The organism is Micromonospora sp. NPDC000089 (assembly GCF_042899365.1).
Lineage (GTDB): Bacteria > Actinomycetota > Actinomycetes > Mycobacteriales > Micromonosporaceae > Micromonospora.
This window is the reverse complement of the sequence record NZ_JBIAZT010000024.1, coordinates 1-43,793: the sequence shown is the minus strand read 5'-3', so window position 1 is coordinate 43,793 and position 43,793 is coordinate 1. Positions and strand designations below refer to the sequence as shown.

General features: G+C 73.4%; 45 protein-coding genes, 1 tRNA gene and 1 pseudogene. 22 read left to right on the top strand and 25 right to left on the bottom strand.

The window, feature by feature from the left end; all coding sequences use genetic code 11:
- Positions 1 to 174 precede the first annotated feature (174 nt).
- From ACFY3U_RS27190 to ACFY3U_RS27180, 3 genes are all read right to left on the bottom strand, one after another.
- On the bottom strand, positions 175 to 846 hold the full coding sequence (locus ACFY3U_RS27190) for a DUF4232 domain-containing protein (protein ID WP_387206782.1): 672 nt from the start codon (positions 844 to 846) through the stop codon (positions 175 to 177).
- 33 nt (positions 847 to 879) lie between these two features.
- Positions 880 to 1,677, bottom strand: coding sequence for a MerR family transcriptional regulator (locus tag ACFY3U_RS27185; RefSeq protein WP_387206780.1), 798 nt, complete (start codon positions 1,675 to 1,677; stop codon positions 880 to 882).
- Between the two features lie 87 nt (positions 1,678 to 1,764).
- Positions 1,765 to 3,033 (bottom strand): FAD-binding oxidoreductase, encoded by a 1,269-nt coding sequence (locus tag ACFY3U_RS27180; RefSeq protein ID WP_387206778.1) that lies wholly within the window; start codon positions 3,031 to 3,033, stop codon positions 1,765 to 1,767.
- Positions 3,034 to 3,103: 70 nt separating this feature from the next.
- On the opposite strand from ACFY3U_RS27180, the gene ACFY3U_RS27175 reads away from it, so the two are divergent.
- From ACFY3U_RS27175 to ACFY3U_RS27135, 9 genes and pseudogenes are all read left to right on the top strand, one after another.
- Positions 3,104 to 3,709 carry a TetR/AcrR family transcriptional regulator gene (locus ACFY3U_RS27175; RefSeq protein ID WP_387206776.1) on the top strand — a complete coding sequence of 202 codons (606 nt, stop codon included), beginning with the start codon at positions 3,104 to 3,106 and terminating at the stop codon, positions 3,707 to 3,709.
- A gap of 99 nt (positions 3,710 to 3,808) precedes the next feature.
- Positions 3,809 to 4,246 (top strand): hypothetical protein, encoded by a 438-nt coding sequence (locus ACFY3U_RS27170; RefSeq protein WP_387206774.1) that lies wholly within the window; start codon positions 3,809 to 3,811, stop codon positions 4,244 to 4,246.
- 252 nt (positions 4,247 to 4,498) lie between these two features.
- Complete coding sequence (locus ACFY3U_RS27165; protein ID WP_387206772.1) at positions 4,499 to 4,888, top strand: hypothetical protein; 390 nt, start codon at positions 4,499 to 4,501, stop codon at positions 4,886 to 4,888.
- A gap of 496 nt (positions 4,889 to 5,384) precedes the next feature.
- A pseudogene (locus ACFY3U_RS27160) lies at positions 5,385 to 5,498 on the top strand (SAM-dependent methyltransferase); the annotation flags it as partial.
- Positions 5,499 to 5,524: 26 nt separating this feature from the next.
- Positions 5,525 to 5,923: an SAM-dependent methyltransferase gene (locus ACFY3U_RS27155; protein WP_387206770.1), complete on the top strand. Its 399-nt coding sequence runs from the start codon at positions 5,525 to 5,527 to the stop codon at positions 5,921 to 5,923.
- Between the two features lie 243 nt (positions 5,924 to 6,166).
- Entirely contained in the window at positions 6,167 to 6,862 is a 696-nt protein-coding gene (locus ACFY3U_RS27150; protein WP_387206767.1) for an SDR family NAD(P)-dependent oxidoreductase, read from the top strand.
- 798 nt (positions 6,863 to 7,660) lie between these two features.
- Positions 7,661 to 8,224 carry an NYN domain-containing protein gene (locus ACFY3U_RS27145; RefSeq protein ID WP_387206764.1) on the top strand — a complete coding sequence of 188 codons (564 nt, stop codon included), beginning with the start codon at positions 7,661 to 7,663 and terminating at the stop codon, positions 8,222 to 8,224.
- Positions 8,225 to 8,350: 126 nt separating this feature from the next.
- On the top strand, positions 8,351 to 8,701 hold the full coding sequence (locus ACFY3U_RS27140) for a PadR family transcriptional regulator (RefSeq protein ID WP_387206762.1): 351 nt from the start codon (positions 8,351 to 8,353) through the stop codon (positions 8,699 to 8,701).
- Between the two features lie 56 nt (positions 8,702 to 8,757).
- Positions 8,758 to 9,759, top strand: a complete 1,002-nt coding sequence (locus ACFY3U_RS27135; protein WP_387206760.1) for a hypothetical protein — start codon at positions 8,758 to 8,760, stop codon at positions 9,757 to 9,759.
- 491 nt (positions 9,760 to 10,250) lie between these two features.
- Here ACFY3U_RS27135 and ACFY3U_RS27130 read toward each other — a convergent pair.
- Together ACFY3U_RS27130 and ACFY3U_RS27125 are read right to left on the bottom strand one after the other, a co-directional pair.
- A tRNA-Val gene (locus tag ACFY3U_RS27130) sits at positions 10,251 to 10,322 on the bottom strand.
- A gap of 50 nt (positions 10,323 to 10,372) precedes the next feature.
- The gene (locus ACFY3U_RS27125) at positions 10,373 to 10,948 is read right to left on the bottom strand and encodes a TIGR02611 family protein (RefSeq protein WP_387206758.1); all 576 of its coding nucleotides are present in this window, start codon (positions 10,946 to 10,948) and stop codon (positions 10,373 to 10,375) included.
- A gap of 294 nt (positions 10,949 to 11,242) precedes the next feature.
- Between ACFY3U_RS27125 and ACFY3U_RS27120 the strand changes: the two genes are divergently transcribed.
- Positions 11,243 to 11,674, top strand: coding sequence for an SsgA family sporulation/cell division regulator (locus tag ACFY3U_RS27120; protein ID WP_053653619.1), 432 nt, complete (start codon positions 11,243 to 11,245; stop codon positions 11,672 to 11,674).
- Positions 11,675 to 11,935: 261 nt separating this feature from the next.
- Here ACFY3U_RS27120 and ACFY3U_RS27115 read toward each other — a convergent pair whose 3' ends face one another.
- Entirely contained in the window at positions 11,936 to 12,712 is a 777-nt protein-coding gene (locus ACFY3U_RS27115; RefSeq protein WP_387206756.1) for a glucose 1-dehydrogenase, read from the bottom strand.
- Positions 12,713 to 12,847: 135 nt separating this feature from the next.
- Between ACFY3U_RS27115 and ACFY3U_RS27110 the strand changes: the two genes are divergently transcribed.
- Positions 12,848 to 13,852 carry a helix-turn-helix transcriptional regulator gene (locus tag ACFY3U_RS27110; RefSeq protein ID WP_387206753.1) on the top strand — a complete coding sequence of 335 codons (1,005 nt, stop codon included), beginning with the start codon at positions 12,848 to 12,850 and terminating at the stop codon, positions 13,850 to 13,852.
- Positions 13,853 to 13,859: 7 nt separating this feature from the next.
- Positions 13,860 to 14,315: an RrF2 family transcriptional regulator gene (locus ACFY3U_RS27105; protein ID WP_387206751.1), complete on the top strand. Its 456-nt coding sequence runs from the start codon at positions 13,860 to 13,862 to the stop codon at positions 14,313 to 14,315.
- Positions 14,316 to 14,329: 14 nt separating this feature from the next.
- Here ACFY3U_RS27105 and ACFY3U_RS27100 read toward each other — a convergent pair whose 3' ends face one another.
- From ACFY3U_RS27100 to ACFY3U_RS27070, 7 genes are all read right to left on the bottom strand, one after another.
- Positions 14,330 to 14,935 (bottom strand): malonic semialdehyde reductase, encoded by a 606-nt coding sequence (locus ACFY3U_RS27100; protein WP_387206749.1) that lies wholly within the window; start codon positions 14,933 to 14,935, stop codon positions 14,330 to 14,332.
- Positions 14,932 to 15,483, bottom strand: coding sequence for a flavin reductase family protein (locus ACFY3U_RS27095; protein ID WP_387206747.1), 552 nt, complete (start codon positions 15,481 to 15,483; stop codon positions 14,932 to 14,934). Before ACFY3U_RS27095 ends, ACFY3U_RS27100 begins: the two co-directional genes overlap by 4 nt.
- Positions 15,480 to 16,814: an LLM class flavin-dependent oxidoreductase gene (locus ACFY3U_RS27090; protein WP_387206745.1), complete on the bottom strand. Its 1,335-nt coding sequence runs from the start codon at positions 16,812 to 16,814 to the stop codon at positions 15,480 to 15,482. The genes ACFY3U_RS27095 and ACFY3U_RS27090 overlap by 4 nt, the downstream gene beginning before the upstream one ends.
- A 12-nt stretch (positions 16,815 to 16,826) precedes the next feature.
- The gene (locus tag ACFY3U_RS27085; protein ID WP_387206743.1) at positions 16,827 to 17,687 is read right to left on the bottom strand and encodes an ABC transporter permease; all 861 of its coding nucleotides are present in this window, start codon (positions 17,685 to 17,687) and stop codon (positions 16,827 to 16,829) included.
- Positions 17,677 to 18,525 carry an ABC transporter ATP-binding protein gene (locus tag ACFY3U_RS27080; protein ID WP_387206741.1) on the bottom strand — a complete coding sequence of 283 codons (849 nt, stop codon included), beginning with the start codon at positions 18,523 to 18,525 and terminating at the stop codon, positions 17,677 to 17,679. Before ACFY3U_RS27080 ends, ACFY3U_RS27085 begins: the two co-directional genes overlap by 11 nt.
- A complete protein-coding gene (locus ACFY3U_RS27075) occupies positions 18,522 to 19,541 on the bottom strand; it encodes an ABC transporter substrate-binding protein (protein ID WP_387206739.1) in 1,020 nt (339 codons plus the stop codon). Before ACFY3U_RS27075 ends, ACFY3U_RS27080 begins: the two co-directional genes overlap by 4 nt.
- A gap of 137 nt (positions 19,542 to 19,678) precedes the next feature.
- Entirely contained in the window at positions 19,679 to 19,756 is a 78-nt protein-coding gene (locus tag ACFY3U_RS27070) for a putative leader peptide (protein ID WP_349881247.1), read from the bottom strand.
- 242 nt (positions 19,757 to 19,998) lie between these two features.
- On the opposite strand from ACFY3U_RS27070, the gene ACFY3U_RS27065 reads away from it, so the two are divergent.
- Both ACFY3U_RS27065 and ACFY3U_RS27060 read left to right on the top strand, forming a co-directional pair.
- Positions 19,999 to 20,178 (top strand): DUF4236 domain-containing protein, encoded by a 180-nt coding sequence (locus ACFY3U_RS27065; protein WP_208569874.1) that lies wholly within the window; start codon positions 19,999 to 20,001, stop codon positions 20,176 to 20,178.
- Positions 20,179 to 20,302: 124 nt separating this feature from the next.
- Positions 20,303 to 20,821, top strand: a complete 519-nt coding sequence (locus ACFY3U_RS27060; RefSeq protein ID WP_387206737.1) for a potassium channel family protein — start codon at positions 20,303 to 20,305, stop codon at positions 20,819 to 20,821.
- Here the strand turns inward: ACFY3U_RS27060 and ACFY3U_RS27055 are convergent.
- A complete protein-coding gene (locus ACFY3U_RS27055; RefSeq protein WP_387206735.1) occupies positions 20,790 to 21,683 on the bottom strand; it encodes a hypothetical protein in 894 nt (297 codons plus the stop codon). The two genes, ACFY3U_RS27060 and ACFY3U_RS27055, sit on opposite strands and share 32 nt — an antisense overlap.
- A gap of 24 nt (positions 21,684 to 21,707) precedes the next feature.
- A complete protein-coding gene (locus ACFY3U_RS27050; RefSeq protein WP_387206733.1) occupies positions 21,708 to 22,229 on the bottom strand; it encodes a VOC family protein in 522 nt (173 codons plus the stop codon).
- A 47-nt stretch (positions 22,230 to 22,276) separates the two neighbouring features.
- Between ACFY3U_RS27050 and ACFY3U_RS27045 the strand changes: the two genes are divergently transcribed.
- On the top strand, positions 22,277 to 22,741 hold the full coding sequence (locus ACFY3U_RS27045) for a MarR family winged helix-turn-helix transcriptional regulator (protein WP_387206731.1): 465 nt from the start codon (positions 22,277 to 22,279) through the stop codon (positions 22,739 to 22,741).
- Between the two features lie 57 nt (positions 22,742 to 22,798).
- Positions 22,799 to 24,307, top strand: a complete 1,509-nt coding sequence (locus tag ACFY3U_RS27040) for a tetratricopeptide repeat protein (RefSeq protein WP_387206729.1) — start codon at positions 22,799 to 22,801, stop codon at positions 24,305 to 24,307.
- A 51-nt stretch (positions 24,308 to 24,358) separates the two neighbouring features.
- Here the strand turns inward: ACFY3U_RS27040 and ACFY3U_RS27035 are convergent, their stop codons facing one another.
- Together ACFY3U_RS27035 and ACFY3U_RS27030 are read right to left on the bottom strand one after the other, a co-directional pair.
- Positions 24,359 to 25,699, bottom strand: coding sequence for a sensor histidine kinase (locus ACFY3U_RS27035; RefSeq protein WP_387206788.1), 1,341 nt, complete (start codon positions 25,697 to 25,699; stop codon positions 24,359 to 24,361).
- 59 nt (positions 25,700 to 25,758) lie between these two features.
- Complete coding sequence (locus ACFY3U_RS27030) at positions 25,759 to 26,415, bottom strand: response regulator transcription factor (protein WP_387206727.1); 657 nt, start codon at positions 26,413 to 26,415, stop codon at positions 25,759 to 25,761.
- 95 nt (positions 26,416 to 26,510) lie between these two features.
- On the opposite strand from ACFY3U_RS27030, the gene ACFY3U_RS27025 reads away from it, so the two are divergent.
- Together ACFY3U_RS27025 and ACFY3U_RS27020 are read left to right on the top strand one after the other, a co-directional pair.
- Positions 26,511 to 27,635 (top strand): outer membrane lipoprotein carrier protein LolA, encoded by a 1,125-nt coding sequence (locus tag ACFY3U_RS27025; RefSeq protein WP_387206724.1) that lies wholly within the window; start codon positions 26,511 to 26,513, stop codon positions 27,633 to 27,635.
- Between the two features lie 284 nt (positions 27,636 to 27,919).
- Positions 27,920 to 30,145 (top strand): HelD family protein, encoded by a 2,226-nt coding sequence (locus tag ACFY3U_RS27020; protein WP_387206786.1) that lies wholly within the window; start codon positions 27,920 to 27,922, stop codon positions 30,143 to 30,145.
- Between the two features lie 8 nt (positions 30,146 to 30,153).
- Here ACFY3U_RS27020 and ACFY3U_RS27015 read toward each other — a convergent pair whose 3' ends face one another.
- The gene (locus ACFY3U_RS27015) at positions 30,154 to 30,576 is read right to left on the bottom strand and encodes a hypothetical protein (RefSeq protein ID WP_387206722.1); all 423 of its coding nucleotides are present in this window, start codon (positions 30,574 to 30,576) and stop codon (positions 30,154 to 30,156) included.
- Positions 30,577 to 30,749: 173 nt separating this feature from the next.
- Here ACFY3U_RS27015 and ACFY3U_RS27010 point away from each other — a divergent pair, with 173 nt between their 5' ends.
- Positions 30,750 to 32,792 carry a glycerophosphodiester phosphodiesterase family protein gene (locus tag ACFY3U_RS27010; RefSeq protein WP_387206720.1) on the top strand — a complete coding sequence of 681 codons (2,043 nt, stop codon included), beginning with the start codon at positions 30,750 to 30,752 and terminating at the stop codon, positions 32,790 to 32,792.
- 194 nt (positions 32,793 to 32,986) lie between these two features.
- A complete protein-coding gene (locus tag ACFY3U_RS27005; protein ID WP_387206718.1) occupies positions 32,987 to 33,382 on the top strand; it encodes a hypothetical protein in 396 nt (131 codons plus the stop codon).
- A gap of 112 nt (positions 33,383 to 33,494) precedes the next feature.
- Here ACFY3U_RS27005 and ACFY3U_RS27000 read toward each other — a convergent pair whose 3' ends face one another.
- The 5 genes from ACFY3U_RS27000 to ACFY3U_RS26980 form a co-directional block, all read right to left on the bottom strand.
- The gene (locus ACFY3U_RS27000; protein WP_387206715.1) at positions 33,495 to 34,502 is read right to left on the bottom strand and encodes a sporulation protein; all 1,008 of its coding nucleotides are present in this window, start codon (positions 34,500 to 34,502) and stop codon (positions 33,495 to 33,497) included.
- Between the two features lie 63 nt (positions 34,503 to 34,565).
- On the bottom strand, positions 34,566 to 35,843 hold the full coding sequence (locus ACFY3U_RS26995; protein ID WP_387206713.1) for a multidrug effflux MFS transporter: 1,278 nt from the start codon (positions 35,841 to 35,843) through the stop codon (positions 34,566 to 34,568).
- 216 nt (positions 35,844 to 36,059) lie between these two features.
- Positions 36,060 to 37,676 (bottom strand): alpha/beta hydrolase, encoded by a 1,617-nt coding sequence (locus ACFY3U_RS26990; protein WP_387206711.1) that lies wholly within the window; start codon positions 37,674 to 37,676, stop codon positions 36,060 to 36,062.
- A 109-nt stretch (positions 37,677 to 37,785) separates the two neighbouring features.
- The gene (locus tag ACFY3U_RS26985) at positions 37,786 to 38,523 is read right to left on the bottom strand and encodes a response regulator (RefSeq protein WP_387206784.1); all 738 of its coding nucleotides are present in this window, start codon (positions 38,521 to 38,523) and stop codon (positions 37,786 to 37,788) included.
- Entirely contained in the window at positions 38,511 to 39,686 is a 1,176-nt protein-coding gene (locus ACFY3U_RS26980) for a sensor histidine kinase (RefSeq protein WP_387206708.1), read from the bottom strand. Before ACFY3U_RS26980 ends, ACFY3U_RS26985 begins: the two co-directional genes overlap by 13 nt.
- A gap of 184 nt (positions 39,687 to 39,870) precedes the next feature.
- Here ACFY3U_RS26980 and ACFY3U_RS26975 point away from each other — a divergent pair, with 184 nt between their 5' ends.
- Complete coding sequence (locus ACFY3U_RS26975; protein ID WP_387206706.1) at positions 39,871 to 40,272, top strand: YciI family protein; 402 nt, start codon at positions 39,871 to 39,873, stop codon at positions 40,270 to 40,272.
- Positions 40,269 to 41,558 (top strand): RNA polymerase sigma factor, encoded by a 1,290-nt coding sequence (locus ACFY3U_RS26970; RefSeq protein ID WP_387206704.1) that lies wholly within the window; start codon positions 40,269 to 40,271, stop codon positions 41,556 to 41,558. The genes ACFY3U_RS26975 and ACFY3U_RS26970 overlap by 4 nt, the downstream gene beginning before the upstream one ends.
- A gap of 64 nt (positions 41,559 to 41,622) precedes the next feature.
- Here ACFY3U_RS26970 and ACFY3U_RS26965 read toward each other — a convergent pair whose 3' ends face one another.
- Both ACFY3U_RS26965 and ACFY3U_RS26960 read right to left on the bottom strand, forming a co-directional pair.
- On the bottom strand, positions 41,623 to 42,588 hold the full coding sequence (locus ACFY3U_RS26965; protein ID WP_387206702.1) for a CPBP family intramembrane glutamic endopeptidase: 966 nt from the start codon (positions 42,586 to 42,588) through the stop codon (positions 41,623 to 41,625).
- 9 nt (positions 42,589 to 42,597) lie between these two features.
- Complete coding sequence (locus ACFY3U_RS26960; protein WP_387206699.1) at positions 42,598 to 43,380, bottom strand: DUF3626 domain-containing protein; 783 nt, start codon at positions 43,378 to 43,380, stop codon at positions 42,598 to 42,600.
- Positions 43,381 to 43,793 lie beyond the last annotated feature (413 nt).

Here is a 43,793-nt window from a genome sequence, read left to right as displayed (position 1 = left end):
TAAAAATCACCCCACCCCTGTGGTTTTGTTTGTTTTTTTTTTGGGGGCGTTGGGGGCGGCGGTCGGCGGGGGCCGGCGCCCCGCGCCCCCCGGGGGGGGGGCCCGCCCCCCCCCCCCCGCCGCGCCGAGCCGCGGTCCCCCGTGGCCACGGCTCGGCGCGGCGGTCCGCGGTGGTCACCAGGCGACCACACCCTGGTTGCTGGGCTGGATGGTGCCGATCTGCACCGACGTCATGGTGATCCCCGACTTCTCGGGGGCGGGGAATCCGGTCAGCCGCGCCGGCGTGGCCTTGGTGCCACCGGGGACGGTGACCAGAATCGTGTTGCCGGCCGGGCAGCTGTTCTTGTCGCAGGTGGTCCACTTGACCCCGGCGAACGCCGACGCGCCGGCGGCGAGCGCGGTCGGCGTGGTCGGGCCGGGCTGGTCGACCCGCGTGGCGTTCAACGGCACCCGGTCACCGCGGGCGTTGGTCAGCGCCAGGTCGGCCCAGCCCTTGATCCGGCACGGGGAGTGGGAGGCGTTGGTCAGCACCAGCATCGCCCTGGCGGTCCGGGTGTCGCCGTCGCGCGGGGGCTGCAGGGACAGCGACGCCTGGATCTGGTCGGGGGAGCACGCGTCGGACATTGCGCTCGGGCTGCTGGTCGGGGCCGAGGCGGACGCGGTGGGCTCGGGCGCGCCGGTCGTCACCGGCTGCGCCACCGCACTGGCCGACGGCGTCGAACCGGGCTGGTCCGTGGCCGAGCAGGCGACCGCGCCGGTCACCACCAGGACCGATGGTACGGCGAGCGCCAGCAGGCGCCGAGCCGTCGGGGCGAACGTTCGGGGCAGATCGGTTCGTACCGTCATAAGGTTTCCTCTCCGGTGCGCGGTCGCGGACGATCAGTCCTGCGGGCCGGACAGCAGTCGGTTGGTGCGCCGCAGGACGTCCAGCTGCGCGGGGTTGTAGAGCTCGGCCAGGGCCGTGCCGACCGCCCGCTCGACGTGGCGTGCGCTGTACCGGGTGCCCGCGTTCGTGATCCTCACTTCGGGGTGCTCCGCCTGCAGCGCGCGTACGTAGGGGGCCAGGTCGCGGGCCACCGTGGCGCGGGTCGGCTCGTCGGCGTCCGCCGGAAGCGTGGCGAACCGCTCGGCGACCGGGTCGGTGACGGGCTTGCGCAGCATGTCCGCCCAGGCCCGCATGGTGTCGGCGCCGAGCACCCGGGTCAGCACGACGATGAACGAACGGTCGGCGTGCGGCATCGTCGACACGACCTCGGGCGCGACGAAGCCGGGTGGCAGCTCCGTCGGGGTGGGCTGCCGCAGGATGACGGCGAGTTCGAGGCGCGCCCGTTGGAGCCGTTCAATGGTGGCCGCGAGCTCGGCGTCGAGGGCGCGCAGGGCCGCCACGGGCTGATCGTCGGTGTCCTGCATGGTCGCGATCTGCGACAGCGAGAACCCCAGCTCGGTCAGGCGTCTGATGCGCAGGATCCGGACGAGGTGAGCCACCCCGTACTGCTTGTAGCCGTTGCTACGCCGCTGTGGCTCCGCCAGCAGGCCGATCTCGTGGTAGTGGCGCACCGCCCGCAGCGTGGTGCCGGCGAGTTGGGCGATCTCCCGAGTGCTCCAGCCCACTACCCACCTCCTCTTCGACCGCAGCGCCTCGGCGCCGTGGCAGCGCCGGGATCCAGTGAAGACCATGCCGCCACGGCATGGTCCAGTCGGCTGCCGCGGCGCCGTCGCGGACCGCGGTGGCGTCGGCCCGCGACGGTGCCGCGGTGCCGGCCGTCAGAGCCTTCCCGGGGCGTGGAACACGAGGTCCGGGTCGTACCGCCGCTTGGCGGCGCGCAGGCGCTCGGCATTCGACCCGAAGACCGCGGCGGTACGCTCGACGTCCCGCGGGCCGAGCAGATTGGGATAGCCGCCCGGCAGCCGGTCGGTTCCCCGTACCCAGGCCCGGTGTTGATCCTCAGCGGGATCTCCCGCTTCCCAGACCGCGATGGTCTCGACCATCAGGTGCGGCGTCCGGTTGCGGAACGCGGTGGCGTCGGCGGGGACGCGAGCGGCCGCCCCGTGGAGGCTGTGCAGCGAGATCGCCGACAGCGGCGAGGTCTTGGCGCGCGCGGCGTCGAGCAGGACCTCCTGGACCGTACGGTCGAGTGCGGCGACCGTACGCGACCCGATCTCGACGTGCCGGCCGGCGGGGAACATCGCGTCGATCTGGGCGAGCTGGTCGGTCATCGTGGTCGGGCCGACCTGCGCCATCAGCGGCTCGCCGAGTTCGGTGAGCTGTCCCAGCACCTTGGTTCCGGTCTCGGGGTCGCCGCACCAGGTCGGTGCGGCGAAGAGCGCCGGTTCGCCGGTGGGGGCGGTGATGAAGCCGGCCTGCACGGTCAGCTCGTCCGGCCCACGCAGCAGCGACTCCTCCAACTCCGGCAGGACGTCGAACCGGAACATGATCATCCCAGCCAGGATCGCCGGCACCGCGTGCAGCCGGATCCGCATCGAGGTGACCACGCCGAAGTTGCCGCCACCACCGCGCAGCGCCCAGAGCAGGTCGGGATCGTGCTCCTCGTCCGCGGTGACCAGCGTGCCGTCGGCGAGCACCAGGTCGGCCGAGAGCAGGTTGTCGGCGGCGAGGCCGAACCGGCCGCTCAGCGGCCCGTAGCCACCGCCGAGGGTCAGGCCGGCCATCCCGACCGCACCGGCCGTCCCGGTCACCGCGACCAGGCCGGCCCGCTGCGCGGCCGCGGCCACGTCGGCCGAGGTGGCGCCGCCGGCCACGGTGGCCACCGCGGTGGCCGGGTCGACGCTCACCCGGCGCATCGGGCTCAGGTCGAGGGTCAGGCCCCCGTCGGCCAGCGCGCGACCGGCCCAGTCGTGCCCGCCGCCGCGCACCGACAGCGGAAGACCCTTGTCCCGGGCGGCCCGGACCCCAGCCTGGACGTCGGCCGTGCCGGCGCACCGAAGGACAGCGACCGGACGGCTGGCCACCGCACCGTTCCAGATCGTGCGTACCGCGTCGTATTCCGGTCCTGACGTCAGCATGTCGCTCATGTCGCCAGAGTATCCATTCATTCGCCAGAGGCCAACTCTGACGAATGGGGGCGGCTATGCTCGGACGACCATGACCGAAGCGCCGAGAAGCCGCCGCGCCGAGTACGCCGCGGCCACCCGTACCGCCATCATCGACGCGGCACGTCTGCTCTTCGCCCGGGACGGGTACTTCGCCACGAAGATCGAGGACATCGCCGTCGAGGCCCGCGTCGCGCCGGCCACCGTCTACGCGGTGACCGGCGGCAAGCGGGGGCTGACCCGGACGCTGGTCGACCTGTGGAGCCAGGCGCCGATCGTGGCGGAGACCCTCACTCGGCAGGAGACCCTCACCGACCCGGACGAGATCCTGCGCCAGACGGCGGCCGCGGTCCGAACCATGCGTGAGGCGTACGGCGACATCATGCGGCTGATGCTGACGACCGCGCCGCACCACGCCGAGGTCGCCGAGGACCTGCGGGTGGCCACCAAGCGCTACCGCGACGCCATCGAAGCCGTCGCCGTCCGGCTCGGTGACGTCGGCGGCCTCCGAGACGGGATGACCCTCGCGGAGGCGACCGACATCCTGTGGTTCTACTTCGGATACTCCGCCTACTTCACCCTGCTCGACGACAACGGCTGGTCCTACGAGCAGGCGGAGCGCTGGCTGGTGACCCAGGCAGCCACGGCTCTCCGCTGAGCGCGGGGCGTCCGCCCGCCCGCCGGAAACCTCGCCGCGCCGCGCGTCGGCGGGCGAGGACCTCGACCGCGTCACCCGTGCGCCGGTAGCCTCGGCCTCATGCCCGACATCAAGGACCTCGAACCGCTGATCGGTCGCTGGAGCCAGGTCGTCGACGCGCCGCGGCACCTCGAGGAGAAGGTCGAGGGCAGGATGACGCTGGAGTGGCTCCGTGACGGGAAGGTGATCCTCCAGCGCTCGATCGCCGACAACCCGATGTTTCCCGAGGGCGTCGTGCTGATCATGGCCGCCGAGGAGGACGCCGAGGGCGACTTCACGGCGCACTACTTCGACTCTCGCGCGGTGGCGCGCGTTCTCCAGATGACCTTCCGGGACGGCGTCTGGAAGTGGTGGCGCCACGCAACCGATCCTGACGACTTCGATCAGCGCTTCGAAGGGACACTCTCAGCGGACGGTACGACGATCGCCAGCTCCTGCCATCTCGTCGAGGACGGCGAGTGGATCCACGACTTCGACGTCACCTACACGCGGGCCTGAGGTGCGTGATGCAGCAGTTCAGGCCGGTCGGCGGAGAGCGGCGACCGGATTAGGATGATCGTCGTGCCCGTCCTCGGAACTGCCGACCCGCTACCCCTGTGGCCTCGGCGAGTTCTGGTCGCGGGAACATCCGGTTCCGGGAAGACGACCCTTGCCATCCGGATAGCCGCTCTGGTCGACGTACCGCACGTCGAGATCGACAGCCTCTTCCACGGGCCGTCGTGGGTGAGGCGCCCCTCCTTCTAAGAGGACGTGCACCGTTTCAGCGCCGGATCCGGTTGGGTCACGGAACGGCAGTACGACTCGGTTCGCGACCATCTTGCCGATCTCGCCGACCTGCTGGTATGGCTGGACCTGCCGAGGATCATCGTCATGCGCCGGGTCGTCCGGCGAACCCTCACCCGCCGACTGAGACGTCAGCGGCTGTGGAGCGGCAACGTCGAACCGCCGTTGCGAACCCTGCTGACCGACCGCGACCACATCGTTCGGTGGGCATGGAAGACCCACAGCACAACCGCCGTGCGGGTGGCGGACCTGCTGACCCGGCGCCCGTGCCTGCCCATCGTCCGACTCCGGAGCAGCGCGGCAACAGATCACTGGCTGCGTGGACCATTGCGGCATGCCGCGAACGACGCACCCTGACGTGTATCGGGGAGGCCGCAGCGGGTGCTTCCGCTTCGCGATTCCTGCTCCGGTCGGCCGACCGCACGAGTGCCGCGGACGAATTCGGGTGGCGCCGGGTGGCCGTACCCGATGCTCGCCCTAAGGTTTCGGCCTCGGTCGCCCCTGCCGCAATTCGACAACGAGAAGGCCGACCCAGCTGGCGGTGGTCAGGAGAGCATCGACGAGCGCGGGTAGCTGGGCGACGGTGACGAGAACACCGGTGACCAAGCCCAAGAGCTGCCCGGCGAGGACGGGGCGTGTGCCGCGTAAGCCGGGATCGGGACCGCCCCGCGCGTCGCGAGCCGGATCGCGAAATCGCTCAACCGAGCCGGTGGACCGGTCTCCGGGCGAGGGAGCGCGCATCCCCTCGCCGCGGACGAGAGGGCGCCCGTCCGCGGCGACTGTTGGCGCATGACGATCGGAATCAGCTCGCCGCGGGGAGCGCGGAACGGGCCCATCGGCGGACACTCATCTCATGGACCTCACCCCGGACCTCGACACGCGCAGCCCCGCGCGGGTCTACGACTACTTCCTCGGCGGGTCGCACAACGTCGCGTCGGACCGCGCGCTGGCGGCCCGCATGGAGCAGGCCATGCCCTCACCCAGCCCGACGCCGTGCTCGGCGACCCGACGCTGCGCGACGTGGTCGACTTCGCGCGGCCGGTCGCGGTCCTCTTGGTGGGCGTCCTGCACCAGCTCAGCACCGACCCGGCCCCGATCATCGCCCACTACCGCGACCGGCTCGCAGCGGGCAGCCACCTCGCACTGTCGCACGCCTCCTCCGACGAGCGGTCCGACGCGCTGGCGCTACGCGACACCTACAACCAGGGGTACGCCAACACCGCCCGGATGACCCTCCGTAGCCGGCCCGAGATCGAACGTCTCTTCACCGGCTTCACCCTCGTCCCACCGGGGCTGGTGCAGCTGCCCGAGTGGCGGCCCGACCGGCCGGCCGACCCTGACGAGGACCCGCGCCGCTTCGCCACGTACTGCGGGGTGGGCCGGCTCGGCTGACGACCGGGCCGCCGTTCCGGCCGGAGCATCCGCCGACGGAGCACGGCTGCGCCGTCGACCTCCGCCGGTACGCACCGACGCCGCCGTCCCCCGCCGACGTCTTCGCCGACATGCGGGAACTCGACCATGCCGTGCACGGCCCGCGGCCGCGGGAAGATCTGGACGGGCCGCCCGCGCCGCTGGACAACCGACGCTCCGCAGCCCTCGTCCGCCACGAGATCGACCTGCCTCAGGAGAGCTTGAATGACAGGAACCGACGCACCGATCGCCGTCGTCACCGGCGCGAACCGCGGTATCGGCCACGAGGTCGCCCGGCAACTCGCGCACCGTGGCTACTCGGTGATTCCCGGGGTACGCGACCCGGCCACCGGCGAGCGGTTGCTCCGAGAGCTGGGCAGCGGGCCGGCCCCGGCGCTGGACGTCAGCGACGACCGCAGCGTCGAGGAGTTCGCCGGCTGGCTGCGCGACCGGCATGCCCGCTTGAACGTGCTGGTCAACAACGCCGGCGTGCACTACGACACCAACCAGCGAGCCGTCGACGCCGACCTGCGCATCGTGCATGAGGCGCTCGAGGTGAACCTGCTCGGCGCTTGGCGTACCTGCCGGGCACTCGTGCCGCTGATGCGCGCCGGCGCCAGGATCGTCAACGTCTCCAGCGGCGCCGGATCATTCGGCGAGACCGACGGCGCCGCCGGCGCCCCCGCGTACTCGGTCTCCAAGGCCGCCCTCAACATGCTCACCGTCAAGCTCGCCGCCGACCTGCACGCCCGCGACATCGCCGTCAACGCCGTCTGCCCCGGCTGGGTCGCCACCGACATGGGCGGTCACGGCGGCCGACCGGTCAGCGAGGGCGCCGCGGGGATCGTCTGGGCCGCGACGCTGCCCGCCGACGGACCTACCGGCGGATTCTTCCGCGACGGCCGGCGTATCGCCTGGTGACCGGCGGCAACGCCGACAGCCCCGGGTCAGGTGCCCACGGATGCATGATGGGACGATGGAGCATCAGGACCTCAGCCGTGAGGATTACCAATCCGCGTTACGCGTAGGAGAAGCGCTGCGCGAACGGGGTTGGCGGATGGTCCGCAGCCTTCCTCAGACGGTGGAAGGGTGGTCAGGACTGATTGAGGAAATCCGTGAAGGCTATGACTGGTCTGTGGACGAGTACAGGAGCGACCTGTCGTGCCGCGAATGGCTTGAGCAAGCGTTGCCCTTGCTCACCCGGCCCGTGCGGGTGAACTGGCAAGGCATTGTGGATCAGCTAGACGAGGATTTCCGCGAGGTGACCGTCGATGACGACGGTGCGGCCCTGCGGCCGTTCGGGGTGACTGACCGATGGTGGCTGCGGCGTCGGCCTGGGCGAACGCCGGGTCCATCTGGAGCTTCTCCATGGGGGCGGGTGCAGTTCCGAGCCGTTGGGCGCCGTTCGGTGCCGTTGAAGGACGTTCGGCGCACCCTATTGCTCCCCACCCGCTCTCCCGATCCCGGACCCGTAACCCGGCTGCGGGACTGTCTCGCTAACGGCAGGTGTTACAAGGCGTCGGCAGCAGAGAGGTCTCCGGGTCTCTGCTCATGGTGCGGTAGACGACGTCGGACAGGCGCCGCATGGCCTGAGTCGGACACTGTCTGCCGGCAGGGCTGGCAGCCAATACCCTTGACCATGAACACGGCTTCCTCCGGCACGTCACACGCTCGGGCTCGACCGGTCCGCGCTCGCTGCTCGACTCGAGAGGCACGCCCATGCCCGGCACAACCGAACCCGTCACCTACCTCATCGTGGACGGGGAAAACATCGATGCCACGCTCGGCAACAGTGTTCTGGAACGCCGACCGGCCCCTGCGGAGCGACCCCGGTGGGAGCGCCTGCGGGACTTTGCGCGGGACACGTGGCAGCAGCCGGTGAAGGCCCTGTTCTTCCTCAACGCCTCGGGCGGCGGTCTGCCTATGCCCTTCGTCCGGGCCCTCCTGAGCATGGAATACCGGCCCATTCCGCTCGCTGGATCATGGGATCAGAAGGTGGTGGACATCGGCATCCAGCGGACGTTGGAGGCTATCGCCCGGCGCCCGGGCAATGTGATGCTCGCCAGCCACGACGGCGACTTCCTGCCGCAGGTCGACGAGCTCCTACGGGGTGATCACCAGGTCGCGATCGTCGGGTTCAAGGAGTTCCTCAACGCCGGCTTCGCCGACCTGCCGGGCCTGCAGGTGTTCGACATCGAGGAGGATGCGGGCTGCTTCACCAACGTCCTTCCCCGGGTTCGCATCATCGACCTCGAAGACTTCGACCCTGAGCGCTTCCTGTAGGCCGGACAGCGTGCCCGTGCACCGCGGCAAGAGCTGTCCTCATCGTGCCCGCCTTGGCTCGGCACGATGAGGCAGCAGCCGGTCGCGGTGTTCCCTCATACCTTCGCAGCCGATATATTGGGCCACGTGGAAACCCCACTGCGTGAACCCACCTTCCTGATCCTCACAGCCCTGGCCGGCGAGCCGATGCACGGCTACGGCCTGATCGCCGAGGTGGGCCGCCTGTCCGACGGCCGCATCTCGCTGCGACCCGGCACTCTCTACGGCGCGTTGGACCGACTGGTCGACGCGGGCCTGGCAGCCGTCGACCATCAGGAGATCGTCGACGGCCGGCTGCGCCGCTACTACCGGCTCACCGAGCCGGGCGGCGAGTTGCTGGGCGCGGAGACCGAACGAATGCGCCGCAACGTCAAGGCGGCAACCAGCCGGCTGCGCGCCGCCAAGGCCGCGCCCCGCCCGAGCCGAGGATTCGCATGAGCTTGCCGGAAAGCCAGCCGGACCGCCCGGAACGGCAAGACCAAGGACGCCCCGCGATGACCGGTCTCGAACGGCGCTACGCACGCTGGACGGCGCTGTTCTATCCGGCCGACTATCGGCGTACGCGCGGCTCGGAACTGGTAGACACCTACCTGTCCCTGGCCGCGCCTGACCGTGGGAAACCCTCGCCAGCCGACATCGCGGACCTCGCGGCCGGCGGGCTGCGCCAGCACCTTCGGAGCGCGCGTGGCCTTGGCCCCGGCTTCCGGCTTGCCGGCCTGCTCGCATTGACGACGGCGACCACGTGCGCGACCGGATGGGCGGTCCTGGAGACGCTCGCCTCCGCGCCGTCCCGGTCCTCGCACGTCGGGCCGTTTCTGTCACTCGCCGTCGCGGCGTGGGCGGCCTGGTTGCTCGCCGCCGTGGTGTACCTCACGGCGAGCGGCCGATGGTTTCGCTGGGCGGTCGGCTCGGCCATTCTGGTGACGGCCGGCATCGTGCCGGCCTCGGCGCTGACCGGACTGCCCCGCCCGCCACTGTCGGTGCTGCTGCCCCAGGTCGCGCTCGGTGTCGTCGCGCTCGGTGCGACGGGCCAGCGCCCCTGGCGGGTGCGGCTCATGCCGATCACCGCTGCGGTGGCGATCCTGCCGATCGCCGTGAGCACCACGCCCACCTTGGATTTCATCAGCGGCTACTACACCCTCGCCGCAACGGCTCTGCCCGCCGCTGCGGTGACGCTGCTGATCGGCGCGCTGCTGATGGCGCTCGGCCTAGCCATCTGGCGCGACCACCACGGCGCCTGGGCGATGCTGATCCTGCTCATGCCCATCGGGATGCTCGCGGTGAACCCGCTCGGCGCGGTGCTTGACAACTCCGGCCCCGGCCGGCCCGTGATTCCGGCGTGGTCATCGATGCTACTCGCGTCCGTGCTGGTAGCCATGATCGGACCGATGCTGGTGTTGCTGGCCCTGGTGGCACGGGGACGGCTGTCTGGAGGCCGCCGTCCGCACGGACCGGGTGATTGCCCCACCTGCGGCGCACCCTCGAGGTCCGGGTAGTCCACCGCACGGCCGAAGCTCAAACTCGCGAGCCCGACAACGAGCCCGCCTTACATCCAGCGTCTAGACGCAATCGCGTTGCTCGCTAGTTGGCTGATCGGCAGCGGCCATAGCGCCCGAGAAGCAGAGCGTGGCTGGCCCATTATCCGAGGCGGACCGCGGCCGACCACGAGGTCCTGGACGAGTTCGCACCCAAGAACGGATCGAAGCGGTCGGCCAAGTCCCGGCAGAGAGCGACGGCCATCGGTCAGGTCGGGTGAGCCATAGCCGCAGCGCGCCCTCTCGTCACGCAGGCGCCGATGGCGATACATCCAGCTTCTCGATCGGCCGGCGGACACGTCTCTAGACCGGGCACCCGGTACCGCCGCCAGGCAATCCAAGGCAGTCGGAGGCCAGAGCCGGACGCCGTGCTCCCAACTTGAGGGGCAACAGCGGAGAAGCCCGTTACCGATGATTCCGGTAACGGGCTTCTGACCTGCGTACATCTACGGTGGGCGATACTGGGATCGAACCAGTGACCTCTTCGGTGTGAACGAAGCGCTCTCCCGCTGAGCTAATCGCCCTCAGCGCTGATGACTCTACCTGATCGAGCCACCGCACCAAAAACCCGGGGTCAGTGCGTGGCGAGGTAGTGCAGCAGCCGCGCCACCAGGTCGATCCCGAAGCTGTACTTCAGCGAGGCCCACACCACCACCGCGACGAAGACCAGCCCGACCGCGCCGAGACAGAACCGCACCGGCAGAGACCGGGAGGTGACCCAGCGGGTCCAGGCCTGGACGTTGCGGCGGGTGAAGGCGAGCAGCTGGCGCGCCCAGTGGAACTCGACCGCCCAGATGGCCAGGCCGGCGATCACGATCAGCCAGCCGGGGCCGGGCAGCGGGATCAGCGCCACACCCACGGTCACCACGAGGGCGCCGGCGATTCCGATGAAGATCTTGAGGGTGATCCGCCCGGTGGGGTTGGACCGGATCAGGTCGAGGGTGGTCCGCACCCGCTCCCGCCACCGCGAGCGCCGTCGGCCGGCGAGGGCGGCACCGGCCTCGCCGGCACCGCCGCCGGCAGGGCGCGCGGAGCCGTCGGACGTCCTCCGTCCGTCCCTGTCCGGCTGGTCGATCGGCACGCCGCTGTCCCGCCCTTCGGCTGCTCGGGCCCCTACTTTCGGTGCGTCGACGACGCGCGTGACATCCATTGAGGATCGCTTCGTGACCATTTCACCCCCCAGTGTCGCCCCGGCCCGTCACTCCTGCAGACCACTGGACGTTACCGGAGTAAGTCGACGACTGAGCCACCCGACCTCGGGCGGAATCACGCACTGGGCAGAACCGGAAATCCTACAAGAATTCTCGCATTCTCGAAGGCGTTCCGTCCCCCTTCCCACCACTGGGTGAAGTCAGCGTATGGCGGAGCGTAGCCAGAGGTAGCACCTGAGTATGGGAAAAGCGGGACACGCGCGTTCCGCAGCGGTGCCGGGGGGAGAACGTCCATGAGTGTCATCCGACCGACGACCGTAGAGGTCGAGACGTCGCTAAGGCTCGTCGCGCCTGACGCCACCGCCTTGCCGGTGCGTGCCAGCCTGCGTTACGACCCTGCTGACCCGTATGCGGTCCATGTCCTGTTCCACGCCGAATCCGCCGGTGGCGAGGCCGTCAGCTGGTCCTTCGCCCGCGAACTGCTGGTGACCGGTCTCGACGAGCCGGCCGGCATCGGGGACGTCCGGGTCTGGCCGTGGGCCACCCCGCGCGGCGACTTCGTCGCGCTGGCGCTGTCGTCCCCGGACGGCAACGCCCTGTTCGAGGTGCCGCGCAGCGTGCTGGTGCGGTTCCTGCGGCGCACCTACGTCGTCGTCCCGCGCGGCCGCGAGGCCGAGCACCTGGACGTCGACACGGCGGTGACCCGGCTGCTCGCCGGCCGCTGAGCACGACCACACCGCTGAGCCGCGGGGGCCCCCCCGGGGCCCCCCGGGGGCCCCCCCCCCCCCCCCGCGGGCGCCCCCCCCCGGGGGGGGGGGGGGCCCGGGGGCGGGGGGGCCCCGCCCCGTGCGCGGGCGCCCCCCCGGCCGCCCCCCCGCGGGGGGGGCGCGGGGGGGGGGGCCCGCCGCCCCCCCCCCCCCCCCCCCGCGGCCCCCGCCCCCCCCCGGCGCCCCCGCGGCTCCGACCATCCACCGACCGGGTACGCCTCAGCCGTGCGTGGTGATGCCGCCGTCGACGGGGATCACCGCGCCGGTCAGGTACGACCCGGCGCGCGAGGCGAGGTAGATCGCCGTACCGGCCATGTCCTCCGGCCGGCCGATCCGGCCCAGCGGCACCTGCTGCTCGATGGCCGACCGGGCGGCCGGGTCGTTGAGCGCGAACGCCATCATCTTGCTCTCGAACGGGCCGGGCGCGATCGCGTTGACGGTGATCCGTTCGCCGGCCAGCTGGTGGGCCAAAGTACGGGTGAGCATGTGCACGGCCGCCTTGGTCGCCGAGTACGCGTACACCTCCATGGCCGGCACCCGCAGCCCGTCGATCGAGCCGATGTTGATCACCCGGGCCGGGTCGTCGTCGCCGGCCGCGGCGCGTAGGGCCGGCAGCAGGGCGGTGGTCAACCGGAAGACCGCCTTGACGTTGACCGCCCAGAGCTTGTCGAACGCGCTCTCCGGATACTCCTCCAGCGGCGCGCCCCAGGTGGCGCCGGCGTTGTTGACCAGCACGTCGAGCCGGTCGGTCCGCTCGCGGACGGCGGCGGCCAGCGCCTCGGCGCCGGCGTCGTGGCCGAGGTCGGCGGGGATCGCCTCGCACCGGCCCTCGGCGGACAGCTCCTTGGCCACCGACTCGCAGACGTCGGCCTTGCGGGACGAGATGATCACCTGGGCGCCGGCCCGGACGAAGCCCCGGGCGATCATCAGGCCGATCCCCCGCGAGCCGCCAGTGACCAGGACCGTCTTGCCATCGACCGAGAACAGATCCGTCATGCCCATCCCATCACCCGTCGGAGGCCCTACCGCTCGGTAACGTAGCCCGGCCCCGGCGGCCGGACAACCCCGCGGGTGCCGACCCGAGTCCCGTGGCCGGGATGCGACCGCGCGGGCGGCCGGTTACCGTCGCTGATGATGGTCCCTTCCGGTCAGCTCTTCGCGGCAACCCGACCCGACCTGCCCGAACCCGGGATCGACGTGCTCGAGCTCGGGAATCTGGCGCCGGCCGGCGGCTGGCGGCGTCCGGTGCTGCTCGACGTGGAGCTGCTCGTCCTGGTCACCGGCGGCCACGGCGTCGTGGAGCTGGATTTCCGCGCCCTGTCCTGCCGGCCCGGCACGTTGCTGCGGGCTCGCCCCGGCCAGGTGCTGCGCTGCCCGGCGCAGCTCGACGCGACCGTGGTGCGCTGGCGGGACGAGGCCCTGCGCGGCCTGGACGTCGACCCGGACGGCGCCCCCGCCCACCACCAGCTCGCCGGCGAGGACGAGGACGCGGTGATCAACGAGGTCAGCCAGCTGGTGGTGGACCTGCGCCGGCACGGCGCCGACGCCGAAGCCCGGGGCCTGCTGCGCCACCAGCTCGCCGTGCTGCTGCTGCGGCTGGCCCTGCTCCCGGCCGCCACCGCGCCGACCCACCGGTCCGCCGGCGACGACCCCGGCCCGTCGGGCGGTCCGGCCACCGGCACCGGGGCGTCCGGCGCGGGAGCCACCGGTACGCGGAACGGAAAGCCGGCCGCCGACACCGGCAGGGCCGAGCTGGCGACGTTCCGCCGGTTCTGCCGTGAGGTGGAGCTCGGCTACCAGCACACCCGCCGGGTGGAGGACTACGCGACCCGGCTGGGTTGCTCGGTGCGGACGCTGACCCGGGCCTGTCTGGCGGTCACCGGCCGCAGCGCCAAGCAGGTGCTCGACGAGCGGGTCGCCCTGCAGGCCAGCCGGCTGCTGGCGGCCACCGACCAGCCGGTGGCCCGGATCGGTCGGGGGCTCGGCTTTCCCGAGCCGACCAACTTCGGCCGGTTCTTCACCCGGGAGGTCGGGGTCAGCCCGGGCGCCTTCCGGGCCGCCCGCGAGCAGTCGCCGCCCCGGGTGGTCCGGCCACGCCGGCCCGCCGACGCCCGGGACGGCGCCGGCCGGGCATGATGGCGGGGTGCAGATCTCCGCGCGCGGCGACTACGCGGTCCGGGCGGCACTGAGCCTCGCCGCCGGCTACCCGTCGCTGCTGTCCACCCAGGCGATCGCCGTCGAGCAGGACATGCCGCGCAAGTTCCTCGAGGCCGTCCTGGCCGACCTGCGCCGGGCCGGGCTGATCCGGGCCCAGCGCGGCGCGGAGGGCGGTTACACGCTGGCCCGGCCGCCCCGGGAGGTCACGGTCGGCGCGATCCTGCGGGCCGTCGACGGTCCGCTGGCCGGGGTACGCGGGCTGCGCCCCGAGGAGACCCGGTACGCCGGGTCGGCGGAGAACCTGCCCCGGCTCTGGGTGGCCGTCCGGGCGGCGGTGCGGCAGGTGCTGGACGAGGTCACCCTGGCCGAGATCCTCAGTGGACGCCTGCCGGCCCACGTCCGCCGGCTGACCACCCTGCCCGATGCCTGGGAGTCGCGCTGACCCCGGCGCACACATCACACCGTGCGGATCACCTCCTCGGCAGGCAGCCGGGGCAGCCGCTCCCGCCAGGCGTCCGGGCCGGGGCGCCCGATGTTCACCAGCAGCAGCACCTCGTGTCGATCGTCCGGGAAGAACTCCCGTCGTACCCCCTCGGGGTCGAAGCCGGCCATCGGCCCGGCGGCCAGGCCGGCCGCGCGCAGCCCGACCAGCAGGTAACCGATCTGCAGGGTGGCGTTGAACCGAGCCTGCGCCGCCCGTTCCGCCCGGTCGCCCAGCCAGTCGCCCGCCCGGGGCCGGTGCGGGAACAGCTCCGGCAGCCGCTGGTGGAAGTCGACGTCCGCCGCGAGCACCGCGACCAGCGGGGCGGCGGCCGTCTTGGCCCGGTTGCCGGCCGACACGTGCGGCAGCAGCCGGGCCCGGGCCGCCGCCGAGCGCACCAGCAGGATCCGCAGTGGCTGGCCGTTGAGCGCGGTCGGGCCGTACCGGATCAGGTCGTGGACGGCGGCGACCTGCTCGTCGGTGACCGGCTCGTCGGTGAAGGTGTTGGCCGTCCGGGCCGCCCGGAACAGCAGGTCCTGGGCGGCCCGGTCGAGCAGCAGCGGCGACTCGACGCCTGTCACGCCGGCGCCGCCGCGGTGGTGTAGCCGCCGCGGTGGTGCACCAGCGGGTCGGCGTCCACGCCGGGGCCGAGCGCCAGCGGCTCCGCCAACACCAGGGTGTGGTCGCCGGCCGGCACCCTCCGGACCACCCGGCACAGCAGCCGGGCCAGCACCCCGTCCAGCAACGGCAGCCCGTACGGCCCGACGGTCCACCCCGGGTACGCGGCGAACCGGTCGATGCCGCTGGTGGCGAAGACCCGGGCGGCCTCCCGCTGGTCGGCGGCGAGCAGGTGCACCGCGACGTACTCGGCGCGGGCCAGCACCGGCCAGCTGGACGAGGCGACGCCGAGGCAGAACGACACCAGCGGCGGGTCCAGCGACACCGAGGTGAACGAGGTGGCGGTGAACCCGGCCCGCAGCGGGGCGCCGATCCCACCCAGGCAGGCCGGGTCGGTGCCGCGGGCGACGGCGGTGACCACGGTGACCGTGGCGGCCTGCCGGCGCAGCACCGCCCGGAACAGGTCCCGGTCCACCGGCAGCAGCTCGGTCGGCGACTGCACGGTGGTCACGCCGTCACCAGCTCCCGGTCGGCGTACGAGCTGGCCGGGCGGGGCAGCCCGTAGTGCTCGCGCAGCGTCCGGCCGGTGTACTCGTGGCGGAACAGCCCACGCTCGCGCAGCAGCGGCACCACGTGGTCGACGAACGCCTCCAGCCCGCTGGGCAGCAGCGGGGGCATCACGTTGAAGCCGTCCGCGGCGCCCTGGGTGAACCACTCCTGCAGCTGGTCGGCGATCTGCTCGGGGGTGCCGGCGACCACCCGGTGCCCGCGCCCGCCGCCGAGCCGGCCGATCAGCTGCCGGATGGTCAGCTTCTCCCGCCGGGCCAGGTCCACCACGAGCTGGTAGCGGCTCTGGTGCGACTGCACCGCCGACACGTCGGGCAGGTCGGGCAGCGGCCCGTCCAGCGGCAGCCCGGTCAGGTCGACGCCGGTCATCCCGGCGAGCTGGGCCAGCGCGTGCTCGGGGACGATCAACGCCTCCAGCTCGTCGGCCAGGGCGCGCGCCTCGGCCTCCGTACCGCCGATCACCGGTGCGATGCCGGGCAGCACCTTGACCAGGTCGGGGTCGCGGCCGGCGGCGGCGGTGGCCCGCTTGAGCGCGGCGTAGAAGGCCTGCCCGCCGGCGAGGGTCTGCTGGGCGGTGAAGACGGCCTCGGCGTACCGGGCGGCGAACGCGACGCCGTCGGCGGACGACCCGGCCTGCACCAGCAGCGGCCGCCCCTGCGGCGGGCGGGGCGTGTTCAGCGGCCCGCGCACGGCGAAGTGCTCGCCGGTGTGCGCGATCTCGTGCACGTGGTCGGTCTCGGCGAACACCCCGGCGGCGGCGTCGAGGACGAGCGCGTCATCCTCCCAGCTGTCCCAGAGCTTGATCGCCACGTCGACGAACTCGGCGGCCCGCCGGTACCGGTCGGCGTGCGCCGGGTGGTCGGCCAGGTTGAAGTTCCACGCCTCCCGGGACTGCGCGGAGGTGACGATGTTCCACCCGGCCCGGCCGCCGCTGAGGTGGTCCAGCGAGGCGAACTTGCGGGCGGTGTTGAACGGCTCGTTGTAGGTGGTCGAGACGGTGGCGATCAGGCCGATGTGCTCGGTGACCGTGGCCAGCGCCGCCAGCAGGGTCAGCGGCTCGAAGACGGCTTGGATGTTGTGCCGGACGTTCGGCCCGACGGCCAGCCCGTCGGCGAGGAAGACCGAGTCGAGGGTGCCGCGTTCGGCGATCCGGGCCAGCTCCTGGAAGTGCCGGACGTCGGCGACCCGGCGCGGGTCGGTGCGCGGGTGCCGCCAGGCCGCCTCGTGGTGGCCGACGCCCATCAGGAACGCGTTCAGGTGCAGGGTGCGGGTCATTGGTGTTCCGTCCTATCCGGCGGTGGGGTCGACGCGCCAGGTCGAGAAGCGGCGTTCGACGGCGACGAGGAACTGGTTCACGACCAGGCCGATCGCGGAGATCGTGATGATCCCGGCGTACATGTCGGGGATCGCGAAGTTGTACTGCGCGTAGTTCACGAGGTAGCCGAGCCCGGCCTTCGCGCCGACCATCTCGGCGGCGATCAGCACCAGGATCGAGTACGCCCCGGCCAGCCGGACGCCGGTGAAGACGGTGGGCACCGCCGCCGGCAGGATCACCTTCTGGAACAGCCGCAGGTGGTTCAGCCCCATCGAGCGGGCCGAGCGCACCAGCAGCGGGTCGACGCCCTTCACTCCGGCGATGGTGTTCAGCAGGATCGGCCACGAGCAGGCGTACAGCACCAGGGCGATCTTGGAGGTCTCCCCCAGCCCGAGGATCAGCACGAAGACCGGCAGCAGGGCCAGCGCGGCGGTGTTGCGGAACACCTCCAGCAGCGGGCCGAGCAGCTCGGCCAGCGGCCGGTACCAGCCGATCAGCAGCCCGAGCGGGATGGCGGTGACCACGGCCAGGCCCAGCCCGGTCAGCGACCGGGTGAGGCTGGCCCCGACGTGCTCGGCGAGCTGCCCGCTGGTCAGCAGCGCCCACCAGGCGACCAGCACCTCCGACAGCGGCGGCAGGAAGACCCGGTCGACCAGCCCGGCGCGCGGCGCCGCCTCCCAGATCGCGGCGAGCGCCAGCAGGGCGGCGCTGCGGTGCAGCGCCCGCCCGCCCAGGCCGAGCAGCCGTACGGGCAGGGTCGGCGCGACGGCGGCGGTGGCCGGCGCGGGCGGGGCGGCCAGTCGGGCGGGACGTTCGGCGATGTCAACCAACACGGGCCTCCTGTCGACGGGCCACCGCAGCGGCCGGGCGTTCGGCGGACTGGGCGGCGCGCACCTCGTCGCGCAGCAGCGTCCAGATCTGGTGCCGGTGGTGCCGGAACGCGTCCGAAGACCGCAGGTCGTCGACGGCGTCCCGGTCTCCCAGCTCGATGTCGATGACCTCCTTGATCCGGCCCGGGCGGGCGGTCATCACGGCCACCCGGCCGCCCAGGTGGACCGCCTCGTCGATGCCGTGCGTGATGAACACGACGGTCTTGCCGGTGGCCTGCCAGATCCGCACCAGCTCGTCCTGCATCGAGTCGCGGGTCTGCGCGTCGAGGGCGGCGAACGGCTCGTCCATCAGCAGGATGTCCGGGTCGTACGCGAGGCTGCGGGCGATCGCCACCCGCTGCTTCATCCCGCCGGACAGCTCGTGCGGGTAGCGCTCGGCGAACCCGCTCAGCCCGACCAGCTCCAGGTGGTGGGCGACCAGGTCGGCCCGGTCGGCGCGGGGCACGCCCTTGGCCTCCAGGCCGAACGCGACGTTCCCGGCGGCGGTGCGCCAGGGCAGCAGCGCGTACTGCTGGAAGACGATGCCCCGGTCCAGGCCGGGGCCGGTGACCGGCCGGCCGTCCACCAGCACCCGCCCGGAGGTCGGCGTGGACAGGCCGCCCAGCAGGTCGAGCAGGGTGGACTTGCCGCAGCCGCTGGGGCCGACGACGACCAGGAACTCGCCGGGGCGTACCCCGAGGGTGAGCCCGTCGAGGGCGGTGACCGCGCCGGCGGACGCGCGGCGCCCACCGCGGACCTCGAAGGTCTTCGTCACCCGGTCGAAGAGCACCTTGTCGGTCATGCCGCACCGCCGCCGGAGGCGAAGGGGTTGTACCGGTTGGTGTAGATGTCGCCGGGCTTGGGCTTGTCGCCCTTGAGCTCACCGGCGTCGGCCAGCCAGTCGATCCAGGTGGCGAACTCCCGGTCGGTGATCACGCCGCCCTTCTCGGCGACCCCGGTGGACTTCCAGTAGCGCACCAGGGACGGGTCCTCGTTGCGGCCGCGCTTGGCGATGATCTGCTCCAGCCGGGCGACCACGGTCTCCCGTGGCTGGGTGCGGGCCCACTCGATGGCCTTGCCGACCCCGCCCACGAAGGTCTTCACCGTGTCCGGGTTACGCTTGATGAAGTCGTCGCGGAAGACGTAGGAGCCGGCGCTGAACGCGCCGAGCAGGTCGTAGTCGGTGAAGACCGTACGGATGCCGCCGTTGGTGATCGCCTTGTCCCGGATGACGCCGCCGAGCACCGCCACGTCGATCTGCTTCGCGCGCAGCGACTGTTCGGTGTTGACCGGGGGCAGCGCGACCAGCTCCACCTTGGCGATCTCGGCGGCCGTCAGGCCGCCCTTGACCAGCCAGGTCTTCAGCACCGCCTCGGCGTGCGCACCGAGGGTGTTCATGCCGACCTTCCGGCCGATCAGGTCGCGGGCGGTCCTGATCGGGCTGTCCTGGAGCACGTAGTAGCCCTGGAAGGTCTGCGCGTCGGAGCCGTAGTAGCTGACCACGGCGGTGATCGGCGCGCCGGCGGTGGCGAGCTTGACGATCGCCCCGTTGAACGCGCCGCCGAAGTCGCTCTGCCCGGTGGCGGTGGCCTGGATGTCGGCCGGCCCGCCGGTGACGTTGCCGATCCAGTTGAGCTTCACGTCGCCGAGGTAGCCGAGGTCGGCGGCGAGCTCGGGGAGGGTGACCTGGCCGACGGAGCCCTGGTAGCGAAGCTCCTTCGACTGCCCGGCAGCGTCGGCCGCACCGCCGCAGGCCGTGGCGGCGACGAGGGTGAGCAGGGCGGTCGCCGTGGCGAGGGCACGACGGAGTGCGGACATGGTGGTCTCCTGATCTGTGCACGGAGGGGCCGCGCCCGGACGGCGCGGTGGCACGCCGGCACGCGCCACCGGGCCGTCATGGGCCGGGTGGGCGGTGCGGGCGGAGAGGGTGGGTCGGGACGCCGGAGCGCGTCAGCTCAACAGAGCGCGCTCGCGTGCCGGACCAGGTCGACGTGCACGCGAGCGGTGAGGAGAAGCTCGTCCCGCTGCGACATGAGCCCATGCTGCCGGCCGGGCCGGAGGGCGGTCAATGGCCTTCCAGAAGGTGAGATGTCCGTCGCTGACCGTGTTAAGTTCCTTCACCAGCTGGGTTAACCGCTCCGCAACACCTATCGGCTTAATAGGACTTGCCAGCACCGTCCACGCCGGAGCGGAAGGAGGTTTCGCAATTCGTCCATCCGGGCATGTTCGATGCCGACAGAGCAGGGCAGAAAAGGGAACGCGAAGGGAGCCCACGATGGGTCTGATGTTCCGCAAGCGCAAGAAGTACGGGCCGATCATCCTGAACTTCACCGAGAACGGCTTCTCCTCCTGGAGCATCAAGATCGGTCGTTGGTCCTGGAACTCCAAGGCCAAGGCGCACCGCGTCGACCTGCCGGGCCCGCTGTCCTGGAAGCAGGACAAGTCCCGCGCCTGAAAGCTCTCCGCGCCGAGCGGGGTGCCGGTGGTTCACCGGCACCCCGCTCGGCGTTCGGGCCCGATCCGGCCGGGAATCGCCCGTTCCCCTCCGGCGGGCGCCCGCACCGGCGCAGAATCGCGGCATGGGCGGGGACGGTTCCTGGCGGCGGGAGCGGCGGCGCGCGCTGCTCATGTGCGTGCTGATGATCGTCGCGTACTTCCTGGTGCCGCTGGGGCACGACCCGAACGGGCTGCGGCTGGCGCTGCGCTCGGCCGGCACCCTGCTGCTGGTGGCCGCCACCGCGCTGCTGATCACCCGGCAGGTCAGCCGCCAGCTCGGCGCCGGCACGCCGACGGGCGACGCCGAGGTCCGTTCGCTGCTGCGGCTGGCGGTGGCGCTGGTCGCCGGGGTGCTGGTCTTCGCCCTCGGCGACTACGTGCTCGCCGGCACCCGGGCCGGGCAGTTCCAGGGGCTGGTCACCCGGGTCGACGCGCTCTACTTCGCCCTGGCCACCCTGACCACGATCGGCTACGGCGACGTGCACGCCCAGGGCCAGCTGGCCCGGGTGGTGGTCTGCGCGCAGATGCTGTTCAGCATCGGGGTGATCGCGACCGGGGCGTCCATCGTGGTCAGGCAGCTGACCAGCCGGGGACGGCGCTGATCAGCACGTCCCCGCCGAGCCGGCCGTGCTCCGGCTGCCGGGTGACCGCGCCCGCGGCGAGCAGGGTGGCCAGCGTCCGGTTGGTGTCGGCGGCCCGGTAGGCCGTCCCGGTCAGCGTGTGCCGGCGCAGCTCGACCACCGTCCGCGGACCGGAGCGGGCCAGCTCGGCCAGCAGCTCGCGGCGCAGCGGCCCGGGCTCCGGGTGCAGCGCGATGTCCAGCAGGCCGCCCGCCGGGTCGGCCGGGTCGCGGTAGCGCACCCCGGCGAACTCGTCGGCGTCCCACAACGCGTCCTTGAACGCCTCCAGGCTGCGGTCGAGCCCGGTGCCGAAGCCGACCGAGGTCGCGCCCGCGCCGTCGGCGGGCGCCAGCTCCACCTCGGTGACCAGCGGAAAGCCCGCCGCGTCGAGGGCCGGGCGCAGCGCCGCCGGCGCGGGCGCGACGGCCAGCACCTCGGCCGGCCGGCCGGCGCCCGCGGCCGCCCGCAGCGCCGGCTGGGGGGCGGCGCCGTCCAGCACGGTCAGCAGCGGCGCGCCGGCCGCACCGGCGGCCTTGAGCGCCACCGGCAGCCGGGTCGGGTCGCCGGGCACCAGGTGCACGGCCACGTCCGCCGGCAGCGTCGCCTCGATCGCGCCGAGGCGGGCCGGCAGGTCCGGGGCGTCCGCCAGCACCAGGACGGTCAGCCGGCGCCCGCGCAGCCGGTCGGCGAACTCCGCCACCACCCGCAGGGCCGCCTCGGCGGTGCCCGGCTCCCCGGCGTACGCGAGGGCGAGCGTGGCCCGCCGGGAGCGGTGCAGGGCCCCGGCCAGCCAGTGGTCGAGCTGGCGGACGAGCAGTTCCCGCAGGACGGTGTCGGTCGGCATCCTGCCGTTCTACCCCATGGCCGTTCAGGCCGGGACGGAGATGCCCACCCCGCCGCGGGTCTGCCCGCCGTAGCGCTGCCGCTCCCGGTCGAGGTCGAGCCGGCCGATCCGCTTGCGGGCGGCGATCGCGGCGTCGTCGAGCAGGTCGGCGGGGATCAGCCAGACCACCTCGAACTCCAGCCCGTCCGGGTCCTGCCCGTAGAGGCTCTTGGTGGTGCCGTGATCGGAGGTGCCGACCAGGGCGCCGGCCGCGGCCAGCCGCTCGGCGGTGCCGGCCAGCTCGTCCAGGGTGTCGACCTCCCACGCCAGGTGGTAGAGGCCCACGGTGGCCCGGCCGGCCTGGGACCGCCCGGCGGCGGCGCCGATCTCGAACAGCCCCAGGTCGTGGTCGTTGGTCGAGTCGGGCGCCTGCAGGAAGGCGGCGCCGCGGAACCCGTCCGGCGTCATCGCGACCGGGCGGAAGCCGAGGACGTCACGGTAGAAGGCGACGCTGCGCTCAAGGTTGCTGACGTAGAGGACGGCGTGGTTGAGCCGGTGGATTCCCATGCCCACCACAGTAGCGCGGTTTAGTTGAGCGCTCAACTACATCCGCTATGATCGGCGTCATGACCCGCTGGTTGAGCCCGGACGAGCAGCAGACCTGGCGGTCCTTCCTGACCGCTTCCCGGGCGCTGATGGACGCCCTCGACCGCGAGCTGCAACGCGACGCGGGCATGCCGCACGCCTACTACGAGATCCTCGTGCGACTCTCCGAGGCGCCCGGGCGGCGGCTGCGGATGAGCGACCTCGCCGACACCACCGGCTCGTCGCGCAGCCGGCTGTCGCACGCCGCCGCGCGACTGGAGGCGGCCGGTTGGATCCGCCGCGAGGACTGCCCCACCGACCGGCGCGGCCAGGTCGCCGTGCTCACCGACGACGGCTTCGCGGCCCTCGCCGCCGCCGCGCCGGGCCACGTCGAGGGGGTACGCCGGCACCTGTTCGACGCGCTCAGCCCGGCCCAGACCGACCAGCTGCGCCGGATCAGCGAGACGCTCGCCGCCCACCTGACCAGTTCTTGACCAACTTGCGCCCCGGCAAGGGTTGTACATACCGTCGCCGGACCAGCACGATGGGGCGTGTCCTCCGGCTTCGGTGATCTGACTGTCCAGGCGCACCACCTGGTGTCCGCCGGCGACCTGGCCGGCGCCCAGCGCCTGCTGTCCGACGCGCTGACCGACGCCGATCCGCGCCCCGACCACGCCTCCCCCGAGCTGGCCGACGCCGCCGGGCTGCAGGCGCGGGTGCTGATCGCCCTCGGTGAGCCGCACTCCGCGCGGGGCTGGGCGGCGTTCGCGTACGCGGCGGCCGGCCGGCTGTACGGCCGCTCCGACGAGCGGACCATCTCGGCGGCGGCCACCCTCGCGGCGGTGCTGCACCGGGTGGGCAGCGACGCCCGCGCCGCCCGGCTCTACTCCGACGTGATCCTCGAGATGACGGCCCGGGACGGCCCCGAGTCGCTGCGGGTGCTCGCCGCGCACGCCGACCTGGCCACCGTGGAGTACGCCCGCGGCCAGTGCGCGCAGGCCCGGGAGCGCCTGCAGGACGCCTGGGAGCTGCACCGCGAGATCTACGGCGACGGGCACCCGAGCGGCATCAAGATGCTGGCCCGGCTCGGCGCCATGCAACGCGACTGTGGCCGGTTCACCGAGGCCCACGAGAATCTGGGCCTCGCCGCGGAGCTGGCCGACCGGCACCTCGCCGCCGACGATCCGCTGGTCCGGCAGGTGGCCGCGCTGTCCCGCGCCGCCGCCGACCCGGGTCACCTCTGCACCGACGAGCCAGCCGGGCGGCGGGAGACGCCGGTGGTGCCGGCGGCGCGTACCCCACCGGCCGGCGAGGGTCCTCCCGATCCGTTCGGCTGGCCGGCCGGCCCGTCGCCGGTCGACGAGCCGCACCCGCCGACCGTGCCCGGCCAGCGGCTCCCGCCGGACGACGACCACCGGGACGACGAGGTCTTCCCCGAGGACGACTACCCCTGGCCGCCCGAGCCGGACGCGCCCCCGCCGAGCGCCCCACACGACCCGGTGCCACCGGCCGTGGTCGGCCTGGCCGGCGGGTACGCCGAGGAGGCCGACGGGGTGCGCCGGGTCGGCCCGCCCGACCCGTCCCGGCTGCTGCCGGTGCACGTGCCCCGGGCCCGGCACCAGGCGCCGCCGCCCCGCCGCTTCCGGGCGGCCCCCGCCGCGGTGGCCGGGGTGGTCGTGGTGCTGCTCGGGGCCGTCGCGGTGATCGCCGGGGTGTCCCAGGTGGACGGCGACGACCCGCCGGCCTCCCCCGGCGGCACGTCGCCCCGCGCGGCCGCCCCGGCGACGCCGGGCACCCCGCCGGGCGGGGTGAGCCTGCGCGACCGCCAGGACAGCATCGCGCTGGGCTGGACGTACCCGGCCGGGGCGCCCGGGCCGGTGGTGATCTCGGGTGGCCGCGCCGACCAGGACCCGCGGGCGTTCCAGGAGCTGCCCGCCGGCACCACCAGCTACGTCGTGTACGGCCTGGACCGCACCACCGACTACTGCTTCACCGTCGCGGTGGTCTGGTCGAAGAGCTCGGTCGCCCGCGCCGACCGGGTCTGCACCGACCGCGGCTGACCGACCGCACCGGCGGCCCGCCTCAGGGTCGGCCGGCAGCCCGGCGCGACGTCACGGCCCGGGTGGTGTCGGTCCGGCGGGTAGCCGCAGGCGGACCTCGAGGCCGGGGCCGGCGTCGGCCAGCTGCACCGTCCCGCCCGCCTGGCGGACCAGCTCGCGGACGATGGCCAGGCCGAGGCCGGTGCCGCCGGCGTCCCGGGCGCGGCCCTCGTCCAGCCGGGTGAACCGGTCGAACACCCGCTCCCGGTCCGCCGCCGGAATCCCCGGCCCGTCGTCGGTCACCGTCACCAGGTGGTACGCCCCGGGCGCCCCGCCGTCCGGGTGCACCGCGACGACCACCCGGGAGCGGGCGTGCCGGACGGCGTTGTCGAGCAGGTTGGCCAGCACCCGGCGCAGGTCGTCCGGGTCGCCGGTGGTCCACGCCGGCTCGGCCGGCGGCGGCGCGGCGACCGGCGGCGACGAGCACCGACCGGAAACCTCGGCGACCAGCTCGCCCAGCTCGACCGGCTCCCCCGCCCGGCCGGCCGGCCGCTCGTCCAGCCGGGCCAGCAGCAGCAGGTCACCGACCAGCCGCCCGAGCCGTTCGGTGTCGGCCAGCAGGTCCGTCGCCACGGCCGGCCAGTCGGTCCGGTCGCCGAGGCGCTGCGCCACCTCCAGCTCGGTGCGCATGTTGGCCAGCGGGCTGCGCAGCTCGTGCGCCGCGTCGGCGAGGAAGGCCCGCTGGCGGGCCCGGGCGCCCTCCAGGCGGTCCAGCATGTCGTTGAGGGTGACCGCCAGCCGGTGGACCTCGTCCCGGGAGGCGGGCACCGGCAGTCGCCCGTCCGCACCCCGGCCGGTGATCTCCGCGGCGCCCCGGCGCAGCGCCTCCACCGGCCGCAGGGTCACCCCGACCACCCGCCAGGCGACCACCGCGAGGATCGCCACCAGCAGTGGGAAGGCGATCAACAGCAGCGTCCGGGCGGCCCGGACGGCGTGCCGCACGTCCTCGGTCGACCGGCCGACCAGGACGGTCAGCGGCTGCGCCGGGGTGCCGGCCGGGACGGCGACCACCCGGACCGGGCCGGGCAGGCCCAGCCGCTGCCCGGGCACCGTCGTGCGCTGCCGGCCGGCGCCGCCGAGCTGGTCGGGGCGGACCATCGGCACCAGCCGGTCGGCGCCGATCGAGGCGGCCCGGATCCGTCCCGCCGAGTCGACCACCTGCACCCGCAGCTGCCCGCCCGCCACCGGCAGCGGGTCGGGCAGCGCGTCCTCGGCGGCCAGCCCGGCCACCGCGTCGGCCGTCCGGAACGCCTCGTCGTCGACCGTGCGCTGCAACGTCCAGCCGAGCGCGCCCAGCAGCACCACCCCGCCCAGCGCCAGGCCGGCGCAGAGGCCGGCCACGCCGAGCGCCAGCAGCCGGACCCGCAGCGACAGCGCCGACCAGCCCCGCCGGCCGGGTACGGTCGGGCGGGTCACGTCGCCAGCCGGTAGCCGGCGCCGCGGACGGTCTCCAGCCGGTCCCGGCCGATCTTGCGGCGCAGGTAGCCGACGTACACCTCGACCGCGTTCGGCGCGGTCTCCAGCCCGGCGTCCCAGACGTGGTCCAGCAGCTCGGTCTTGGAGACCACCTGGCCGGCGCGGCGGATCAGGTAGTCCAGCAGGGCGTACTCGCGGGCGGTCAGGGCCACCTCGACGTCGGCCCGGGTCACCCGCCGGCGGGCCGGATCCAGCCGCAGGTCGCCCGCCGCCAGCACGGTCGGCCGCTCCGGTGCGCCCCGGCGCAGCAGCGCGCGCAGCCGGGCCAGCAGCACCACGTACGAGAAGGGCTTGGTCAGATAGTCGTCGGCGCCGCAGTCCAACCCGTCGGCCTGGTCGTACTCGCCGTCCTTGGCCGAGAGCATCAGCACCGGGAGCCACTGCTCCTCGGCGCGCAGCCGGCGGACCACCTCGTACCCGGACAGGCCGGGCAGCATCACGTCGAGGATCATCGCGTCGTAGCCGCCGTGCCGGGCCGCGTCCAGCCCGGCCGGACCGGTCGCGGCGGTGTCCACCACGAAACCCTCCGCCGCCAGGCCACGTTGCAGGGCGGCCGCCAGCCGGGCCTCGTCCTCCACCACCAGCACCCGCACGCCTCCCAGCGTGCCACCCCTACGCCCGTACCCGTACGGGTGTCCTCAGCGCCCTCACAGCACCCAACGGGCAGGATGGGCGCAGGAGGTGCGTCATGTCCGTACTGAAGAGCCGGCCCGCCCTGCGCTGGCTGGTGCCGCTGGTCGCTGCCGTCACTGTCGTCGGCGGAGGGGCGGCGATCGGCACGTTCGCCGCGAACGCGGAACCCGCGCTGCCGCCGCGCAGCGCCGCCCAACTGCTGGTCGACCTGCAGACCGCCCGCCTGGACGGGCTCTCCGGCACCGTGGTGCAGCGCGCCGACCTGGGGCTGCCGCCCGCGGTCGGCCTGCTCGGCAACGACGCGACCGGGCTGCTCACCGGCACCCACACGCTGCGGGTCTGGTACTCGGGGCCGGACAGGCAGCGGGTCGCGCTGCTGGACACCCTCGGCGAGCGGGACGTGGTCCGCTCCGGTCGGGACGTCTGGACCTGGGACAGCAAGGCCAACGCGGCCACCCACCGCACGCTGCCGGCGTCCACCGGACGTGACCCGGAGGCGGCGCTGCCGGCCACCCCGAAGGAGGCCGCCGACCGGGCGCTCGCCGCCGTCGACCCGAGCACCGCGGTCACCGTGGGTCGGGCCGCCAAGGTCGCCGGTCGGGACGCGTACGAGCTGGTGCTCTCCCCGCGCGACCAGGCGTCGCTGGTGAGCCAGGTGCGGATCGCCATCGACGCGACCGAGCACGTGCCGCTGCGCTTCGAGGTCTTCGCCGACGGCAGTGACCAGGCGGCCTTCGAGGTGGCCTTCACCCAGGTCGACTACCGGCGCCCGGACGCCGACCAGTTCACCTTCAACCCGCCCGCCGGGGTGAAGGTGACCGAGGAGAAGGCCGGCCCGGCCGGGAACGCCGAGCGGCGTACCGCGCCGCGGAAGCCGGCCGACGGTGACCTGCGTACCGTCGGGGAGGGCTGGACCACCGTGGTGGTGGCGCGGACCGGCGCGACCGAGCTGCGCGACATGCCGCGGTCGGCAGCCGACGTGGCCGGTGCCGCCGGACGGCCCGGGGGCGACCCGGCCGCCGCGCTCAACGTGCTCAACGGGCTGCCGAAGGTCAGCGGCGACTGGGGCAGCGGGCGACTGCTGACCACGAAGCTGGTCAGTGTGCTGCTCACCGACGACGGCCGGCTGCTCGCCGGCGCGGTGACGCCGGAGCGGCTCTACCAGGCCGCGCGCGGCTGAGTCGGCGACGCTCGGGGGTCCGGGCCGGCGGGAGCCGGTGCGGGCCCCCGTTTCGCGCGCCCGGCGCGCCGGTGTGACGTGGCCCGGGGTCGACCGGCAGGCTTGGTGTCGCGGCGGTAGCGCGGTATCTTTAACAGTTCCTGGAACACAAAAAGGAATGGCGTGAAAGCCATTCCTTGAGCAATTGTAATGGACGAGGAGACGGCTTGTCAACGCACTCCGGCGCACCCGGCGACCTGCCGCACACCGACGACGAGATCGGCCGCGAGCAGGCGTACGTGTCGATGCTCTACGACCGGCTGGACGGCATGCGGGAGCAGGCCGCCCGGCGACTCACCGACGCGCTGCGCACCGGTGGCGGCACGTTGCAGGACCGCTCCCAGCGGGACAGTGCCGTGCAGATGTACGCCGACCAGGTCGAGCAGTTCTCTGCGGTGGAGAGCGGCCTGGCCTTCGGCCGGCTCGACGGCGAGGACGGCGCCCGCCACTACGTCGGCCGGATCGGCATCTTCGACACCACCGGCGACTACGACCCGCTGCTGATGGACTGGCGCGCCCCGGCCGCCCGCCCGTTCTACCTCGCCACCGCCGCCAACCCCCAGGGCGTACGCCGGCGGCGGCACCTGCGCACCCGGCAACGCAAGGTCACCGGGCTCAACGACGAGACGTTGGACATCGCCACCGCCTCCCCCACCGCCCACGAGGAGCTGACCGGCGAGGCGTCCCTGCTGGCCGCGTTGAACGCCGGGCGCACCGGCCGGATGCGGGACATCGTCGAGACCATCCAGGCCGAACAGGACCGGATCATCCGGGCCGACCTGCCCGGCGTGCTGGTGGTGCAGGGCGGGCCGGGCACCGGCAAGACCGCGGTCGCGCTGCACCGGGCCGCGTACCTGCTCTACACGCACCGCCAGCAGCTCTCCACCCGGGGCGTGCTGCTGGTCGGGCCGAACGCCACCTTCCTGCGCTACATCTCCCAGGTGCTGCCGACGCTGGCCGAGACGGGCGTGCTGCTGCGTACTCCCGGCGACCTGTTCCCCGGGGTCGTCGCGACCCGGGCGGAGCCGGCGGAGACGGCCGCCCTGAAGGGGCGCGCGGTGCTGGCCGACGTGCTCACGGCCGCCGTCCGGGACCGCCAGTGGGTGCCGGACGAGGCGCTGGAGATCGAGCTGCCGCAGGGCGAGGTGCTGCGCCTGGAGCCAGCGACGGTCCGGGCGGCCCGGGACCGGGCACGCCGCACCGACCGGCCGCACAACCTGGCCCGGGCGCTGTTCGACGTCGAGATCGTGCACGCCCTCGCCGACCAGGTGGCTGAGCGGATCGGCGCCGACCCGCTGGGCGGGGAGAACCTGCTGGAGGAGGCGGACCGCGCGGAGATCCGCCGCGAGCTGCGCGAGGAGCCCGAGCTGCACGCGGTGCTCGACCGGCTCTGGCCGGTGCTCACCCCGCAACGCCTGCTGGCCGACCTGTACGCCTCGCCGGAGCGGATCGCCGCCGCCGCGCCGATGCTCACCGACGCCGAGCGGGCCCGGCTGCACCGCGAGCCGGGCGGCGGCTGGACGCCGGCCGACGTGCCGCTGCTGGACGAGGCCGCCGAGCTGCTCGGCGAGGACGAGCAGACCGCCGCCGCGCGCCGGGAGCGGATCCGGTCCTTCCAGCGCGAGTACGCCGAGGGCGTGCTGGAGATCTGGCGGGGCTCCCGCTCGATCGACGTGGAGGACGAGGCCGAGGGCGGCGAGATCCTCGGCGTCACCGACCTGATCGACGCCGACCGGCTGCTGGAACGGCAGGAGGAGGCCGACCGGCTGACCACCGCCCAGCGGGCCGCCGCCGACCGGAGCTGGGCGTTCGGGCACGTCATCGTGGACGAGGCGCAGGAGCTGTCGCCGATGGCCTGGCGGCTGCTGATGCGCCGCTGCCCGAGCCGGTCGATGACCATCGTGGGCGACGTGGCGCAGACCGGCGCGCTGACCGGCACCCCGTCCTGGGGCGAGGCGCTGGAGCCGTACGTGGCCGGGCGCTGGCGGCTGGAGGAGCTGACCGTCAGCTACCGGACCCCGGCGGAGATCATGGCGGTCGCCGGGCGGGTGCTCGCCGAGATCGACCCGACCCTGCGCCCGCCCCGCTCGGTGCGCTCCACCGGGGAGCAGCCGGGCGACCGGACGATGGACGCCGACGCGCTGGCGACCGAGCTGGTCGCGGTGGCCACCCGGGAGGCCGCCGCGCTGGGCGACGGCCGCCTCGGGGTGATCGTGCCGGCCGGCCGCGTTGACGAGCTGGCCGCGGCCGTGGTCGCCGCGCTGCCCGAGGCCGCCGTCGGCGAGCAGCCCGAGCTGGAGAGCCGGGTGGTGGTGCTCACCGTCGGCCAGGCCAAGGGCCTGGAGTTCGACACCGTCGTGGTGGTCGACCCGGACGGGATGGTCGCCGAGTCCCCGCGCGGCCGCAGCGACCTCTACGTCGCCCTCACCCGCGCCACCCAGCGCCTCACCATCCTCCGCCCGCGGCCCTGACGGGTCGGTCAGCCGGGGTTGGGGTGGTCGTCGGTGACGTTGGCGACCTGGGCGCCGGCGCTGGAGGCGTCGCTGGTGGTGCCGGCGGCGGGGGTGCTCAGGCCGCCGGTGGTGGCGTCGCCCGTGGTGGTCGGGGCGACGGTGTCGCGGTGCTGTTCCGGCTGGCGGGCCACCCGCCGGACGCTGGCCGGGCCGGCGGTGCCACCGGTCGTGGTCACCGCGCCCTGGCCCCGGGTGGGGCCGCCGTCGCGCAGTACGTTCGGGTCGACCGGCGCGTGGGCCGGGTCGTCCGGGTCCTCCTGCTGGATCACCCGGGTCTCGTCGTACCGCGGCACGGTCACCTCGTCGAGCGCTCCCTCGCCGTACACGCCGGCGGTGAGCCGTTCCTCGGCCTTGCGCGCGGACTCCCGCATCGGGTTGGTCTCGGCCACGTTCATCACCTCGCAGAATCTGGCGGTAAGCCATTGCCTGCCCGCTGCCGGGGGCGACAAACCGGCCGGGGCGGGTTCACCCGGAGGCCGCCCGCCGCTCGCCTGCCCGCCGCCGGCGGTGCGCATGCTGACCGATGGGTTGGCGGGAACCGCCCGCCCCCAAAGGGGAAGAAGTGCGCAGAGTACGCCGTACCGCCATCGCCGCCCTGGTGGCGGCGACCGTGACGACGGGTCTCGCCGTACCCGCCGAGGCCCGGCCCCGCCCGGACCGGACGTTCGACCTCCAGGCCCACCGCGGCGGCCTGGGCCTGCGGGTGGAGAGCACCCTCGCCTCGTTCGGCAACGCCCTTCAGCTCGGGGTGAGCACCCTGGAGCTGGACGTGCAGATCACCGCCGACGGCCAGGCCGTGGTCACCCACGACCGGCAGATCAGCGCCGCCAAGTGCACCGACACCGCCCCGGTGACCCCGGGCGACCCGAAGTACCCGTACGTCGGCAGGTACGTCAACACGCTCACCCTCGCGCAGGTGCGCACCCTCGACTGTGGCGCGAAGACGCTGCCGGACAAGCCGGGCCAGCTGGCCGTCCCGGGGGCCCGGATGCCGCTGCTACGCGAGGTGTTCGCCCTGGTGAAGCGGTACCGGGCGAACGACGTGAAGCTCAACGTGGAGACCAAGGTGGAGGCCGGCGCACCGACCGAGACCGCCCCGCGCGAGCAGTTCGTGCAGGTGACCGCCCGGGAGATCCGCGACGCCGGGATGCTGAAGCAGGTCACCATCCAGAGCTTCGACTGGGGCTCACTGATCCGGATGCGTCAGGTGGAGCCGCGGCTGCCGCTGGTCGCCCTGACCAACTACGACTTCCTCCAGGTCGGACAGCCCGGCGCCTCGCCGTGGCTGGGCGGGCTGGACATCGACGACTTCGGCGGCGACCCGATCCGGGCCATCCGCAGCTTCGGGGCGTCCGCGTTCTCGCCGGTGCACGGCTTCCCGCAGGACGGCAAGGTGACCGACCCCGGCTACCGGCCGTACGTGACGAAGGAGATGGTCGCCCACGCGCACCGGTACGGGATCAAGGTGATCCCGTGGACCGTGGACGACGTGCCGACCATGGCCAAGCTGATCGACGACGGCGTGGACGGGCTGATCACCGACTACCCGGACCGGCTGCGCGGCCTGCTCGCCGCGCGCGGCTACCGGCTGCCGAAGGCGTACGCCTCGCCGTTCGACATCCAGGCGCACCGCGGCGGCCGGGCCACCCGGCCGGAGAACACCCTGCCGGCCTTCGCGCACGCGCTGGCCAACCGCGACATCTCCACCCTGGAGCTGGACACCGGGGTCACCGCGGACGGGCACCTGGTGGTGCTGCACGACCGGGCGATCAACGGCTCACACTGCGTCGACACCGCCCCGGTACGCCCCGGCGACCCGAAGTTCCCGTACGTCGGGAAGCTGGTGCACGAGCTGACCCTGGCGCAGCTGAAGACGGTGGACTGCGGCTCGAAGACGCTGCCCGAGTTCCCGCACCAGGTGGCCGTCCCGGGCGCCCGGATCCCCACCCTGGACGAGGTGTTCGCCCTGGTGCGCCGCAGCGGCCGGACCGACGTCCGGATGAACATCGAGACCAAGATCAGCCCGCTGGTGGCGGACACCGCGCCGTACCGGAGCTTCACCCGCAAGCTGGTCGGCGCGATCGAGCGGGCCGGTTTCACCCGGCGGGCGACCATCCAGTCGTTCGACTGGCGGACCATCCGCTACGCGCACGAGCTGAACAAGCGGATCGAGACGGTCGCCCTGGTCTGGCAGTACGGCCCGGCCGAGTGCGCGTCGCTGGCCGACGAGTGCTCGCTGCAGGCGGTCTACGGCGACTCCCGGGTGAAGAGCCCGTGGACCGGCGGGCTGGACTGGTGGCGCTACCGCGACCTGGGCAAGCTGGTCCGGGCCGCCGGCGCCACCACCGTCTCGGCGAACTGGCAGGTGCACGACCCGGCGCAGGGCACGGTCGCCTCGGACGACTGGTACCTGCGGCAGGACCCGGCCTACTTCCACGGCCCGCGGGTGCCGGTGCTGCAGCGCCGGTACGGGCTGAAGGTGGTGCCGTACACGGTCGACGACGCGGCGATCATGCAGCGGGTGATCGACCTCGGGGCGGACGGCCTGATCACGGACGACCCGGAGCTGCTGATCTCGGTGGCGATCCGCAACGGGTTGCGCTGACGTACCCCGCCGGTGGCGCTCCGGTCGGGGGCGCCACCGGCGGCCGGAATTCGTCGGTCGGCCGGGTGTTAGCTCGTCTTGTGGGTCGGGTAGACGGACGGTGCCCCCGCCGCAGCAGGTGAACCGCGCCGTGGCCGAACCGCGGAAGCGGGGCGAGGGAGTGCAGGTACTCATCAGATCCTTAAGGAGGACGGATGAGCACGCAGGCTGCATCGACGAGGCCGCAGAACCGGCCCCAGAACGTGCCCAATCGGGCGAACATGGACATGCGCGATCGGGCGATGATGGACGAGTCGACCCGCCCGATGCCGGCGATGCACGACGGGCACCGGCAGAACATGCCGGCACCCGGCACGGAGACCAAGCAGGCGTTCCTGACGACCGAATTCTGGGTCTACGTCGCCGGTGTGATCGGTGTGCTGGCCGCGTCGTACCTGGTCGGCAAGAACTCGGTCGGGGTGGACATCTTCCGCGCCCCGCAGGCCTGGTTCTTCATCACGCTGCTGACCATCGGATACCTGGGCAGCCGGGGTCTGGCCAAGGCCGGCAGCAACTTCCGCAGCGGAGCGGAGCGCAAGGCCCGACAGTGACCGACGAGATCAGCTCCTGAGCACGGTGGCCCCCGGGACTACTCCCGGGGGCCACCGTCGTCGTTCCGGCGGGCGGGCGACGACGTCGGCCCGGCCCGGTCCGCTCAGCGGGTCAGTCGAAGTCGCCGCCGAAGTCGCCGCCGCCGAAGTCGTCGTTGTCGCTCTCGAAGACCTCTTCGATCAGCTCGCCGGCCACCAGGCCGCCGGCGACACCCAGGGCCGCGCCGGCCACCATGCCACCCATCCCCGAGCCGCGCCCGTGGTGGCCGTGCTGGCCGTACGGGGAGTGCCCGTGCTGGCCGTACGGCGCGTGGCCGCCGCCGAAGCCGGCTGCGCGCAGGCCGCCGTACCGGCCGGTGGTGTCCCGCAGCCAGCCGTCGACGACCTGGGCCCAGTCGACCCGGTCGGCGTCGGCGTGCGAGACGGCGTACCGACCGAACGCGTCGTGGCCCGGGCTGAGGAAGCCGCCGCGCTTGTCGCACTCGAGGACCACCTCGACGCCGTGCGGGCTGGTGACGAAGGTCAGCTCGACCTCGTTGACCGTCCGCGCGTACTGCGACGCGGCGTAGAACTCGATCTCCTGGTAGAACGGCAGGCTCTGCTGGGTGCCGCGGATGTGGCCGCGCTCCAGGTCGGCGTGCTTGAACCGGAAGCCGAGCCGCTGGAAGGCCTCCAGGATCCGCTCGTGCACCGGCAGCGGGTGCACGTTGACCTGGTCCAGGTCGGTCTTGTCCACCGCCCGGGCGACCGCGAGCTCGGTGCGCAGGCCCATCGTCATGCCGTGCAGACGCTGACCGTAGACGTCGGTGATCGGGGTCTCCCACGGCACCGGCAGCTGGAACGGGATCGACAGCCGCTGCTGCGGCGCCAACTGCAGCGGGCCGCTGACCGCCATCCGCTGGAACTCCATCACGCCGGCGTACTCGCTGTCGCCGCTCTCCACCTCGACCCGGGTGACCAGGGCGACGGTGACCTGCTCGATCGCCGCCGGGTTGTCGCCGCCGACGATGTCGACCCGCCCGTCCAGCGCCAGGCCCGGCCGGGTGTTCGGGTTGGCCAGCACCGTGTCGACGCTGGGCCCACCCACACCGAACGCGCTCAGCATCTTCTTGAAGACCATCGACACTCCCGCTTTGCCATCGGCGCACTCCACCCTGGAGCGCGCTCGGCCATGAAGGGCACCCTAACCCGAAGCGCTGTGAGGTGCCTGTGAGGCGACGCGGCCGGGGGCCGCCGGGCCGCGGGACAGCGCCGCCAGCAGCGCGGACGCGGCCAGGAAGAAGACCGACATGGTGGCCGCCATCGGCAGCAGAGAGTGGTACCCGAGGATGCCGGTCAGCGGCGTCACCACCGCGCCGGCCAGGAAGCTCAACCCGCCCTGCAGCGCGGCGGCCGTGCCGGCCGAACGCCGGCCCGCCTCCTGGGCCAACGCCGTCGTCGCGGGCAGGGTGAGCCCCATTCCGGCCACCATCAGGCACAGCAGCGCCCAGACGACGGCCAGCGGGGCATGCGGGTCGGCCAGCGCGACGCCGAACAGGCCGAGGGCCGCGGCGGTCGAGGCGGCCACCCCGACGCTCCGCAGCCGCGCCGCGCCGAACCGGCGCACCAGCACCCGGAACAGCAACCCGGCCACCGCCATCCCGGCCGCGTTGGTGGCGAAGACCAGGGCGTACCGGCCGGGGCTGAGGGTGAACACCGTCTGCAGGACGAACGACGACCCGCCGATGTAGATGAAGAACCCGGCCGTGGCCAGGCACTGCACCGCGACGTGCCGCAGGAAGCCCCAGTCGCGCAGCAGGTCCGCCATCCGGGCCAGCGCGTCGGCCGGGCCGGAGCGTTGCCGGCGGGCCGCTGGGAGCGTCTCCGGCAGCCCGGCGACGACCGCGACCACCATCACCGCGCCCAGCGCGGTGAGCCCGGCGAAGACCGTCCGCCAGGTGCCGTGGGCGAGGATCAGGCCGCCGACCGCCGGCGCGACGACCGGGCCGAGGAAGGTGATCGACGCGATCGCGCCGAACCGGGCGGCCGCGTCGGGGCCCCGCCAGGTGTCGGTGACCATGGCCCGGCCCAGCGCCACCCCACCACCGGCGGCGACGCCCTGCACCAGCCGCGCCGCGACCAGGACCGGCCCGCTCGGGGCCAATGCGCAGACCACCGACAGCGCGGTGAAGGTCGCCGCGCCGGCGACCAGGATGCCGCGCCGGCCGCGCGCGTCGCTGATCGGGCCGAGCAGCAGCTGCCCGGCGGCGACCCCGATGATGAAGGCGGTCATGGTCAGCTGGGCCACGGTCGCGCTGGTGTCCAGCGACCGGCGCAGCTCGGGCAGGGCGGCCACGTACGTGTCGGTGGCGAACGGCCCCACCCCGGTGAGCAGCACCAGTGCCATCATGGACGGAGTGCGGGACGGCGGGACGGTCACGGCGGGCGCCGCAGGGGCGGTGGTCTGCCGGGGGCTGGTCACCGTCGGACGCTAGCCCGACGGCCGGCCACCGGCACGGCGAGGCCCGAGGTACGGGACGGGTCAGTCGAGCTCCCCGCCGCTACCGGGTCCGCCCGCCGGCCGGGACGCCGGAACCGGCGCTGCTGGAGCTCACCCCGCCCGGCTGGCTGGCCGCGCCGGGCGGGGTGACGCTGAGCGGGGCGGTGCTGGGCACGGGCCCGGTTGGCAGCGCGGACCTTACTTGCCGAGCGATGGCAGCCGGGTGGTGCCCGGGGGTACGGCGTCGCAGACGGTGCCGTCGGCGGGCAGTTTTCCGTCGATCAGCACGGCGTCCACGGCGGTGTCGATGCACGGGCCGCTGGAGCGGTAGGCGGTGTGGCCGACGCCCTCGCGGGTGAGCAGGACGGCGTCCTTCAGCCGCTTCGCCATGGCCTGCGCCCAGGGGTACGGGGTAACGGGGTCCACCCGACCGCCGACCACCAGGATCGGCGGGACGCCGACGCCGGTGAGCTCCCGCGTGAAACGGTCCTTGTTATCGACCGGCCACACCGCGCAGTTGAGCGCGCTGTAGGCGGCCCGGCTGCCGAGCCGCTCACCGCGCTCGGCGACCTTCTTCGCGGCGGCCTGATGTTCGGACAGCTTCTCCAGCTTCGGCCAGTCTGCGCACCGAACGGCGTTGTGGGCCTCCTGAAGGGTCGCGAACGGGCCGCCGAACGGCGCGACCGTGACCTTCGAGGCGAGGAAGTGCAGACCCGCACCGTTGCCCTGCTGCGCCGTGAGCAGGCCCGCGGTGAGCGTCGGCCAGAGGACCCGGTTGCCCGCGGCGGCCCGCACGGCTTCCAGGGCCAGCGCCCCGTCGAGCGTGCCGCCCGGCGTGAGGTCCTTGATCGGGGGGACTCGCAGCGGCTTGGCCTCCAGCTTGGTGATCAGGGCGTCGAACGCGGCCTCCGGGTCACCGGCGCCGAAGGGGCACACCTTGACGCCTTCCTTGCGGCAGGTGTCGAACCAGGCGTCGAGCGTCGCTTCATTGGCGCGGGAGACGTCATCGAGGAGCTGCAGCGGATCGTTCTGCCACAGGTCGGTGTTCATCGGCGCGTCGATCACCATCTGGCGTACGCGATCAGGGAACAGCGTGGCGTACATCGGACCCACCACGGTGCCGTAGGAGGCGCCGTAGAAGGTGATCTTCTTCTCGCCGAGCGCGGCGCGCACCTGGTCCAGGTCCCTGGCCACGTTGTCGGTGGACAGGCTCGCCAGGAACTCGGGGCTCTGGTGGGCGACGCAGCCCTTCGTGAAGGTGCGGGCGTCGGCGACCAGCGTGTCGAACGGCTTCCCGCCGGGGATGCGCGGGTCCCGGTTCTCGGCCGCCTGCTCGGCCCGCTGCTTGTCGGTGAGGCAGCGCACGGCACCGGACTTCCCGACCCCCCGCGGGTCCATGCCGACGACATCGAACCGGGCCACGACATCGGGTGAGTAGGGGCCGGTGCCCTTGGCGGCGTCGATGGACGCGACCGTCTCGGTGGCCAGCACTCCCGGGCCGCCCGGGTTGATGAACAGGCTGCCGATCCTCCGCTCCGGGTCGGTGGCCCGGTGCCGGGTCACGGCGAGCGGGATCTGCTTGCCGTCCGGGTCCGTGTACTCCAGTGGCACCTTGATGGTGGCGCAGTCGAAGCCCTGCCCGCACTCCTTCCACCGCACCGGGGCCGGAGTCGGCGCAGGGCGGTCTGGCGTGGGTGGTGCCTTCGTGCTGGCTTCCGCGGTGCAGCCGGTCAGGGCCAGCGCGGTGACGACCAGCGCCGCGGCGACCCGCAGGGGCACCGATGGCACGCGGTTCCACCGGGATGAGAATGTCATGCCCTCGACGCTAGGCGGGCCGGCCGGCGCCGTTATCCGTCCAAAGCCTCGGTTCCCGGAAACCAAAGATGGAGCGTGCCGGGCCACCGGCCGGAGCTGAGCTGCCCGATCACTGCGGGGGGACGAGCCCCGCCTCTCGTACGAGCAGTGCCACCTGAACGCGGTTGGTGAGATCCAGCTTGGTGAGGATCGCCGACACGTGGGTCTTGACGGTGGCCAGGCTGAGGTGGTGCCGCGCGGCGATCTGCGCGTTGGTTCGTCCGGCGCCGATCTCCGCCGCGACCGTCCGCTCCCGGGCCGCGAGAACGTCGAGACGCCGTCGGGCGGCGTGCTGCCGGCCGTCCTCCCCCGACTCCGCGACCCGGGCGATCAGCCGACGCGTCACCTCGGGCGACAGGACGGGTCGCCCCTGCACCGCGTGCCGGATCGCCATGACCAGCTCGTCCGGCGGCGTGTCCTTCAGGAGGAACCCGGCCGCGCCGGCCCGCAGGGCACGCAGCACCCGGGCGTCCGCGTCGAAGGTGGTGAACACGATGACCTGCGGAGCGGACGGCCGGCCGCGCAGCGTCTCGGTGGCGGTGAGCCCGTCGGTGCCGGGCATCCGGATGTCCATCAGCACCACGTCGGGCCGGTGGCGCCCGGCCAGCTCCACCGCCTCCGCACCGTCGCTCGCCTCGGCCACCACCCGCAGGTCGGGGGCTCCCGCCAGCATCATCCGCAGCCCGAACCGGACCACCGGGTCGTCGTCGGCCACCAGCACGTCGATGACCGGCCGGCCGCCGGCCGCGTCCGCGGCGGGACGGTCGCCGGCAGGCAGGTCGTCGCGGGGTCGCGTCACGACGGCCAGGGTAGCCGGACCCGGACCCGCCAGCCGCCGGAGTCCGTCGGCCCGTGGTCGAGCCGCCCACCCACGAGACGGGCGCGCTCCGCCAACCCGCGCAGCCCGGCCCCGGAACCGTCGGGGACCGGAGGCGGGCCCGCCCGCGACGCGTTCACCACCTCGGCGGTCAGGTGGTCGCCGGGTCGCCCGGAGATGCGGACCACCGCCGCCGCCCCCGGGGCGTGCTTGCGCGCGTTGGTCAGGCCCTCCTGCGTGAGTCGGTAGAGCATACGGCCCTGGGTCTCCGGGAGGCGGTTCGCCTCGGTCGTCACCCCGGCCTCGTCCCGTAGCTCGATCAGCGTGCCGGTCTGGCGGGCCTCGTCGATCAGCCCCAGGACGTCCTCGACGCCCAACAGCGGCAGCTCCCCCACCGGGGCGCGGAGCACCCCGATCACCTCGCGCAGGTCCTGCAGGGCGCGGTGGGCGTTCTCGCGGACCACCTCGGCCGCTCGCACCCGGTCCTCGGCCGGCGCGTCGCGGTAGTAGGCCAGGGCACCCGCATGGACGCTGAGCAGCGAGAGCCGGTGCCCGAGAACGTCGTGCATCTCGCGCGCGAGCGCCTCCCGGGTCTCTCGCGCGGCGCTGTCGGCCCGGAGCAGCGCCTCGACCTCGGCCGCTGCCGCCCGCTCCCGGATGGATGCGACCAGGGCCCGACGGTTGCGCACGGTCAGCCCCCACGTCACGGTGGCGAGGTGCCCCAGCCCGAGGATGACGAACACCGTCAACGGCGGGGCCGCGGTCTCCGGCCACCGCAGCTGAAACGTGCTGAGCGCGGCGAGGCTGAGCGCGCACACCGCGACCGTCGCCCTTAGCGGGCGATGCACCGCGACGGTGAACAACCCGACGACCGCGGCCGGGGCGACCGTCTCGGAGAAGGAGCTCGCCGCCGCCAGGACGACGCCGAGCACGATCGGAAAACGACGCCGCCACCACAGCGCGAGGCTGCCGAGCACCCCCGTGACCCGGTCCGCGTCCAGGACCCAGGTGGGCACCGCCACCGAGTCGTGCACCTGGTAGAACACCGTGAGCAGCGCCATCGCGGCGGCGAGCACGATCAGGACGGTGTCCACCAGCCGGTCGCGCACCACCGCTCGGAGTGACCGCCTGACGGGTTCCGTCGCTCCGCTCATCGCCCCGAGCCTAACCGGTGGAGCGGCCGGCCCGACCGACGACGACGGCGGTCCGGTCGGCGAGCGGTCGCCGGGTCGGAACTCTCGGATTTTCTTCGTCGGTGGATGTCGAGAAGCGGGGCGGTGGCTTCTACCGCGGGGTGAGAGCACCGAGAATCGGTGCGACGGACACGAGGAGCCGACCATGAAGTACATGCTGCTGATGCAGTTCAGCGCCGCCGGAACCGACTTCCCCTCGATCGACACCTGGACGCCGGAGGAGATCCGCGCGCACATCGGGTTCATGGGCGAGGTCAACGCCAAGCTCACCGCCGACGGCGAGTTCGTGCAGGCGGAGGGGTTGGCCGGGCCGCAGCGGGCGCGGATCGTCCGGGCCGGCGCGGGCGGCGCCCCGGTGGTCACCGAGGGGCCGTTCGCGGAGACCAAGGAGTTCCTGGCCGGCTGGTGGATCGTCGACTGCGAGACGCCGCAGCGGGCCGCCGAGATCGCCGCGCACATCTCCACCGCGCCCGGCCCGGGCGGGCGCCCGCTGAACATGCCGATCGAGGTGCACCCGATCATGTCCGGGCCGCCGCAGGAGCTGTGACCGAGCCGCACACCGTCGAGGACCTGCTGCGCGAGCTGGCGCCGCAGGTCCTCGGCGTGCTCGCCCGCCGCTGGGGCGACTTCGCCACCGCCGAGGACGCCGTCCAGGAGGCCCTGCTGGCCGCGGCGACGCAGTGGCCGGCCGAGGGACTGCCGGAGAACCCGCGCGGCTGGCTGATCCAGGTGGGTCACCGGCGCATGATCGAGCTGATCCGGGCGGAGGCGGCCCGGCGGCGCCGGGAGGACCTGGCCGCCCGCCGGGAGCCCGACCACCGGTCCACCGCCCCGGCGGCGGACGAGCCGGCCACCGACCGGGACGACACCCTGACGCTGGTCTTCCTCTGCTGCCATCCCAGCCTGTCGACCGGGTCGGCGATCGCCCTGACGCTGCGGGCTCTCGGCGGCCTGACCACCGCCGAGATCGCCCGGGCGTTCCTCGTTCCGGAGCCGACCATGGCGCAGCGGATCGGCCGCGCGAAGCAACGCATCCGCGACTCGGGCGAGCCGTTCCGGATGCCCGCCACCCGGGAACGGGAGGGCCGGCTCGCGGCGGTGCTGCACGTGCTCTACCTGATCTTCACCGAGGGGCACACCGCCAGCGCCGGCGACGAGCTGCGCCGGGTGGACCTGGCGGCCGAGGCGATCCGGCTGACCCGCGCCATGCACGTCCTGCTGCCCGACGACAGCGAGGTGGCCGGGCTGCTCGCGCTGATGCTGCTCACCGACGCCCGGGCCGCCGCCCGCACCGGGCCGTCCGGCGAGCTGATCCCGCTGTCCGATCAGGACCGCAGTCGTTGGGACGCCGCCGCGATCACCGAGGGCACCGCGCTGGTCACCCGGGCGATGGCCCGCGGGCCGGTCGGGCCGTACCAGCTGCAGGCCGCGATCGCCGCGCTGCACGACGAGGCGGCAACCGCCGGGGCGACCGACTGGGCGCAGATCCTCGCCCTCTACGGGGTGCTGGAGCGGCTGGCGGCGAGCCCGGGGGTGGCGCTGAACCGGGCGGTGGCAACCGCCATGGTGCACGGGCCGACGGCCGGGCTGGAGGCGCTCGCCGCGCTCGCCGACGACCCCCGGTTGGCCGGCAACCACCGGCTCGACGCGGCCCGCGCCCACCTGTGCGAGATGGCCGGCGACCCGGCCCGCGCGGCGGCGCACTACCGGGCCGCCGCGGGCGGCACGACCAGCCGCCCCGAGCAGCACTACCTGTCGATGCGCGCCGCCCGCCTGGCTGGCGCCGCCGTCTCCGGCCCACGACCGCGTGACGCGGATCAGCGCCGTCGATGACCGGCATCGCTCGTCCGTGCACCCCGCCGCACGCTCTCAGGTCCGTTCGCGCCGATAGCTGCGGTCAGCGCGGCGAGAGCGCGTTCGCCTGGTGCGCCATCTGGTATTGCGGCGGTGAGGCATCCGCTGATACGACAGGAGCGCGGCTCATGGGCGTCCACTGAGGACGGTGTCGCGCGACTAGCCGCAGGGCGACGAGAACGCAGACCAGGTAGACCATGTCGCCACCGAGCAGGATCAGTGTCGCGCCGAGGGGTGCGTCCGCGGCGGTGGTGTCGTCGGCGACGTCGAGGCCGCCGGTGGCCGCGTCGGCGACGAAGGCGAACAGGTTGGTCGCCGCGTGGGCGGCGATGGACACCTCCAGCCCTCCGGTCCGGATGACCAGCAGCGCCCAGATGACGGCACCGACGAACAGTGCGACGAACCCGGTCCAGGTGCCCAGGCCGTGCAGCAGGGTGAACGCCAGGGCCGAGCCGATGATGCCGACCCACCGGTGGTACGCCCCAAGTGCCTGCAGCAGGAACCCGCGGGCGGCGTACTCCTCACCGGCCGCCTGCAGTGGCACCAGGACGACGAGGAGCGCGGTGAGCCCGAGGAACCGCCACGGGTCGATCGTCAGCCGTAACTCGGTGCCGTCGTCGTAGACCACAACCAGGGCCGTCATGAGCAGAGCCGCGACCACGATCGCCACGCAACCGCACACCGCGAACCATCGCCAGCGCAGCCGACCGGTCACCGAGTGCAGCGTCCCCGCCGGGCGCCGTTGCACCAGCCGCGCGACACCGAGGGTGATGGGAATGAACAGGGCGAGAGCCGCCAGCGCCAGGAGGTTGTCGACGACGGGACTGCCGATCGACGCGCTGTCATCGACGTCACCGCCGAGCGCCCAGGTGACGGTGAGCGCGACGGCCACGAACCCGCAGACCGTCGCGGTCGCCACCAGCACGACGGCCAGCACGGCGACAGGTGGCGTCCACCAGCGATGAAGGCCCAGCCGCGCCAACCGCTCGTAGGTCAACCCCTTGTCCACCCGTACAGGCTAGACCGCAGAGCCGTCGAGGCTCGGTGCGCCGAATCGTGCCAGGCAGTGCCAGACCCGCTTGAGATCCTGGTCGGCGTATCGGGCAGTGCGGGCCGCGTCACCTATCGACCGGGGCGTGAGGAGGCCGTCGACGGCGATCTCGGTACCGAGGTCGACGTACTTCTGGCCGCGGTAGTCGGGGTGCCGGCCGAGTTCGGCGACGGAGAGCCGGAAGCCGGGATGCCATTCGACCGGGCAGGGCAGGCACCGGGCCGCGGCCTCCACCTCGGTGTCGCGGTAGCTGGGGTCGAGTACGAGTGCTTCGACGTCGCGTGCCAACAGCACCTCACCATGGACATGGGCTTCGATGTAGTCGTCCAACTCGTCCTGCTCGTCGGCCATCGCGAGTTCGATCAGGGACATGCGGTCGGCCACCCCGAAGGCGGTCGGTTCCAGGTAGCTGTCCGGGTAACAGAATGTCGCCCTCGCGAGGGTGGTCGCGCTCAGGCGCAGCTGGGCCGAGCCGAAACGGGATGCCGCGCCTACGACCTTGCGGCGGAAGTTCAAGCCGCCGTATACCGGTCGGACGTGGGCGGGGGCCTCATCGTATGCGCCGCCGAACATCGAGTGTTCCCAACGCCATCGGTCTCCGCCGGGGTGCGCGGTCAATCCCCCGTTACTGGTACCGGTGACGAACTGCGACAGATACCTCCCGGCGACGGCGAGCTCACGCAGGATCGGCGTGCCGCCGGCTACGCGGTCGGGGTGGAAGTTGAGCGTGATCCGTAGGGACGAGTCCACCGGTGGGCCAGCGGACAAGGCGGCGACATGCTCCAACGCTCGTCGACATGAGGGGTGGCGGACGTCGGTCCGCGTGCCGCCACCGCCTCCGGGGACGATCCCGACCCTGCCGTCTGCTGGGGACACGACGGCAATCATGCCGGGCACGGGCGATGTCAGCCATCCGGTTCCGGCCGCTGCGGCCCACCGGCTGCGTGATCCGGTGCGGGCTTCCAGCGGTACCCGCTGAGCGCCCCGACCGTGCCCGCCCGGCTGGCCGCGGGGGCGCGGTGGTCGTACCGAAGAAGGAGGTGGGGGGGGGGCGGGGGGGCCCCCCCCCCCGCGGGGGGCCCCCCCCCCCCCCGCCGCCCCCCCCCCCCCCCGGCGCCCCCGCCGGGGGCGCGGGCCGCGCGCCCCCCCGGGGCCGCCCCCCC

What these genes read in the sequence shown, in the direction of transcription:
- ACFY3U_RS27190 (WP_387206782.1), bottom strand. Translation starts at nt 846, where the DNA reads ATGACGGTACGAACCGATCTGCCCCGAACGTTCGCCCCGACGGCTCGG.
- ACFY3U_RS27055 (WP_387206735.1), bottom strand. Translation starts at nt 21,683, where the DNA reads ATGCCGACCGACACCGTCCTGCGGGAACTGCTCGTCCGCCAGCTCGAC.
- ACFY3U_RS27005 (WP_387206718.1), top strand. Translation starts at nt 32,987, where the DNA reads ATGAGCACGCAGGCTGCATCGACGAGGCCGCAGAACCGGCCCCAGAAC.
- ACFY3U_RS27125 (WP_387206758.1), bottom strand. Translation starts at nt 10,948, where the DNA reads ATGGATGTCACGCGCGTCGTCGACGCACCGAAAGTAGGGGCCCGAGCA.
- ACFY3U_RS27060 (WP_387206737.1), top strand. Translation starts at nt 20,303, where the DNA reads ATGGGCGGGGACGGTTCCTGGCGGCGGGAGCGGCGGCGCGCGCTGCTC.
- ACFY3U_RS27110 (WP_387206753.1), top strand. Translation starts at nt 12,848, where the DNA reads ATGATGGTCCCTTCCGGTCAGCTCTTCGCGGCAACCCGACCCGACCTG.
- ACFY3U_RS27145 (WP_387206764.1), top strand. Translation starts at nt 7,661, where the DNA reads ATGCCCGGCACAACCGAACCCGTCACCTACCTCATCGTGGACGGGGAA.
- ACFY3U_RS26990 (WP_387206711.1), bottom strand. Translation starts at nt 37,676, where the DNA reads ATGACATTCTCATCCCGGTGGAACCGCGTGCCATCGGTGCCCCTGCGG.
- ACFY3U_RS26975 (WP_387206706.1), top strand. Translation starts at nt 39,871, where the DNA reads ATGAAGTACATGCTGCTGATGCAGTTCAGCGCCGCCGGAACCGACTTC.
- ACFY3U_RS26980 (WP_387206708.1), bottom strand. Translation starts at nt 39,686, where the DNA reads ATGAGCGGAGCGACGGAACCCGTCAGGCGGTCACTCCGAGCGGTGGTG.
- ACFY3U_RS27090 (WP_387206745.1), bottom strand. Translation starts at nt 16,814, where the DNA reads ATGACCCGCACCCTGCACCTGAACGCGTTCCTGATGGGCGTCGGCCAC.
- ACFY3U_RS27185 (WP_387206780.1), bottom strand. Translation starts at nt 1,677, where the DNA reads ATGGTCTTCACTGGATCCCGGCGCTGCCACGGCGCCGAGGCGCTGCGG.
- ACFY3U_RS27000 (WP_387206715.1), bottom strand. Translation starts at nt 34,502, where the DNA reads ATGGTCTTCAAGAAGATGCTGAGCGCGTTCGGTGTGGGTGGGCCCAGC.
- ACFY3U_RS27170 (WP_387206774.1), top strand. Translation starts at nt 3,809, where the DNA reads ATGCCCGACATCAAGGACCTCGAACCGCTGATCGGTCGCTGGAGCCAG.
- ACFY3U_RS27115 (WP_387206756.1), bottom strand. Translation starts at nt 12,712, where the DNA reads ATGACGGATCTGTTCTCGGTCGATGGCAAGACGGTCCTGGTCACTGGC.
- ACFY3U_RS27175 (WP_387206776.1), top strand. Translation starts at nt 3,104, where the DNA reads ATGACCGAAGCGCCGAGAAGCCGCCGCGCCGAGTACGCCGCGGCCACC.
- ACFY3U_RS27050 (WP_387206733.1), bottom strand. Translation starts at nt 22,229, where the DNA reads ATGGGAATCCACCGGCTCAACCACGCCGTCCTCTACGTCAGCAACCTT.
- ACFY3U_RS27180 (WP_387206778.1), bottom strand. Translation starts at nt 3,033, where the DNA reads ATGAGCGACATGCTGACGTCAGGACCGGAATACGACGCGGTACGCACG.
- ACFY3U_RS27135 (WP_387206760.1), top strand. Translation starts at nt 8,758, where the DNA reads ATGACCGGTCTCGAACGGCGCTACGCACGCTGGACGGCGCTGTTCTAT.
- ACFY3U_RS27070 (WP_349881247.1), bottom strand. Translation starts at nt 19,756, where the DNA reads ATGTCGCAGCGGGACGAGCTTCTCCTCACCGCTCGCGTGCACGTCGAC.
- ACFY3U_RS27020 (WP_387206786.1), top strand. Translation starts at nt 27,920, where the DNA reads ATGCTCTACGACCGGCTGGACGGCATGCGGGAGCAGGCCGCCCGGCGA.
- ACFY3U_RS27120 (WP_053653619.1), top strand. Translation starts at nt 11,243, where the DNA reads ATGAGTGTCATCCGACCGACGACCGTAGAGGTCGAGACGTCGCTAAGG.
- ACFY3U_RS27150 (WP_387206767.1), top strand. Translation starts at nt 6,167, where the DNA reads ATGACAGGAACCGACGCACCGATCGCCGTCGTCACCGGCGCGAACCGC.
- ACFY3U_RS27045 (WP_387206731.1), top strand. Translation starts at nt 22,277, where the DNA reads ATGATCGGCGTCATGACCCGCTGGTTGAGCCCGGACGAGCAGCAGACC.
- ACFY3U_RS27025 (WP_387206724.1), top strand. Translation starts at nt 26,511, where the DNA reads ATGTCCGTACTGAAGAGCCGGCCCGCCCTGCGCTGGCTGGTGCCGCTG.
- ACFY3U_RS27065 (WP_208569874.1), top strand. Translation starts at nt 19,999, where the DNA reads ATGGGTCTGATGTTCCGCAAGCGCAAGAAGTACGGGCCGATCATCCTG.
- ACFY3U_RS27075 (WP_387206739.1), bottom strand. Translation starts at nt 19,541, where the DNA reads ATGTCCGCACTCCGTCGTGCCCTCGCCACGGCGACCGCCCTGCTCACC.
- ACFY3U_RS27080 (WP_387206741.1), bottom strand. Translation starts at nt 18,525, where the DNA reads ATGACCGACAAGGTGCTCTTCGACCGGGTGACGAAGACCTTCGAGGTC.